This window comes from Nocardioides anomalus (assembly GCF_011046535.1).
GTDB lineage: Bacteria > Actinomycetota > Actinomycetes > Propionibacteriales > Nocardioidaceae > Nocardioides > Nocardioides anomalus.
The window spans coordinates 3,842,211-3,898,789 of record NZ_CP049257.1 but is presented as its reverse complement, the minus strand read 5'-3'; the positions used below and the strand labels follow the sequence as shown (position 1 = coordinate 3,898,789).

Sequence of the window (56,579 nt, the reverse complement as noted above, 5' to 3'; positions counted from 1 at the left end):
ACCCGCAAGGAGACCGCCAGCGTCGTCGACCCGGGCCCGGTGAAGAAGAGCACCGGTGTGACCACCACGGCCAAGAAGGCGCCGGCCAGGAAGGCCACCGCCAAGAAGGCGCCGGCCAAGAAGGCCACCGCCAAGAAGGCGCCGGCCAAGAAGGCCACCGCCAGCAAGTGACCTGAGCAGGTCGTCGACGGCCCCCGCGGATGAGTCCGCGGGGGCCGTCGTGCGTCCTCTAGGCTGGCGGCATGAACGTCTTCCAGGTCGAGGGCACGGTCATGCTCGTCGTGTTCTTCGTCCTGCTGGCGGTGAAGATCTTCGCCCTCGGCAGCTCGCTGCTGTTCTCCGGCGAGGCCTACAAGGCCGCCGACAAGCTGACCAAGCCGGCCTGGTGCATCATCCTCGGGCTCGGGGTCGTGCTGCAGCTGATCGGGTCGCCGATCGGCATCCTGTCGATCGCCTTCACGATCGCGGCGTTCGTCTACCTGGCCGACGTGCGGCCGGCGCTGGCCGGGCTCACCCGCCGGCGCTAGTCCCGACGTACCTCTCCAGGGCGGTCCGCGCGTCCTCGGGCGCGAAGCCGGTGGCCTCGAGCTTGGCGAGGTCGAGCGTGCTGCGCAGCGGCCGGGGGAGAGCCCGTCCTTGCCGGCGTAGTACGCCTCGGTCGTCACCTCGGCGACGTCCTCGGCGTCCCGGCCGCTGAGCGTGAACACCTCGCGCGCCCAACCGTTGAAGGAGCGCGGCTGGCCGCCGTTGCTGACGTTGTAGGTGCCGTACGCCGCGCCGACGTCGAGCAGGTGCCGGGTCGCACGCGAGAGCTCGCTGGTGAAAGTGAGCCGGCCGACCTGGTCGGCGACCACGCTCGGGCTGACGCCGTCGCCGGCCAACCGCTGCATGGTGCGCACGAAGTTGTGGCCGTCCCCGATGACCCACGACGTGCGCAGGACGTAGTGGCGCGGCGCGGTCGCCACGGCCGTGTCGCCGGCGGCCTTGGTCTGGCCGTAGACGCCGAGCGGGGAGAACGGCTCGTCCTCGGTGTGCGGGTCGGCGGTGCCGTCGAAGACGTAGTCGGTCGAGTAGTGCACCAGCGTGAAGCGGTGCTCGGTGGCGAGGCGGGCGAGGGTGGCGGGGGCGCCGGCGTTCGCGGCCCACGCCGTACGCCGGCCGTCGGGGGTCTCGGCGGCGTCGACGGCGGTGTACGCCGCGGCGTTGAGGACGAGGCCGTAACCGTTCCACGGCCACGCGGCGACGGCCTCGGCGTCGGTGACGTCGAGCTCGTCGAGGTCGACCAGGTCGGCGTCGGGGAAGTCGGCCTGGAGGGCGCGGCCGAGCTGGCCCTTGGCCCCGATGATGAGCGTCTTGCGCGGCTTCATCGGCTCGACGTCGCCGAGCATCGGCGTGGTCCGGTCCTTGTCGCTGATCTCCGCCTCGTCGAGCGCAATCGGCCAGGCGATGGCGACGGTGGGGTCGGCCAGGTTGAGCGCGGGGTAGGCCAGGCCGGCGCGCCAGTGGTCGTTGACCAGGTAGGAGTACGTCGTGTCGTCCTCGAGCACCTGGTAGCTGTTGCCGACGCCGCGCGGCACGAACACGGCGACCGACGGGTCGACCTCGAGGGTGAAGACGGTCCCGAAGGACTCGCCCTCGCGCATGTCGACCCACGCGCCGAAGATCCGGCCGTGGGCGATCGAGATGAACTTGTCCCACGGCTCGGTGTGCACGCCGCGGGTCACGCCACGCCGGGCGTTGTGCGCCACGCTGTGCTGGACCGGCCCGAAGTCGGGGAGGCCGAGCGCGGTCATCTTGGCGCGCTGCCAGTTCTCCTTGAACCAGCCGCGGCTGTCCTCGTGCAGCGGGAGGCGGACGACGAGCAGCCCGGGAATCGGGGTCGGCTCGACGCTGAGTTCGGTCACCGGCTCGCTCACTGGCCCTTGGACGCGTAGAAGGCCTCGGTGGCCTGCTTGTGGGGGCGCCACCAGTCCTCGTTCGCGCGGTACCACTCGACGGTGTCGGCCAGCCCGGACTCGAAGTCCTGGAACCGCGGCGACCAGCCCAGCTCGGCGCGCAGCTTGCCCGACTCGATGGCGTAGCGGCGGTCGTGACCGGCCCGGTCGGTGACGAACTCGATGTCGCTCTCGTCGCGCCCGAACAGCCCGAGCAGCGCGGTCACGACCTGGAGGTTGCTCCGCTCGCCGTCCGCACCGATGAGGTAGGTCTCGCCGACCCGGCCCTGCTCGAGGATCCGCAGCACGGCCGAGGAGTGGTCGTCGGCGTGGATCCAGTCGCGGACGTTCAGGCCGTCGCCGTACACCTTGGGCGGCACGCCGTCGATGAGGTTGGTGATCATTCGCGGGATGAACTTCTCGACGTGCTGCCACGGCCCGTAGTTGTTGGAGCAGTTCGAGATCGTGGCGCGCACGCCGAAGCTGCGGACCCACGCCCGGACCAGGTGGTCGGAGCCGGCCTTGGAGGCGGAGTACGGCGAGGAGGGGTTGTACGGCGTGTCCTCGGTGAACCGCTTCGGGTCGTCGAGGTCGAGGTCGCCGTACACCTCGTCGGTGGAGACGTGGTGCAGGCGCACGTCGTGCTTGCGGGACGCCTCGAGCAGCGTGAACGTGCCGACGATGTTGGTCTGGATGAACGGGCTCGGGTCGTGCAGGGAGTTGTCGTTGTGCGACTCCGCGGCGAAGTGCACGACCTCGCGGTGGTCGCTGAACAGCTTGTCGACCAGCGTCGCGTCGGTGATGTCGCCCTCGACCAGCTCGACGCGGTCCTGGGGCAGGGCGTCGATGGACTCGCGGCTCGCGGCGTACGTCAGCTTGTCGAGGACCGTGACCTGGCGGTCGGTCTCCCGGACGAGGTGGTGCACGAAGTTGGAGCCGATGAACCCGGCGCCACCGGTCACGAGAATGCGGTCCACGGGCGTCGAGCCTAGTTTCTGCTCTGCTGGTCCGCTAACTAGGCTGCCTGGCCATGCGTGGAATCATCCTGGCTGGTGGGACGGGGTCCCGGCTGCACCCGATCACCCTCGCGGTGAGCAAGCAGCTCATGCCCGTCTACGACAAGCCGATGATCTACTACCCGCTCACCACGCTGATGCTGGCCGGGATCCAGGACGTCCTGGTCATCACCACGCCCCACGAGGCGGAGCAGTTCCGGCGCCTGCTGGGGGACGGGTCGCAGTTCGGGGTCCGGCTCTCCTACGCCGTGCAGCCGAGCCCGGACGGTCTGGCGCAGGCCTTCATCATCGGCGCCGACCACGTCGGTGACGACCGGGTCGGGCTGGTGCTCGGCGACAACATCTTCTACGGCGACGGGCTCGGCTCCCGCCTGAACCGGTTCGACGACCTCGACGGGGGCGCGGTGTTCGGCTACCGCGTGGCCGACCCGACGGCGTACGGGGTGGTGGAGTTCGACTCCGACTTCAAGGCCCTGTCCCTGGAGGAGAAGCCCGCCGAGCCCAGGAGCGACTACGCCGTCCCGGGGCTCTACTTCTACTCCTCCGACGTGGTCGAGAAGGCCTCCGCGCTGAAGCCGTCGGCGCGCGGCGAGCTGGAGATCACCGACCTGAACCGGACGTACCTCGAGGAGGGGCGGCTGCAGGTCGCGGTGCTGCCCCGCGGTGCGGCGTGGCTGGACACCGGGACGGTGGACGACCTCAACGAGGCCAGCAACTACGTGCGGGCGATCGAGCACCGGCAGGGGCTCAAGATCGGGTGCCCGGAGGAGGTCGCCTGGCGGATGGGGTTCATCGACGACGCGCGGCTGTCCGAGCTCGCGCAGCCCCTGGTGAAGAGCGGGTACGGGACCTACCTCCTCGGACTCCTCGACCACCACTGAGGTGCGCCTTCTCTAGGCTGGCGTCATGAAGGTCCTCGTCACCGGCGGCGCCGGGTACATCGGCTCGATCACGGCCAAGGCGCTGGAGGAGGCCGGGCACGTGCCGGTCGTCCTGGACTCGCTGCTGACCGGGCCGCAGGTGTTCGTGAGGGACCGGATCTTCTACGAGGGCGACATCGCGGACCGGGACCTGCTGGCACGGGTGGTGGACGAGCACCCGGACCTGGACGCGACCATCCACATGGCGGCGCGGATCATCGTGCCGGAGTCGGTGGAGCAGCCCTACGAGTACTACCGGGACAACGTGGCGAAGTCCCTGGAGCTGTTCGACCAGCTCGAGAGGCTCGGCAAGCCGCGGGTGCTGTTCTCCAGCTCGGCCAGCCTGTACGCCGCCAAGGAGGGCTTCGAGGTCCTCGAGGGTGACCCGCTGGCGCCCAACTCGCCGTACGCCCGGACCAAGCACATGATGGAGCAGGTCCTGCAGGACATGGCGGCGGCGACGGAGCTGCGGGCGATCATCCTGCGCTACTTCAACCCGATCGGGTCCGACCCCGACCTGGAGTCGGGGATCTACGCCAAGGAGCCGTCGCACGTGCTGGGGCAGCTGGTGATGGCGGCGCGGGGCCAGAAGGACAGCTTCACGATCACCGGGACCGACCTGCCGACGCGGGACGGGACGGGGATCCGCGACTACATCCACGTCTGGGACATCGCGCGGGCCCACGTGAAGGCGGTCGAGGAGTTCGACCGGGTGCTCGCGGCGACCGGCGAGCCTAGCGTGGTCATCAACCTCGGGACGGGCTCCGGTACGACGGTCCGCGAGCTCGTCGCGGCGTTCGAGGAGGTCTTCGGGCACGAGGTGCCGCTGAGCGAGGCCCCGCCGCGGCCGGGGGACGCCGTGGGCGCGTACGCCAACGTCGACCGGGCGCACGAGCTGCTCGGGTGGCACCACGAGCTGTCGTTGCAGGACGCGATCGCCTCCGCGCTGGCCTGGGGCGAGAAGCGCCAGGAGATCCTGGGCTACGAGTGAGCTGGTTCCTCGCGCCGCTGCTGGCCGCGCTGGCGGCCGGGCCGACGGCCGCGCCCGCCGTACCCGCCGACCAGCCGCTGGCGGGCAAGGTCGTCGTGCTGGACGCCGGGCACCAGCTGGGCAACCACAACTTCCCGGCCGAGATCAACCGGCCGGTGCCGGCCGGCGGGTTCACCAAGCCGTGCAACACGACGGGGACGTCGACCGACGGCGGGTACTCCGAGGCGACGTTCGCCTGGAAGGTGACCAAGCGGCTGCAGGTGAAGCTGGTCAAGGCGGGCGCCACGGTGGTGCTGACCCGGAAGTCCAACTCGGAGGACCGGTGGGGGCCGTGCGTCGACGTCCGGGGCCGGGCCGGCAACGCGCGCGGCGCGGACCTCAAGATCAGCATCCACGGCGACGGGTCGTACGCCGCGGGCGCGCACGGCTTCCACGTGATCTACCCGCCGGACCGGGCACCGTGGACCGACGACATCTTCGCGGCGTCCAGGCGGCTGGCGTCGGTGACCAAGGCGGCGCTGGTCAAGGGCGGGTTCGACGTGGCGACCTACATCGCGGGCGGGGACGGCCTGGACGAGCGCGGCGACCTCGGGACGCTCAACCTGTCCGACGTGCCGACGGTGATGCTGGAGGCCGGCAACATGCGCGACCGCGGCGACGCCGCGGTGATGACGTCTCCGCAGGGTCAGGAGCGGTACGCGCGGGCGCTGGCCCGGGCGATCCGCGAGATGCTGCGCTGAGCCTCGGCGGTGCGACCACCGGAGAGTGGCGATTCCCGGGAATTCGACGCGCCTGCCGGGCACCATGAAGGCATGGTGCTGCTGCTGGTGGCTGTCGTCGCGTGGCTGACGCTGTCGGTCCCGGTCGGTGTCGGAGTCGGTCTCCTCCTCCGGCGTTCCGCCAACGAATCGACCGCGCTTGCTCCCGCTGCGCTCGAAGCCGTGGTCGCGGGACGTCAGTAGTCACCTCGCCAGCCGAGCACGGCTCCGGGTGGTGTCTGGGTCCTGCGCCGTCGACCGAGGATCAGCGTGCCGGCGGCGACGACCACCTCGGGGCCGTCACGGCGATCTTCGTGCCGGCGGGCAGCAGCAGCGCGGCGTGAGGCGGTCGGGTGGCCGGAACCTTCCCGAGAACTAGTCCGTGCCGCAGGCGAGGTAGCACGAACGGGCCATTGGTTGGGTCGGTGCCGTCGTCGTGGACGACAATCAACCCGGCTGCAGGAACGTCGGAACGCAGGACCAAGGGGAGAATCGTGACGCAGGCTCCAGATCGCGAGCGCGTGGTCGCACCTGGGGTGACGCGACGGCCGCGGACGCCGCAGAGCGGTGGCCGGTTCGACCGGACGTCGTGGAACAAGGCCGTGATGGTCCTCAACGTCGCGATCATCGGTGGGCTGACCATCGTCGGGCTGACCTACGTCAGCAACACGCGGGAGTCCGGCACGGACGCCGTGGCGAGCCCGCCGCCGAGCGTGGCCTCGACCCTGGCGCAGCCGGACGAGGACAGTGCCAGTCCCGAGCCGACGGACGTCGCCGCGCCGGCGAGCGAGGCGCCCACGGCGCCCGCCCAGGCGAGCGCGCCGGCGCCCAAGGTGCCCCTGACGATGCGCTCGGACTTCTCCTCCGGCGACGCGTGGCCGGTGGGCGCCGGGTTCCGGGAGGCCGGGACGCTGGCGTGGCCGCTGGGGGTCGTGGACGGGCTGATGACCCACGGGGCAGCGCGGAGCCCGGACGCTGTGAGCTGGCTGGAGAAGTGGACCAAGGCCGACGTACGACGGATCGGGGCGAGGGTGGTCTTCGCGCCGAACCACTCGGGGTCGGCGGCGCTGACCGCGTGGCACACCTCGATCCTGGACCTGGACGGGCAGGCCACGCCGCGGACCGGGATGCGCCTGGTGGTGACGCCGAGCGGGTGGCGGCTGGTGGCCGTCGACGGGCGGGCCGCGGAGACCATCGGGTCCGGGACGTACACCCTGGCGGGCCGGTCGGCGCGCTTCGACCTGGTGCGCAAGGCCGACACCGTGTGGGTCACCGACCCGAGCGGCACCGTGACGTCGGTGAGCGACCCGCGGGTGGCGTCGCTGTCCGGGCCGTGGGCCTCGTGGGAGCTGCGCGACGCCAGGGTCGGCACGCGGCCGGCGGGCTTCGCCGAGGTCTGGGCCGGCTGAGCCTGGCCTCACCGATAAGGGTGACCGTCGCCGACCGGGCCTCGTCCGGTCGTCCCCACGTCGCTTAGTGTTCACGAAGAGCGTGCAGGTTGCTCCGAGCGCAGCTCGCCGGGAACGAACCGACGGCTGCTCCGCAGCGTCACACGAGGCATGGGGGAGTGGATGGTCGAGGTCCGGCGTCTGTGGCGCCTGCTGGGCTCGGTCGCGGTGCTCGCGGTCCTGGCCACGGCGGTGCTCGCCGGTCTGACCCGTCCCTCGTTCGACTCGGCCCGGACCGCGGAGCGCTACCCGGCGGCGTACGCCGCTCCGGCCGCGGAGCCCGCGACGTACGCCGAGCCGGAGGCGGGCGCGCTGCTGGCGCCGTACGACGCGCGCCGGGCGGTGGCCTCGCGCGGCGACCTCGCCTTCACCTGGTCGGTGCAGGGCGCCGCGCTGACCGCGACCGACGTCCCGTCCGTGGCGCTGGCGGCCTACCAGCGCGCGGCCGACGTGATCAACCGCGCGGACCCGTCGTGCCGGCTGGACTGGGAGACGCTGGCCGCGATCGGCAAGGTCGCCTCCGACCACGGCCGGGTGGGCGGCTCGGTGCTCAACGACCGCGCCGTGGTGCACCCGAAGGTGCTCGGGCCCAGGCTGACCGGCAAGAACGGCACCGCCCGTGTCGCCGACACCGACGGCGGCCTCGTCGACGGCGAGCAGCGGGTCGACCGCGCCGTCGGTCCGATGCTGCTCCTGCCGTCGACGTGGTCGGTGGTGCGCGTGGACGGCGACAGCGACGGCCGCCGCAACCCGCAGGACCTCGACGACGCGTCGCTCGGCGTGGCCGTGTTCCTGTGCGCCGGCCCCGGTGACCTGAGCAAGGACGAGCGGCTGCGCGCGGCGGTCAAGCGCTACCACTCCGGACACGAGTGGCTGCGGGCCGTGCTGCGGGTGCGCCACGACTACTGGGTCGACGCCCGCAAGCCCGTCGACACCACCGTGATGGCGCGCGAGCAGCTCCCCGTCACCGGCCCGGGCAGCGACCCGACCGCCGGCGTGACCCTGGTGCCGGACGAGTCCTACGAGGGCGGCACGACGTTCGACGCGGCGCCGCCGGTGCCGTCGCCGTCGGTGAAGCCCACCCCGACCGCGACGCCCCAGCCGACGCCCAGCCCCACGCCCAGTGCGACCCCGACGCCCACGGCGTCCGCGAGCCCCACGGCCGAGCCCAGCGGTGAGCCCAGCACGAAGCCGACCGCCGACCCGACCTGCGAGCCGACCGCGACCGCCACGCCGACGGCCAGCGACGAGCCCACGCCGACCGACGAGCCGACCGCCACGGCCAGTCCCACGGCCGAGCCCACGCCGGGCGACTGCCCCGGGGGGCCGCCGAAGGCCGAGCGGAGCGGGAAGGGCGACCCGGTGGCGACCACCGCGGCGTCCGGTGCGGCCGTGGTCGTGCTGCCGGCGGCCGGCTGGGTGTGGTGGCGCCGGCGCAGGCGCGACGAGGCAGCCGGATAACCTCGCCGGGTGACGCTGCGCCTGGGTCGGCACGAGTTCGCCGACGACGAGACGCTGATGATGGCAATCGTCAACCGGACGCCGGACTCCTTCTACGACCAGGGCGCGACGTACGCCGAGGACGTGGCCTTCGAGCGGGTCGCGCAGGTGGTCGACGAGGGCGCGGAGATCGTCGACATCGGGGGCGTGAAGGCCGGCTACGGGCCGGCGGTGAGCGCCGAGGAGGAGATCGGGCGGGTCGCGTCGTTCGTGGCGCGGGTGCGCGCGGCGTACCCGGACCTGGTCATCAGCGTCGACACCTGGCGCTCGGAGGTGGCGCGGGCGGTCTGCGCCGAGGGCGCGGACGTGCTCAACGACGCGTGGGGCGGCCACGACCCGGCGCTGCTGGAGGTGGCCGCGGAGTTCCGGGCCGGGGTGGTGTGCACGCACACCGGCGGGCTCAAGCCGCGCACGGACCCGCACCGCATCGAGTACGACGACGTGATGGCCTCGGTGCTCGAGGCGACGTTGGGGCTGGCCGAGCGGGCGCTGGCCGCGGGGGTCGCGCGGGAGTCGATCGTCATCGACCCGGCGCACGACTTCGCCAAGAACACCTTCCACTCCCTCGAGGTGACGCGCCGGCTGGGGGAGATGGTGGCGACGGGCTGGCCGGTGCTGGTCTCGCTGTCCAACAAGGACTTCGTGGGCGAGACGCTCGACCTGCCCGCCAAGCAGCGGCTGACCGGGACGCTGGCGGCGACCTCGGTGTGCGCGCTGGCCGGCGCGCGGATCTACCGCGTGCACGAGGTCCGCGAGACCCGGCAGACGGTGGACATGGTCAGCACCATCGCCGGCCGCCGGCTGCCGCAGCGGGCCATCCGGGGGCTGGCGTGACCCGCGTCGTGGTGGCGCCTCCGGTGCTCGCCTTCCTGCCGCAGTACGCCGGCCGCGAGGATCCGGTGCCCGAGGTCCGGGCCGCGGCGCTGGCCGCCGTGGCGTGGCTGGGCGCGGACGTCACCGTGGTGGCCGACGAGCAGGGCCGGCGGGTGGCCGAGCACCTCCTGGCCTCGACCGCGCGGACCGGGGACGAGCCGTCGTACCTTCTCATGGCCAACGGCAGCGCGCGGCGCACCGACGAGTCGCCCGGACCGTACGACGAGCGCGCGGTGCCCTTCGACGACGCCGTGCGGGCGTGGCTGCTCGAGGGGAGCGCGAGGCCGGACCTGGGGCTGGGCGAGGAGCTGTGGGCGACCACGGCGCCGCTCGAGCGGCTGGACGGGCTGGGGCGCCGCGGGGCGGCGCAGGTGGACTACGACGAGGCGCCCCTCGGGGTGCAGTACTGGGTGGTGCGGTGGACCTGCGACAGCTGAGCACGCTGAGCGACGACGACCTGGACGAGCTGTACGCCGCCCCGGAGTCGCCCTGGCTGCGGGTGAACATGATCAGCAGCCTCGACGGCGCTGCGACCGGCGCCGGGGGCACGAGCGGCGGCATCAACAACGACGCCGACCACCGGGTCTTCGAGACGCTGCGCCGGCTGTGCGACGTGGTGGTCGTGGGCGCAGGGACCGCGCGCGACGAGGGCTACGAGGACATCGGCAAGCCGCTCGTCCTGGTCACGCGGAAGGCCGAGGTGCCCGCGCAGCTCCGCGACGCCGAGCGCGGCTCGGTGCTGGTGGCCACCTGCGAGACGGCCCAGCACCTCGACGAGGCGCGTGAGCTGCTCGGCGACGAGCAGGTCCTGGTCCTGGGACGCGACGGTGTCGACCTCGCGGCCCTCAAGGCCACGCTCGCCGAGCGCGGCTGGGGCCACCAGCTCGGCGAGGGTGGCCCGCACCTGCTGCGCGACCTGGTCGCCGACGGCGTGGCCGACGAGCTCGACCTGACCTGGGTGCCGCAGCTGCTCGGGGGCGACCACCCGCGCATCACGGTCGGGGCGGACGTCGACGTGGCCCTACGGCTGGGGCTGCTCCTCGAGGACGCCGGCACGCTCCTCGGCCGCTGGCTGGTGCGTCGGGACTGAGCCGGACCCGTCGCGGGACCGGCGCGCCGGCGGCGGGAGGGTGAAGACGAAGGCGTTGCGGGCCCGGTCGTAGTGGATGTCGCCGCCGTGGGCCAGGACCAGGTCGCGGACGACCGACAGGCCGAGGCCGGAGCCGCCGGTGGCGGTGTCCGCGACCTGGGTGTAGCGGTCGAAGAGCCGCGGCACGAACCCTGCCGGCACACCGGGCCCGGCGTCGGCGACCGAGATGGTCACGCCCCCGGGCAGCGCGGGGTCGGGGCGGGCGCTGATGAGGACGGGCTCGGCGCCGTGCTTCTGGGCGTTGCGGACCAGGTTGGCCAGGACCTGCTGGAGCCGCAGCGGGTCGGCGTACGCCGCGAGGCCGGTCGGGCAGTGGAGCTGGAGGTCGAGGTCGGGGAAGCAGGCGGCGCACTCGCGAAGCTGTTGGTCGAGGTCGACGGGCTCGGGGGTGACGACCAGGTCGCCGTGCTCGAGGGTGGCCGCGGCGAGCAGGTCCTCGGTCAGCAGGGTGAGCCGGCGGGTGAGCATCCAGGAGCGCTCGACCATCCGGTGCGCGAGCGGGCTGTCCAGGTCGTCGTCGCGGAGCAGCTCGAGGTAGCCCTGCAGCCCGGACAGCGGCGTGCGGAGGTCGTGGCTCACGATGGCGGTGAGGTGGTCGCGCAGCCGGTTGGCCTCGAGCAGCTCGGCGTTGCGCTCCTCCAGCCGGTGGGCGGTCTCGGAGGTGTGGACCTGGATCTGCGAGGTCTCGCGCAGGATGGCGAGCAGCACGAAGGCCGACGAGGCCAGGCCCAGCGCGCGGGCCAGGTAGTAGGCGACGGTGTAGCGGTCCTCGAAGAGCGCGGTCAGCCACACGTCGCCGAGGAAGGCCACCGACGCGACCACGGCCCAGCGCTCGAGCCCCTCGGTGCTGCGCCGCCGGGCCACGCCCCAGACCGCGAGCACGACCGCGAGGCCGTTGAGGACGGCGACCGAGACGGTGCCGAAGGGGTCGAGCCGGTTCGCGCCGCCGTCGACGGTGATGGTGGGGAGCCGGTCGGGCGCCACCGCGATCAGCCCGACGAGGGCGCCGGTGAGGACCAGCACGACCACGGCCGAGACCACCACCCGCCGGCCCCGCCCGCGGGCGGTGTCGGAGCGCCGCTCCAGCGCGGCGGGCCAGGGGGCCAGGGCCAGCGCGATGAGCGCCGGCGGCACCACGTGCCGCGAGACCCACAGCCACTGCAGGCTGTTGCTGTCGGTGGCGAACGTCGGCCGGCGGGCGAGCACGCCGGGCACCGCCGCGGCGATGGCGACGGCGACGACGGCCGACCACAGGAAGGCCCACGACAGCGCGAGCAGTCGGGGGAGGCGCCGGCGCGGTACTGGCTCCACAGCAGCAGCACGGTGAGCAGGTCGCAGCCCACCAGGAGGGCCAGCCAGAGCGCGGGGAAGCCCGGCACCTCCGCGAGGGGCTGGGCGCGCCAGGGCAGGACGAGGACGATCACCAGCGGGATCGTCCCCGCGATGACCAGAGGCGCACGCCCCCTCCAGGACGAGTGCCCGACGTCCTCCAACGTCGTCACCACCCCAGTCTTCTGCCCGGGAGCACCCCGGTGTCGCAGAACTGGGGTTCGGCGCCACAAATGGCCCGAAGTGACTAGTCACCCCTCCGGGCGAGGCTCGCGTGGGCCTCGACCAGCGACGGGCCGTACCAGGTCAGCAGCCGGCCGCTGACCAGCCGGGTCGGGGTGCCCGGGAAGGCCTCCGGACCGTCGTCGGCGGTGAAGACGTAGGGCTCGTCGGGCAGCAGCACCAGGTCCACGCCGGCCAGCTCGGTCGGGTCGACCGTGGGGTAGCGGTCCGTGCTGTCGGCGTACGCGTTGGCCCAGCCGAGCCGGCGGGCCAGGTCGCCGGTGAAGGTGCGACCGCCCACGACCATCCACGGGTCGCGCCAGATCGCGACGGCCACGGTGGCGGTGACCTCGGGCAGCGGGCCGAGCCACAGCCTGCGCGCGTGCTCGAGCCAGTCCGGGCGCGGCCAGCCCAGGACGTCGTCGAACAGCTCGTCGTACGCCGCGAAGGCGTCCGGCACGGTCTCGATCCGCGTCACGTGCACGTGGACTCCGGACGCGCGCAGGCGCCGGACGTCGAGCTCGCGGTTCTCCTCCCGGTTCGCGATCACCACGTCCGGGCGCAGGGCGCGGATCGCGGCCAGGTCCGGGTTCTTGGTGCCGCGGACCCGGGCCTCGAGGGTGTCGTCGAGGTCGGCCGGGTGGGTGCACCAGTCGGTGGCGCCGACCAGGGCGTCGCGGTCCACCGAGGCCAGGGCCTCGGTGATGGAGGGGACCAGGCTGACGACCCGCTGGGCGGGCCTCACACGTTGCGCCGGTACGCGCCACCGACCTCGAAGAACGCCTCGGTGACCTGACCGAGCGAGCAGACGCGGGCGGCGTCCATGAGGACGGCGAAGACGTTCTCGTCGTTGGTCGCCGCCTCCTTGAGCCGGGCGAGGGCCGCGGCAGCCTCCTGCTCGTGCGCGGCCTGGAACGCGTGCACCCGCCGCAGCTGGGAGGACTTCTCGTCCTCGGTCGCGCGGGCCAGCTCGACGTGGTCGGGGGTGCCCTCGTCGGCGCCCTCGGATCGGCGGAAGGTGTTGACGCCGATGATCGGCAGCGAGCCGTCGTGCTTGCGGTGCTCGTAGAGCATCGACTCGTCCTGGATCCGGCCGCGCTGGTAGCCGGTCTCCATCGCGCCGAGCACGCCGCCGCGCTCGTTGATGGCGTCGAACTCCTTGAGCACCGCCTCCTCGACCAGGTCGGTCAGCTCGTCGATGATGAACGAGCCCTGGAGCGGGTTCTCGTTCAGCGCCAGGCCCCACTCCTTGTTGATGATGAGCTGGATCGCGAGCGCGCGGCGTACGGACTCGGTGGTGGGGGTGGTGACCGCCTCGTCGTAGGCGTTGGTGTGCAGCGACTGGGCGTTGTCGTAGATCGCGATCAGTGCCTGGAGCGTGGTGCGGATGTCGTTGAAGTCCATCTCCTGCGCGTGCAGGGAACGGCCCGAGGTCTGCACGTGGTACTTCAGCTTCTGGCTGCGCTCTCCGGCGCCGTACTTCTCCTTCATCGCCACCGCCCAGATCCGGCGGGCGACGCGGCCGATGACGGAGTACTCCGGGTCCATGCCGTTGGAGAAGAAGAACGACAGGTTGGGCGCGAAGGCGTCGATGTCCATGCCGCGCGCGAGGTAGGACTCGACGTAGGTGAAGCCGTTGGCCAGGGTGAAGGCGAGCTGGCTGATGGGGTTCGCCCCGGCCTCGGCGATGTGGTAGCCGGAGATGGAGACCGAGTAGAAGTTGCGGATCCCCTGCTCGATGAACCACTCCTGGATGTCGGCCATGCAGCGCAGGCTGAACTCGGTGGAGAACAGGCAGGTGTTCTGGCCCTGGTCCTCCTTGAGGATGTCGGCCTGCACGGTGCCGCGGACGGTCTTGAGCGCCTCGTGGGGGTCGAGCCCGCGCTCGCGGGCCTGGTCCATCGCGGTGTTGAGGAAGAAGGCCAGCACGGTCGGGGCCGGGCCGTTGATGGTCATGCTGACGCTGGTGGTCGGGTCGAGCAGGTCGAAGCCGTCGTAGAGCTGCTTCATGTCGTCCAGCGTGGCCACGCTGACGCCGGAGGTGCCGACCTTGCCGTAGATGTCGGGTCGCTCGTCGGGGTCGCGACCGTAGAGCGTGACCGAGTCGAACGCCGTGGACAGCCGCGTCGCGGGCTGGCCCTCGGAGAGCACCTTGAAGCGCCGGTTGGTGCGCGCCGGGTCGCCCTCGCCGGCGAACATCCGGGCCGGGTCCTCGTTGTCCCGCTTGAACGGGAAGACGCCGGCGGTGAAGGGGAACCGGCCGGGGAGGTTCTCGCGGCGCAGCCAGCGGACCAGCTCGCCGTGGTCCTCGTAGCGGGGCACGGCGACCCGCGGGATGCGGTTGCCGGACAGCGACTCGCGGCCCGGGTGCGCGTCGTACTCGGCGACCACGGAGGGCCACTGCTCGAGCTCGGTGCTGACCTCCCGGTCGAGCGCGGCCTCGGCCGCCTCGAGGCTGGGGGCGAGCGCGGCGCGCGCGTCGGCCACCGTGTCGGCCACCCAGCGCAGCCGCTGCACGGCGCGGGCCTGGTCGACGAGCTCCTCGGTGCGGGCGTGGTGGCCGCGGACGGTCTCGGTGATCTCGGCGAGGTAGCGCGTCCGCTCCGGGGGCACGACGGCGCGCAGCCTGGACGAGTGCCGCACGTCGACCGGGGGCAGGACGCCGGCCTCGAGGTCGAGCACGCCGCGCAGGTGCTGGTAGAGCGCGGTGACGCCGTCGTCGTTGAAGGTCGCCGCGCTGGTGCCGAAGACCGGCATGTCCTCGGGGCGCCGGCCGAACGCCTCACGGTTGCGGACCAGCTGGCGCCCGACGTCGCGCAGGGCGTCCTCGGCGCCACGACGCTCGAACTTGTTGATGGCCACGACGTCGGCGAAGTCGAGCATGTCGATCTTCTCCAGCTGGCTGGCCGCGCCGAACTCCGGCGTCATGACGTACATGCTCGCGTCCACGAACGGCACCACCGCCGCGTCGCCCTGGCCGATGCCCGGGGTCTCCACGACGACCAGGTCGAAGCCGGCCGCCTTGAGCACGGTGATGATGCCGCTGAGGTAGTCGGGCAGCTCGTGCGCCCCGCGGGTCGCCAGGCTCCGGAAGTAGACCCGGTCGCCGTCGACGGCGTTCATCCGGATCCGGTCGCCGAGCAGCGCGCCGCCGCCCTTGCGCCGGGTCGGGTCGACCGCGACCACCGCGACGCGCAGCTTGTCCTGCTGGTCGACGCGGAGCCGGCGCACGAGCTCGTCGGTGAGGCTGGACTTGCCCGAGCCGCCGGTGCCGGTGATGCCCAGGACCGGGACGTGGCGCTGGCCGGCCGCCTGCTCGAGCGCGTGGGTCATGGCGGCGTCGAGGCGGCCCTCCTCCACGCCGGTGATCGCGCGGGCGATGGCCATCCGGTCGCCGCTGATGACCGCGTCGGCCGTGACGGGCTTGCGGTCCCAGAGGTCGAAGTCGAGGTCGCGGACGACGGTGTTGATCATCCCCGGCAGCCCGAGCCGCTGGCCGTCCTCGGGGGAGAAGATCGTCACCCCGCTGGCGCGCAGCCGCTCGATCTCGTCGTGCACGATCACCCCGCCGCCCCCGCCCACGACGTGGACGTGGTCGGCGCCGCGCTCCTTGAGCGACTGGACGAGGTACTCGAAGTACTCGATGTGGCCGCCCTGGTAGCTGCTGACGGCGACGCCCTGGACGTCCTCCTCGACCGCGGCGTCGACGACCTCCTGGACGCTGCGGTTGTGGCCGAGGTGGACCACCTCGCAGCCCTGGGCCATGAAGATCCGGCGCATGATGTTGATCGACGCGTCGTGGCCGTCGAAGAGGCTGCTGGCCGTGACCAGGCGCACCGGGTGCTGCGGGACGTGGAGCTCGCTCATGCGCGTGGACCTTCGTTAGTTGGACGTCCTAGTAATCCTAGCCCGCCGGCGGCGCCGAAGCGAGGCGAGACCGCAGGTAGCGCTGGTCGCCGTAGTCCGTCCGGGCCACCCCGGACGGGCTATGGCGCACCACGGCTCGCTGACGTTGACTGCGCTGGCGCGCTGGGACCTGCCCCGGCGGCGGCAACGGGGAGCGGGGGAACAGGTGCGCGCAGTCGGTGCGTCGAGCAAGGTCGTGGTGGTGGCCATGCTCCTTGCAGCTGTGGGTGCTCTGGACACCTCCGCGGTAGGGGTGGGGACGTCGGACGGGCTGCACGAAGCCCAGCCGACGACGCACGCGAGAGGTCACCGGCACGCCTTGACCATCAGCAACAAGCTGCTGGGGCCGGGTGAGCCGGAGCTCGTGGAGTCGAGTGTCCCCAAGCGGTCCCGGTGCTCGTTGACGGCGACCCACTCCGGCTCCCGGCGCACGGCCCCGAAGCAGGTCCGGAGCAGGGTCGTCCTGGTCGAGACCGGGCGTGTGCAGTTCTCCTGGACGACCGCGCGTCACGCGCTGGCCGGGACCTGGCGGCTGAGTGTCGCCTGTCGCGCCAAGAAGGCGAACGCCGCACGGGTCGTCGCGCACGGCGTGGTCAAGGTCGGCGCCGCCGGCAAGGGCCACTCGACGTCGAAGCGCGACGGGACCGCCCTCACGCGCCGGGTCGAGGTCGACGTGATGCACGCGTCGACCGACGGCATCGGAGCCTCTGGGTGCGAGCCGACAGGGACGGTCCTGGTCCGGGCGGGTGACTGGATGCAGAGCCGTGGCGGCGGTGTGGACGTCTTCTCGAACGGCCCGAAGTGCACGAGTCTGAGCAATCCGTACCAGTGCGTCGAGCTCGTCAACCGGCTCATCACCGCGAAGGGCTGGAGCACCCGCATCCGTGGCGACGCCTGGGAGTTCTGGGACCACGCGAGCAAGACGGACTTCGAACAGCACCCCAACGGCAGCGGCTACATCCCCGTCCCGGGCGACGTCATCGTCTGGTACGGCTCGGGCGACATCGGTCAGTACGGTCACGTGCAGGTCGTCGACTCGGTGTCCGGTTCGACCGTGCACGTCGTGCAGCAGAACTCGGCGGGTGCGCGCGCGGACCTCCAGATCAGCGCCAGCGGCGCCATCGGTGGCCGCAGCTGGCCAGGCAACTCGGAGTACGTCAAGGGCTTCCTGCACGCCAAGAAGAACGTGCTCTCCGCCGCCCAGGCCTTCAACGGTCACATCGTGCAGTGGGACGGAGACCGCAAGACCCAGAAGACCGCCTGGTGGGTGAGTGGCGGGAAGCGGTACTGGATCCCGACCTCGGCCGTCTACTACTGCCTGAAGAACTCCGGAGCGCCTGGCCCCGACGTGCTCACGGCGACCGTCCTCGACAGCCTTCCCGACCAGAACGGCGCGTGGGTCAGGTGCGACTCGTCGGGGACGGGCGTCGGGAGCGGACCTCCACCCACGGAGACCGACCCAGGGGGGCCTGTCGACCCGAACCCGCCACAGCCACCGCCCGCGCCCACGACCTGGGCGGAGACCACCGGCAGCGTGGCCCACACGTGGACCAACTACACCAACGCCGGGGGCTCGGAGGGTCCCACCATCGCCTCGAACCAGACCGTCCAGATCGCCTGCAAGCTGACGGGGTTCCGGGTCGCGGACGGCAACACGTGGTGGTACCGGATCGCCCAGTCGCCGTGGAACGGCGCCTACTACGTCTCGGCCGACGCGTTCTACAACAACGGCGCCACCTCGGGCTCGCTGCGTGGTACGCCGTTCGTCGACAACAACGTGGCGAACTGCTGAGGTCCGCGGCAGCGCTCAGCGCCGGTAGGGCTCCCGGCCGGGCGGCTGGGTGGGCACCGGGGTGAGCGGCTCGACGTGCCGGTTCGCCAGGGTGACCGGCTCGCCGGGGGCGATCGTCACCTGCTGACCGGCGTGACCGAGCGTCACGGGCTCGTCGCCGTCCGCCACGGCGTACGTCGTCCGGGCGGGCTCGGCGCTGACCGTGAGCCGGCTGCCGCGCCAGAGCAGCGAGAAGCTCAGCCGGGTGATGCCGTGCGGGAGCGCGGGGGCGAAGGTGAGCCGGCCGTCGTGGTCGCGCAGGCCGCCGAAGCCGGCGACCAGGCCGAGCCAGGTGCCGGCCAGCGAGGCGATGTGCAGGCCGTCCTTGGTGTTGTGGGCCAGGTTGCGCAGGTCCATGAGCGCGGCCTCGGCGAGGTACTCGTGGGCCAGCTCGAGGTGGCCGACCTCGGCCGCGACCACGGCCTGGGTGCAGGCCGAGAGCGAGCTGTCGCGCACGGTGATCGGCTCGTAGTAGGCGAAGGCGCGGGCCTTCTCCACCGGTGTGAACGCGTCGCCGCGCCAGTGCAGGGCGAGGACCAGGTCGGCCTGCTTGACGACCTGGCGGCGGTAGAGCTCGCCGTACGGCTCGCTCAGCAGCAGCGGGTAGTCGTGGTGGCGCTCGAAGTCCCAGGGTGCGAGGTCGCTGAAGCCGGTGGCCTGCTCGTGCACGCCGAGCTCGTCGTTGAAGGCGACGAGGACCAGGTCGGCGGCGGTCTCCCACGCCGCGATCTCGTCGTCGGTGACCGCGAGCCGGGTGGCGACCTCGCGGTGGCGCTGGGCCACGACGGCGGCCGCCCGCAGGCTCCGCTGGGCCATCAGGTTGGTGTAGACGTTGTCGTCGGCCAGCGCGGAGTACTCGTCGGGGCCGGTGACGCCCTGGATGCGGAACGCGCCGTGGCGGTCGTGGTGGCCCAGCGACATCCACAGCCGGGCGACCTCGACGAGCACCTCGGTGGCCACGTCGCGCTCGAAGGCCTCGTCACCCGTGGCGTGCACGTAGCGGACCAGCGCGTCGACCACGTCGGCGTTGACGTGGAACGCCGCCGTCCCGGCCGGCCAGTACGCCGAGCACTCCTGTCCGCGGATGGTCCGCCAGGCGAACGCCGCGCCGGCCAGGCCGAGCTGCTGGGCGCGCTCGCGGGCCAGGTCGAGGGTGGAGTAGCGCCACAGCAGCGCGTCGGACGCCGCGTCCGGGTGGACGTAGGACAGCACCGGCAGGACGAACATCTCGGTGTCCCAGAACGCGTGGCCGTCGTACCCCGGCCCGGTGAGGCCCTTGGCGGCGATGGCCCGGCGCTCGGCGCGGGCGCCGGCCTGGAGCACGTGGAACAGCGCGAACCGCACGGCCTGCTGGACCTCGTCGTCGCCCTCGACGACCACGTCGGCGGTCTCCCAGAACGCGTCCAGGTAGGCCCGCTGCGCCTCGAGCATCGAGTCCCAGCCCTCCTGCGCGGCGCTGGTCAGCGCGGCCGCGACCTGGTCGCGCAGGGCGGGCACGGTGCGCTGGGAGGACCAGCCGTAGGAGACGTACTTGGTGATGACCAGCGACTCGCCCGGCTCGAGCCGGCACCCGACCGTGGTGCGCGCCCAGTCGGCGTGCGCCTCGGTCGAGACCTCGGTGCCGTCCGGGCCGTGCACGTGGTGGTCCATGGCCGAGGCCATCCGCTGCCGCGAGCCCTTGGTGATGTGCACCAGGTGGGCGCGGGTGGTGTCGCCGAAGTGCTCCTCGGACTCCAGCGGTGACTCCATGGCCGCGGCCACGCGGGGGTCGTCGTCGGCGACGGGCACGGTCTCGTTGGCCACCAGCTCGGACTGCACGATGACGCGCAGCGGCTGGTCCACGGCCTCGACCTCGTGCCGGATGGCCACGATCGAGCGGTGGGTGAAGGAGACGAGCCGGGTGCTGCGGATCCGGACCCGCTGGCCGGCCGGGGTGACCCACTCGACCTCACGGTGCAGGGTGCCCGCGCGCAGGTCGAGGACGCGCTCGTGGCGCTCGAGCTCGCCGTACCGGACGTCGAAGGGCTCGTCGTCGACCAGGACCCGGAACAGCTTGCCGTCGGTCACGTTGACGACGGTCTGGCCGTCCTCGGGGTTGCCGTACGCCGACTCGGCGTAGGGCAGCGGGCGCGACTCGTAGTACGACGACAGGTAGCTCCCGGGCAGCCCGTGCGGGTCGCCCTCGTCGAGGTTGCCGCGCAGCCCGATGTGGCCGTTGCTGAGCGCGAAGACCGACTCGGTGATGGCCAGCCGGTCCAGGTCGAGCTCGGGCTCGCGGACGACCCACGCCTCGACGGGGTACGGCGCCTTCGCCGGCGTCGTCGGGGTGCTCACAGCAGGTCGCCGATGTCGTTGACGACCACGGACGCGCCGTGCTCCTTGAGCGCGTCGGCCTGGTGGGCCCGGTCCACCCCCACCACGAAGCCGAAGTGGCCGGCCCGGCCGGCCTCGACGCCGGCCAGGGCGTCCTCGAAGACGGCGGCCTGGGCGGCCGGCACGCCGAGCTCCTGCGCCGCGGCCAGGAACGTGTCGGGCGCCGGCTTGCCGTGCAGGCCCTGCTCGCGCACGCTGACGCCGTCCACGCGCACCTCGAGCAGGTCCTCGATGCCGGCGGCCTCGACGAAGGCCTGGCAGTTCTCGCTCGAGGACACCACCGCCCGGCGCAGCCCGGCGTCACGCGCGGCCTCGAGGAAGCGGACGGCGCCCGGGTAGGGCTGCACCCCGTCGCGCTTGACCACCTCGAGCAGCAGGCCCTGCTTGCGGTTGCCGATGCCGGAGACGGTGTGCGCGTCCGGCGCGTCGTCGTCCGCGCCCTCGGGCAGCTCGATCCCGCGGGAGGCGAGGAAGTCGCGGACGCCGTCGCGGCGCGGCTTGCCGTCGACGTACGCCGGGTAGTCGCGGTCGATGTCGAACGGTGCCGCGCTCGCGTCGTGCTCGTGGAGGAACTCGTCGAAGGCCTCCTTCCACGCCGCCGCGTGCACCGACGCCGTCGAGGTCAGCACCCCGTCGAGGTCGAAGAGGCAGGCGCGGATGTCGGCGGGCAGGCCGAGGTGCGATTCGCTCACCCCCCAGGTGTACCCGGTCAGTCCACCGTGTCGCCCGCGCGGCGGCGGAGCGCGCCGAGCAGGCCCGTCAGCTCCTCGAGCTGGCGCGCGTCGAGCCCGGGCTGCTCGAAGACCTCGCCGTTGAGCCCGTCGGTGGCCCTCTCGACGACCGCGCGACCGGCGTCGGTGATGGCCGCGAGCACGACCCGGCGGTCCTCGTCCTGGCGCTGGCGCTCGACGTACCCCTGGCGCTCGAGGCGGTCCACCGCGCTCGTCACCGACGTCGGGTGCACCTGGAGCAGGGAGCCGAGCCGGGTCATCGGCATCGCGCCGGCGCTCGAGAAGGACAGCAGGCGCAGGACCTCGTAGCGCGCGAAGGTCAGCTCCAGCGGCCGCAGCACGGCGTCGATGCGCTCCATGAGCAGCTGCTGCGCCCGGACCAGCGAGGTGACCATGACCATGCCGTCGGCGGCGTCAGCCCACCCGTGCCGCACCCACTGCCGGTGCGCCTCGCGGATCGGGTCGCGCTGCTGGTCGGTCATCGCGAGCATCGTAGGGACTCCGGAGCGCGGCCAGCGCGGTCAGCGCCACGGCGGACGCCGCCAGCAGCAGGACCACCCGACCGCCGACCAGGCCGACGAGGGCGGGTGCGACCAGGCTGCCGATCAGGCAGGCGCCGACCATGACCGTGTCCATGAGGCCGAGGGCGCCGGCGCGGTGGTGGTCGGGTACGGCGTCCTGGAGGGCGCCGGTGGCCCGGCTCTCGACGAGCACGCCGGTGGCCCCGGCCAGCGCCAGGACGGGCAGGACGACCCAGTGGACGGGCGTGACGGCGACCAGGACCAGGGCCGCTCCCATCGCGAGCGGGCCGCGGACCGCGGCGTGGCCGCCGGAGAGCAGCGGGGCGGCGAGGGCGCCGAGGCCCAGGCAGGCGGTCGCGGTGCCGAAGCCGGTCTGGCCGGTGCCCCATGCGCCGAGGCAGAGCGGCAGCAGCGCCAGGCCGGTCGCCGTGACCACCAGGTTGAGCAGCCCGGCCAGGGCCAGGGCGCCGCGGGCGGCAGGGGTGCCGAAGACGTGGCGGAGCATCCCCGCCACGGCGTGCGGCGCCCGGTCGGCGGGTCCGGGGACCGTGACGCCGGTGCTGAGCACGAGGCCGAGCGCGGCCAGGGCCACGCCGGCGGCGAGCGTCCACGGTCGCGTCGGCGCGGCCAGCAGCAGCCCACCGAGGGCCGGGCCGACGACCCAGGCCGCGACCTCGATGGTGACGAGCAGCTCGGTGGCGCGGACTCGCTGCGGTCCGCCGATGGCCGGCAGCGCCGCCGCGATGGCGGGGTAGGTCGGTGTGCCGACCGCGACCGCGAGCGCCGCCCCCACGACCGCGAGCGTCGTGTGGCCGGCGGCCAGCGCGAGCGCGGCGGCGCCGAGGAAGAGGACCCGGCCGGCCAGGGTGACCCGGACCAGCCGGTCGCGGCGCACGTGGTCGCCGATGGAGCCGACGGCCCAGGAGAGCAGGACGTACGGCGCCATCCGCGCCGCGCCGGTCAGGCCCGCCACCAGCGGCCCCTGGTCCCAGACCGCCACGACGAGCAGCGGCCAGGGCAGCCCGATCGCGACCGAGGCGCACGCGTAGCCGGCCAGCAGCCGGCGCACCCCCCTCACGAGCGGACGGCGGTGGCCAGCGGGGCGAAGCCGTTGAAGCCGACGCTGGAGTACGTCGCGGTGTAGACGCCCGCGCAGTGGAACCGCACCCGGTCGCCCTCGGCCAGCGCGAGCGGCAGCTCGACCGGCACCCGCTCGTAGAGCACGTCGGCGCTGTCGCACGTCGGACCGGCCAGCACGCAGGGCCCGGTCGGGCCCGCGACGTCGGTGGCCAGCGGGTAGCGGATCGCCTCGTCCAGAGTCTCGATCAGGCCGGTGAAGACGCCGGCGTCGAGGAAGACCCAGCGGGTGCCGGCGCGGTGCACCACGCCGATGACGCTGGCGTGCAGGACGCCGGCCTCGGCCGCGATGCCCCGGCCGGGCTCGGCGATGGTCGTGGGCCGGTCCTCGCCGAAGGCGTCGGCGAGGTGGCGCTCGATCGCAGCGCCGTACGCCTCGGGCGGTGGGCACTGCGCGTCCAGGGCGGTGGGGAACCCGCCGCCCAGGTCGAGCAGCCAGGGGTGGATCCCCTCGGTCCGCAGCGCGGCGAACACCGCCGCCGCGCTGCGGACCGGACCCCCCAGGCCTCGGGATCACGCTGCTGGGAGCCGACGTGGAAGCTGACGCCGGCCACGGTCAGGCCGAGGCGGGCGGCCTCGCGCAGGACGGTCACCGCCTCGCCGGTGGAGCAGCCGAACTTGCGCGAGAGCGGCCAGTCCGAGCCCTCGCCGGAGGTCACCAGCCGGCACAGCACGCGGCTGCCGGGGGCCTCGTCGGCGACCTTGGCCACCTCGGCGAGCGCGTCGACGGCGTACGTCGTCACGCCGAGCCGGGCGGCGAAGCGGACGTCCTCGCGCCGCTTCACCGGGTTGGAGTAGACGAGCCCGCCCGGGTCCGCGCCGGCCAGCGTCGCCGCGGTCATCTCCGCGGGGCTGGCCACGTCGAAGCGGCAGCCCGCGCGGGCCAGCGCCGCGAGCAGGACCGGGTCGGGGTTGGCCTTGACCGCGTAGTGCAGCGCGGTGCCGGGCAGGGCCCGGGCCAGCCGGTGGTACGTCGCGACGGCGTGGGGCACGTCGAGCTCGAGGTACGGCGTCGGGCGGGTGGGGTCGTCCGGTCGGTGCGTGAGGGTCCCGAGACCGTCCACGCGCTCCGGTGTCGGCAGCAGCACGTCGGTCATGGCACCCAGGAGAGCGCCACCGGCGGTCCTGATACATCGGTGCGGCCACCCCACCCGCAGGGAGGGGCTCCCGCGCGGTCGGGAGGTCAGTCCCGGTCACGGTGGCTGAGGTGCGAGGCCGTCCACGGCCGAGCCTCGAAGCACCCGCAGGGGAGGCACCCGCGCGCGTCCGGTGCCCCGCGTCACCTGGCTTCGAGGCTCGTCGCCAGGGCTCCTCGCACCTCAGCCACCGTCGGCGATGCCCGCGTGTTCGTCCCGGAGGTCGCGCTTGACGATCTTGCCGCTCGGGTTCTTGGGCAGCGCGTCGACGAGGACGACGTACTTGGGCGTCTTGTAGCCCGCCAGCACCGAGCGCGCGTGCTCGAGGACGGCCTCGGGCGTGAGGGTCGCGCCGGCCTTGGGCACCACCGCCGCGACCACGGCCTCGACCCACCGCGGGTGGCTGACCCCGAAGACCGCGACCTCGGCCACCCCGTCGAGGCGGTAGATCGCCTCCTCGACCTCGCGCGACGCGACGTTCTCGCCGCCGGTCTTGATCATGTCCTTCTTGCGGTCGACCACGTAGAGGTGACCGGTCTCGTCGACGTACCCGAGGTCGCCGGAGTGGAACCAGCCGCCCCGGAAGGACTCGCGGGTCTTCTCCTCGTCGCGGTGGTAGCCGAGCGTCGCGTGCGGCGAGCGGTGCACGATCTCGCCGACCTCGCCCTGCGCCACCTCGCGGTCCTCGTCGTCGACGATGCGCGTCTCCACGTTGAGCGAGGCGCGCCCGGCCGAACCCGCGTGCGAGAGCTGCTCGTCCGGGCCGAGCGAGGTGGCCAGCGGGGACATCTCGGTCTGACCGTAGAAGTTCCACAGGCGTACGTCGGGCAGCCGCTGCTGCATCTCCTTGAGCACCTCGACCGGCATCGGCGAGGCGCCGTAGTAGCCCTTGGTCAGCGTGGCGAGGTCGGCGTCGTCGAAGCCCGGGTGCCGCAGCAGCCCGATCCACACCGTGGGCGGCGCGAAGAAGCGGTTGGCCCCGTGCTCCTCGATCGCCGCCAGGACCGTCGCCGGGTCCGGCCCGCGCAGGATCACCGACGTCGCGCCGATCCACACGTCCGGGCCGAGGAACACGTCGAGCTGCGCGCAGTGGTAGAGCGGCAGCGAGTGCACGTCGACGTCGTCGGGGGAGTACTCGCCGTCGATCGCGCACGTGGCGTACTGCCACAGCAGCGACCGGCTCGTCAGCAGCGCACCCTTGGGCCGCGACTCGGTGCCCGAGGTGAACATCATCCGGACCGGGTCGTCGTCGCCGACCAGCACCTGCGGCGGCGTGCCTTCGTGGTCCAGCCACTCCTGGAGGTCGGGCCAGTCCTGCGGCGCCTCGGTCTCGCCCAGCCGCACCACGCGCCTGGTCGTCACCGTCCCCTCGCCGGTGGAGGCGAGCGCCGCGTCCGCCGTGGCCACCAGCGCGTCCTCGACCACGAATGCCCTGGCCCCGCTGTGGTCGAGGATGAAGGCGACCTCGTCCGCACCGAGCATGAAGTTCACCGGCACCAGCACCACGCCGATGCGCGCGGTCGCGAAGACCAGCACCGCGAACTGCCACGAGTTGTGGCACAGCAGCGCCAGCCGGTCGCCCTTGACCAGCCCCGCCTCGGCCATCGCCGCCGCCGCCCGGTCCACCACCGCGTCGAGCTCGGCGAAGGTCAGCCGGACGTCGCCGTCGACGACGGCCAGCTTGTCCGGGTAGCGCCGCGCCGAGCGGCGCGGCAGGTCGCCGAGCGACTGGCTGCGGGCGGTGGCGACGAGCTGCGAGGTGTCCACCTCGCCGAACCTAGGCGCGATCTCCCGATTCGGCCACGGGTCTGCGTGGAGCCGCCCACAATGCTGAGGTGCCGCGACCCCACCGGGCGCTCCTGGCAGCGGCTGTGCTCGGCGCGCTGCTCGTCCAGCCCGCGACGCCGACCCCCGTGGCCGCCGCGCCGTCGGGCGCGTGGACGCGCGCGTCGACACGGCTGGACCCGGCCCGGGCGCGGACCGTGACGCCGAGCAGCGCCGCGGCGTACGCCGTGGACCGGGCGGCGCTGGTGGGGTCGCTGGAGCGGGGGCGGGTGGAGCTGCCGGACCCGGACGGGCGGCTGGTGGCCTTCGACGTGTCGCCGACGACGGTGCTGGAGCCGGCGCTGGCCGCGGCGCACCCGGAGCTCCGGACGTGGGCGGGGACGGCGGTGGCGGGTCCGGGCACGGTCCGCATCGACGTGACGCCGGCCGGGGTGCACGCGTCGGTGCTCGGCGACGGGCCGGCGTGGTACGTCGACCCGGCGTACCGCGACGGCGACCGGCTGAGCCTGTCGTACGCCGGCGCGAGCCTGCCGGCGCCGGAGCGCGGGCTGGTCGAGCCGGACCTGCCGCAGGACGCCACCGGGGAAGCGGTGCCGCAGGTGGCCGAGACGCCGGGCGGGCTGGTGACGCTGCGGACCTACCGGCTGGCGCTGCTGTCGGACCCGACCTACGCGGCCTACGTCGCTCCGGGTCTGACGGGCGCCGCGAGCGACGCCGCGGTGCTGGCGGCCAAGGTGACGCTGGTCAACCGGCTGGACCAGGTCTACGGCGACGACCTCGGGATCCGGTTCGTGCTGGTCGACGGGACCGACACCGCGCTCAACCTCGCGACGACCGGGCAGGCGCAGGGCGCGAACGGACCGTGCGGCAAGAGCGCCTGCTTCCCGGCCGGGATGCTGGCCGCGGGCTGCCAGCCGGCGCTGCTGGACCGCAACCGCTGGGTGACAGGGCAGCTGGTCGGCGCGCGCCGCTACGACGTCGGGCACGTGCTGCTCGGGGTGGCCGGCGGCGGTGCGGCGTACCTGGGCGTGGCCGGACACCCGACCAAGGCGGGCGGCTGCACCGGGCTGGCCGCGCCGTCGGGCGACGCGTTCGCCGTGGACTACGTCGCCCACGAGCTCGGCCACCAGCTCGGCGCGACGCACACCTTCGACGGGACCGGCGGCGCGTGCGCGGGCAACCGGTACGGCGTCACGGCGGTCGAGCCCGGCTCGGGCAGCTCGGTGATGGGGTACGCCGGCGTGTGCGGTGCCGACGACCTGCAGCCGCACGCCGACCCGGTCTTCGCCTCGGCCAGCCGCGCCCAGATCGCCGACTACGTGACCGAGGCGCCGGACGCGGTCTTCGAGTGGCAGTCCGTGGCGCTGTCCGGCTTCGACGTCAACGAGTCGTTCCGCCTCTCCTTCGCCGGCACCAGGACCGCGGTCATCACCCGGGGCACGAACTACACCGCCGACGGCATCAAGGCGGCGATCGCGGCGGTGGCGCCGAGCGGCACGTCGGTGCAGGTCCGCCCGTTCTTCGACAGCGACGCCTTCGACGACCGCGGCTTCGCGCTCTACTTCCGCAGCTGGGGGACCACGCTGTTCGCGGACGTCCCCGAGCCGGTGGTGGAGCCGGCCGCCGGCACGTTCACCGCCGCGGTCGACGACATCGACGCCGGCGACCCGGCGGCCGGGAGCGGCGGCGTCGCGACCGCCACGACCAACCACGCACCGGTCGCGACCGCGCCGGCGGACCGGACCATCCCGGTGCGCACGCCGTTCGCGCTCACCGGCAGCGCGACCGACGCCGACCGCGACCCGCTCACCTACACCTGGGAGCAGACCGACGTCAGCGGCCTGGGCACGGGTACGCCGCTGACCACCCAGCCGCGCACGGGCGGCCCGCTGTTCCGGGTCGTCGACGGCGGCCCGACGCGCAGCTTCCCCGACCTCGCGCAGGTGGTCGCCGGGGCGACCAACGCCGCCACCGGCACCTGCCCGACCGGAGCCGGACAGACCGGTTGCCTCGCCGCGCTGCTGCCCACGGCGGCGTACGCCCCGGCCGCGCTGCACCTGCGCCTCACCGCCCGCGACGCGTCGCCGCAGGGCGGCGGCACCGCGTCGGACGACGTGGTGCTGACCCTCGACAAGAGCGTCGGCCCGTTCCGCGTCACCAGCCAGGCCACGCCGGCCACGCTGCCGGGCGGCAGCAGCCAGGTGGTCACGTGGACGACCGGCACGGCGGCGCTGGCCGCCTCGGTGCGCATCACGCTGTCGACCGACGGCGGCGCGACGTACCCGACCGTGCTGGCCGCCGCCACCCCCAACGACGGCAGCGAGACCGTCACCCTGCCCGACCTCACCGCGGGTGCGGCGCGGCTGCGCGTCGAGGCCGTCGGCAACTACTTCTACGACGTCAACCACGCGTCGTTCGCCCTCCAGGGCAGCGGGGCGCCGCCGCCGCTCGTGGTCGAGCACGACGCGGTGCCGACGACCTGGCCCGTGGTCTACAGCGACCCGGCGTCCGTGGCCTTCTCGGCCACCACCGGCCAGGGGCTCGGCGCCCTCACCGCCACCGCGAGCGGTCTCCCGCCGGGGCTCGCGCTCAGCGGGGGCGCCGGGTCGTGGGCCCTCGGCGGTACGCCGACCGCGGAGCCCGGCTCCTACCCCGTGCACGTCAGCGTGTCCGACGGGGTTGCGAGCGAGGGCTTCGACGTGACCGTCACCGTGACGCCCGAGGACGCGGCCGTCGCGCTCACCTCGCCGACCACCATCGCGGGACCGTCGGTGACGCTCACCGCGCAGGTCACCCAGGCGGCCGACGGCAGCCCCGGTGCGCTGGACCGGGCGACGGTGCGCTTCCGCGACGGCAGCACGACGCCGTGCCCGGCCGCGCCGGTGAGCACCGCCGGCGTCGCGACGTGCACCTACGCCGCCGAGCCCGGGCCACACCCGCTGACCCTCACCGTGGGCGGGTCCTACGCCGGGAGCGCGACCGCCACGTTCACCGTCACCAGGGCGCCCCAGGACGCGGCGCCGGACACCACGATCACGTCCGGGCCGGCCGGCTGGCTGCTCTCCGGCACCGGCACCTGGGGCGTGTCCGCGACCCGGGCCGTGGCCATCGACTGCCGGCTCGACGGCGCGCCGGTCCCGTGCGCAGCGCCGTCCCTGACGCTGCGCGACCTCGCCGCCGGCACCCACCGGCTCACGGCCGCCGCCCGCGGCGACGAGACGCCCGCCGCCCGCGAGTTCGCCGTGCCGCTGGACGACGCCGCCCTGACCCCGAGCGGGAGCTGGAAGCGCAAGGCGACCGGCGCGGCGTACCTCGGGACCTGCTCGCAGACCCGGCACCGCGGCGCCGCCCTGTCGACGTACGTGACCGGTGCGCGCGAGCTCGCGCTGCTGGTGCGCACCGGGTCGGGGTACGGCGCGCTCAAGGTCTACCTCGACGGCGCGCTGCTGGCCACCGTGCGCACGGCCGGTCCGGTCGGCTCGCGGGCCGTGCGGATCGGGCACTTCGCGGCGCCCCGCAGCGGGACCGTGCGGATCGTCGCGGCCAAGGACAAGCGGGTGCGCGTCGACGGGCTCGGGGTCTCGACCGCGCCGTTCTGACAGGCTGCCCCCGTGCGCCTGGGGATGACGCTGCCGGTGATGGAGCCCGACCTGTGGGCCGCGCCGGACACGCTCGAGCGCTGGTCCCGGGCGGTCGACGAGGGTCCCTACGCGTCGCTCTGCTTCGGCGAGCGCGTCGCCTTCGACAACCCCGAGACGCTCACCCTGCTCGGCGCGGTCTCCGCCTGGACCTCGCGGGTCCGGCTGGTGACGACGGTGATCGTGCCGCAGCTGCACCAGCCCGTGCCGCTGGCCAAGGCCCTGGCCACCGCCGACCGGCTCTCGCGCGGCCGGCTCACCGTGGGCCTCGGCGTCGGCGGCCGCGAGGAGGACTACCGCGCCGCCGGCTCGACGTACCGCCAGTCCTACCGGACCCTCACCGACCTCGCCGAGCAGGTGCGGGCCGTGTGGCGCGACGGCACCGCCGGTCCGCCGCCGCTGCAGGACGGCGGGCCGCCGCTGCTCGTCGGCACCATGGGGCCCAGGACGCTGCGCTCGGCCGCGTCCTGGGCGTCCGGGCTGGCGGGCGTGACGCTGGACCTGGACGTGCCCGCCGTCTCCGCCCTGTACGACGTGGCCCGGTCGGCCTGGGCCGAGGCCGGCCGGCCCGCACCGCTGCTGACCACGTCGTTCTGGGTCGCGCTCTCCGCCGACCGCGACGCCGCCCGCGCCCAGGTCCACCGCCACCTGAGGCACTACATGGACTGGATCCCGGCCTCCCTGGTCGACGCGATGGCGCCGACCACCGGCTTCGCCGGCACTCCGGCTGAGCTGCGCGACCTGCTGCGCCGGCTCGAGGACGCCGGCACCGACGAGGTCCACCTCATCCCGACCTCCTCCGACGTGGTGCTGGTCGACCAGGTGGCGGAGCTGGCGTGAGGCCCGCTCTGCCCACCTCGTCGCGCCTGACCTACGACGAGATGACCGAGGCCGACCTCGACGACCTGGCCCGGCTGCTCGGCGACGCCGGGGTGATGGCGCACTACCCGCACCCGTTCTCGCGCGACGAGGCGCTGGGGTGGATCCGGTGGCAGCAGCGCAACTACGACCGCGACGGCTTCGGGCTGTGGCTGCTGCGCGACCGCGACGGCGCCTTCGTGGGCGACGGCGGGCTCACCTGGCAGGTCGTGGACGGCGAGGAGCACCTCGAGCTCGGCTACCACCTGCTGCCCGCCCACCAGGGCCTCGGCCTGGCCACCGAGGCGGCCACCGCCTGCCGTGAGCTGGCCCGGGCCCGCGGGGTCGACCACCTCATCGCGATCATCGCGCCCGGCAACGCCGCGTCGGTCGCCGTGGCCGAGCGGGTCGGGCTCACCCTCGACCGGCACACGGTCTCCCGACATGGCCTGCCGGTGGTGGTCTACCGCGCGGAGCTCTGAGCGAGCGCCGCGGCCAGCGCGGCGACGTCGGCCAGCGGCGCGTCGTACCCGGGGAAGTAGCAGCACACCCGCTCGCCCAGGTCGCCGAAGCGCCGGTGCAGCTCGGCCGCGCACTCCTCCGGCGTCCCGCGCACGGCCAGGCGGTCGACCATCTCGTCGGTGACCAGGTCCAGCATGGCCGCGACGTCGCCCCGCTTGGACAGGGCGTTGAGCTCGGGCTGGACCTCGCCCCAGCCCTCGACGTCGAGCACCGGGCGGTACGCCGGCGTGGAGCCGTAGAACGCCAGCAGCCCGCGCACGCCGAGCGTCGCCCGGGCCTGCTGCTCCGGCGTGGTGCCCATGGCCAGGATTGCCTGCGGACACAGCACGAACGGTGTGGCCACCTCCCGCCGGGCGAGTCCCTCCTCGACCGCGGGCAGGGTCCGCTCGCGCACGTGCCGGTGGCTGTGGAACGGCATCACCAGCAGGCCGTCGGCCACCTCGGCCGCGGTGCGCGTCATCACCGGGCCGAGCGCGCCGAGAAGCAGCGGCGGCGGTCCCCACTCCAGCGGACCCGGCACGAACGTCGGCGGCATCAGCGTGTGGCGGGTGTGCTCGCCGCGGAAGTCCAGGGGCGTGCCGTCCTGCCAGGACGTGAGGATCGCGCGGACCGCCCGGACGATCTCGCGCATCCGGGCCGCCGGGGGCGACCAGGTCGCGCCGTACCGGTGCTCGACGTGCGGTCGGATCTGCGAGCCCAGCCCGAGGCGGAACCGCCCCCGGCTCATCCGCTGCAGGTCGTGCGCGGTGTGCGCGAGGTGCATCGGCGAGCGCGGCATCGCGATGGCCACGTTGGTCATCAGGTCGGTCGTGACCCCGGCCGCCGCGGCCGCGGCCAGGGGCAGGAACACGTCGTGCGGCCCCTCGAAGGTGAACAGCCCCGCCACCCCGGCCCCGACCAGCTCGGCCGCACGCGCCGCGGCCCGCTCCGGCGGTCCGTCGAGCTGCACGTCGAGGAGCACGACCGCACGCTACCGACTCGAGTTGTGCACAACCTGGTTGTGTGCCATGTTGGTCGGCGTGCCCGTGACCGACCAGATGGTGTGCTTCGCGGTGTACGCCGCGGCGCGGTCGACCACGCAGGCCTACCGCACTCTGCTCGAGCCGTGGGGGCTCACCTACCCGCAGTACCTCGTCCTCGTCGTGCTCTGGACCGAGGGCGACGTGAGCGTGTCCACGCTCTGCGAGCGGATGCACCTCGACACCGGCACCGTCTCGCCGCTGCTGCGGCGCATGGAGCGCGACGGCCTGCTGCGCCGCGAGCGCCGCGACGCCGACGAGCGCGTCGTGACCGTCGCGCTCACCGCGCGCGGCGAGGAGCTGCGCGAGGAGCTCGCCGGCCTGCCCGAGCGGATCGCCCGCGGCACCGGGCTGCCCGACGAGGCGGCGGCGCACGACCTGATCGGCACCCTGCACCACCTGGACGCGTCCATGCGCGCCGCGGCGGCCGAGCCGCTGCGGGGCTGAACCGAAGGAGACCACCGTGGAGACCCTGTACACCGCCGACGCCCTCGCCACCGGAGCCGGCCGCAACGGCCACGTCCGCAGTGGCGACGGCATCCTCGACCTCGACCTCGCGGTCCCGCAGGAGATGGGCGGCGCCGGTGGCGCGGCCAACCCGGAGATGCTGTTCGCGGCCGGCTACTCCGCCTGCTTCCACTCCGCGCTCCAGGGCGTGGCCCGCCGCCAGAAGGTCGACATCAGCGACAGCACCGTCGGCGCCGAGGTCTCCATCGGCCCGAACGACGCCGGCGGCTTCGAGCTCGCCGTCCGCCTCGAGGTCGTCACCCCCGGCCTCCCGCACGACCAGGCCCAGGCGCTGGCCGACGCCGCGCACCAGGTCTGCCCCTACTCCAACGCCACCCGCGGCAACATCGACGTGCGCGTCGACGTCAGCGATGACTGACCGGTCGACCGGCCTCGCGCGCACCGCCGGCCGGGTCCTGCTCGGCCTCGCCCTCACCGGCGCGGGCGTCACCCACCTGACCGTCGCGCGCCAGGAGTTCCGGGCCCAGGTCCCGGATTTCGTGCCTCTCGACCCCGACACCACCGTGCTGGCCTCCGGTGTCGTCGAGGTCGCCCTCGGCTCCGCGCTGGTGCTCGCCCGCTCCCGACGCACGACGGTCGGCTGGATCGCCGCGGCGTTCTTCGTCGCGGTCTTCCCCGGCAACCTCGCGCAGTGGGTCCACCACCGCGACGGCTTCGGCCTCGACACCGACGCCAAGCGCTTCGCCCGACTGTTCTTCCAGCCGGTGCTGGTCGCCGTCGCGCTCTGGTCGACCGGCGCGTAGCGGGCCTGGCGCCGGCGCTGAGTCAGGCCACCGTCCAGGTGTCCGCGCCGTCGATGAGCGCCTGCAGGTCGCCCGCCGGACCGGCCGCCTCGACCTGCTGACGCACCTGGTCGTCGTACGCCGGGCGCTGCACCGCGCGGAACACCCCGATCGGCACCTGGGCGTCCATCCGCGACAGTGCGAACTGGCGGCTGGGGTTCGTCTCGGCCGGGTCGTGGGCCCAGGTCGCGCCGTCGACGGTGACCTCGAGCCCGGCCTCGAGCCGCAGCAGGCGCGCGGCGCCCTCGGGACCCTTGAGCGCGTCGAACGCGCCGTCGTTGAAGATCGGGCAGTTCTGGTAGATCTCCACCAGCGAGGTGCCACGGTGCGCAGCGGCCGCGGACAGCACCGCCGTGAGGTGCAAGCGGTCGGAGTCGAGGGTGCGGGCCACGAAGCTCGCCTCCGCGCCCAGGGCCAGCGAGACCGGGTTGAACGGGTGGTCGACCGAGCCGGACGGTGTGGACTTGGTGACGAGCCCGGGCGGCGACGTGGGGGAGTACTGACCCTTGGTCAGCCCGTAGATGCGGTTGTTGAACAACAGGATCGTGATGTTCACGTTGCGGCGCATCGCGTGGATGAGGTGGTTGCCACCGATGGAGAGCGCGTCCCCGTCACCGGTCACCACCCACACCGACAGGTCCGGCCGCGTGGTGGCCAAGCCGGTGGCGATGGCCGGCGCCCGGCCGTGGATCGAGTGCAGGCCGTAGGTGTCGAGGTAGTAGGGGAAGCGCGAGGAGCAGCCGATCCCGGAGACGAAGGCGATGTTCTCCCGGCGCAGCCCCAGGTCGGGCAGGAAGCCCTGCACCGCCTTGAGGACCGCGTAGTCGCCGCAGCCGGGACACCAGCGCACCTCCTGGTCGGAGGCGAACTCCTTGCCGGTCTGCGGGGCCTCGACCGGCGGGACGAGCGCGGTGCCGCCCTGGTTCGAGCCCAGCGTGGGCAGGGGCAGGTCGGTCGTGGTCACGCGGGCTCTCCCAGGGTGGCGAGGTGGTCGAGGAGCTCGGCCTCCAGCTGCTCGGCGCGGAACGGCATGCCCCGCACGGTGGTCAGGCGCCGCACGTCGACCAGGTAGCGGTCGCGCAGCAGCGAGGCCAGCTGGCCCAGGTTCATCTCCGGGCACACGACCCGGTCGTAGGAGCGCAGCACCGTCTCCAGGTCCGCCGGGAGCGGGTTCAGGTGCCGCAGGTGCAGCTGGGCGACCGCGTGCCCGTGCCGGCGCAGCCGCCGCACGCCCGCGCCGATGGGGCCGTACGTCGAGCCCCAGCCCACGACGAGCAGCCGCGCGCCCGGTCCGTCGGCGGCCGACGGGTCGTCGACCTCGGCGAGGGGCACGCGCACGGCGTCGACCTTGGCCTGACGCAGCCGCACCATGCGGTCGTGGTTGTCGGCGTCGTAGGAGATGTCGCCGGTCAGGTCGGCCTTCTCGATGCCGCCGATGCGGTGCTCGAGGCCCGCCACCCCGGGCGGCGCCCAGGGCCGGGCCAGCGTCTCCGGGTCCCGGGCGTAGGGGTGGAAGGGCTCGCCGTCGGCCGGGGGTGTCGCGAACGCGGGCTCGATGCGCGGCAGGTCGGCGACCGCGGGCAGCCGCCACGGCTCCGAGCCGTTGGCCAGGTAGCCGTCGGAGAGCAGCACCACCGGCGTGCGGTGCGTGACGGCGATGCGGGCCGCCTCGATGGCGGCGTCGAAGCAGTCCGAGGGCGAGCGAGGCGCGACCACCGGCAACGGGGCCTCGCCGTTGCGGCCGTACATGGCCATCAGCAGGTCGGACTGCTCGGTCTTGGTCGGCAGCCCGGTGGAGGGTCCGCCGCGCTGCACGTCGACGACCACCAGGGGCAGCTCGAGCATCACCGCCAGGCCGATGGTCTCGGCCTTCAGCGCCATGCCCGGTCCCGACGTCGTGGTCACCCCCAGCGCGCCGCCGTACGCCGCGCCGAGGGCCGCGCCGATCCCGGCGATCTCGTCCTCGGCCTGGAACGTGGTGACGCCGAAGGCCTTGTGCTTGCTGAGCTCGTGGAGGATGTCGGAGGCCGGCGTGATCGGGTAGGCGCCGAGGAAGACCGGCAGCCCGCTGAGCCGCCCGGCCGCGACCAGGCCGTAGGCCAGCGCGGTGTTGCCGGTGACGTTGCGGTAGCGACCGGGCGCGGCCGCGGCCGGCTTGACCGTGTAGGACACCGCGAAGACCTCGGTGGTCTCGCCGAAGTTCCAGCCCGCCCGCAGTGCCGCGACGTTGGCGTCGCGGATCTCCGGCTTGCGCGCGAACCGGGCCTGGAGGTGGGCGACGGTGCCCTCGACGTCGCGGCCGTAGAGCCAGGACAGCAGACCCAGGGAGTACATGTTCTTGGCCCGGGCCGCGTCCTTGCGCGAGAGCCCGAACTCCTTGACCGACTCCACCGTCATGCCGGTGAGGTCGAGCGTGTGCACGGCGAGGTCCGCGAGCGACCCGTCCTCGAGCGGGTTCGAGGCGTAGCCCACCTTGGCCAGGTTGCGCGGGGTGAAGTCGTGGGTGTCGACGATGAGCGTCGCCCCGGGCCGCAGGTCGCCGACGTTGGCCTTGAGTGCCGCCGGGTTCATCGCCACCAGGACGTCGGGCCGATCGCCGGGAGTGAGGATGTCGTGGTCGGCGAAGTGGAGCTGGAAGCTCGAGACGCCGGCCATCGTGCCCTGCGGAGCGCGGATCTCGGCCGGGAAGTTCGGCAGCGTGGACAGGTCGTTGCCGAAGCTCGCTGCCTCCTGGGTGAAGCGGTCGCCGGTCAGTTGCATCCCGTCGCCCGAGTCCCCGGCGAAACGGATGACGACCCGGGCGAGCTCCACGACCTGCGGTGCCACGGTTCCTCCCTCGGTCCGCGGCCCTGGCCACAAACCATGATGATGATTATCCTCTAGCGTGAGGGACGTCACCCAGGGTTGTCCAGTCCCGGGCGACCGGAGGCGATGCGTCCCACGACCACCGAGGAGCACGCATGACCAGCACGACCGACACGTCCCTCGAGCGGCGCCTGCAGCGGGTCGAGGACCGCCAGGGCATCCAGGAGCTCGGCGTCCTCTACGGCGTCATCATGGACGAGCGCGACGAGCACGGGATCCGCACGATCTTCACCGAGGACGCCACCCTCGACTCCCAGGACGGCGTCTTCCAGGCCGCGGGGATGGAGTCGATCGTGGAGACCTACCTCGGCCGGTTCGCGGCCCTCGGCCCGACCAACCACTACTCCCACGGGCACGTGGTCAGGTTCCGCGAGGAGGACCCCGACTCGGCGTACGGCCTGCTGACCGGGCACGCCGAGGTGTTCCGCAACGGTGTCGGGATGCAGGTCGCGCTGCGCTACAAGGACGAGTACCGCCGCGACGCCGGCCGCTGGAAGTTCTCCGCGCGGCTGATGTCCTACATGTACTACCTGCCCTCCTCGGAGTACGCCGAGGGCTTCGGCGCCGCCGACAGCATGCGGGCCTACGGCGACCGCCGGCCCAGCGACTGGCCCGAGGTGCTCTACACCGGCAGCTCGCAGTGGCTGCACCGCTACCTGTGAGCTGACACCCTCGCCGGCACCGGCTCGGCGACGTCCTCGATGGTGCGCCCGGGGCGGTAGACGACCGTGAGCGCCAGCATCGCCACCGACAGCCCGAGCATCACCGCGTAGCCGGCCGTGAAGCCGCCGGTGAGGTCGCGCAGCAGTCCGAGGACGACCGGGCCGGCCGCTCCGGCGATGAACGCGACGAGGAAGACCATCGCGCCGAGCCGGGCGGCGTCGGGCTGGGACCGGGTGCTGTCGACGATGAGCAGGAGCCCGAGCGTGGAGCCGCCGCCGACCCCGGCGCCGAAGAACAGCATGGCGGGGACGGACAGCCCGACGGGGTCCAGGAGCAGCATGGTGATGCCGACGCTGGTGCTGACCAGGACGAAGGCCAGGAGCGGTCGGCGGTCGCGCGTGTAGTCGGTCAGCGGGGGCAGCGTCAGCATCGTGGCGAGCTGCACGACCTGGAAGATGACGAACCGGTTGGCCGCCTCCTGGTTGGTCATCCCCAGCGAGACGTAGAGCGGCGTGACCCACGCCAGGCCGCTGAAGCCGACCACCATCTGGTTCGTGGTGAACAGGGTGACCCACCACGCCGTCCGCGAGCGCCACGGCATCCGGTGGTCCACGACCAGCGCCTCGACGGGACGGCCCGCGGTGCTGCGCCGGAGCCGGGGGACGGCGAGCAGCCAGACCGCGGCGGCGGCGGCCGCGATGGCGCCCCAGCTCGCGAGCGCGGGCCGCCACCCGCCGAGCAGGTGCTCCAGGGGCACGACGGTCCCCGCGGCGATCGCGACCCCCATCGCCAGCCCCGCGGAGTAGATGCCCATGGCGAGCCCGCGGATGTGCGGCAGGTGGTGCCCGACGAGCGACGGCATCAGCGCCGATGCGCCGCCCATCGCCAGACCCGCCACGGCGACCGAGACGAAGAGGAGCCCGGCGCCCAGGGGCAGCAGCCGCGCGAGCCCGGCGGCGGCCAGCAGCAGCATGGCGAGGCCGGTGGCGAGCTCGGCGCCGAGACGTGCCCCGAGGCGCTGGCCGATGGGTGCGCTGATGCCCATGAAGACGACGGCGAGCGAGGTGAGGAACCCGGCGGCGGTGTTGCTGAGGTGCAGGTCCTCGTTCATGTCCGTGAGCAGCGGGGGGATGGACCCCAGGCTGGCGCGCAGGTTCAGCCCGATGGCCGCGATGAGCACGACGACCAGCCAGGCGGGGAAGGTGCCGAGGCGCCGGTCGCCCTCGGCGGGGACGGGGATCGGGGCCTGGGTCACCGAGCGGGCTCGAGGCTGGCCGCGCGCGCCTCGGCCACGGCGGTGCGGAACTCCAGCATCCGCTTGCCCATCCCGAGCAGCACGACACCGACGAGGCGACCGTCGCGGTGGTAGCCGACCGCGGCCTCGCCGGCCAGGTCACCGTCGAGCACGCGCACGTCCTCGAGGCCGAGGTGCGGCAGCCCGAAGGACTGCATGCGGACGCCGTACTGCTCGCTCCAGAAGGTGGGCAGCGGTGCGAAGCCGGTGCTGTCGACCTGGGTGCCGGCCAGCCCGGCCAGCAGGCTCGACGCGGCGTGCGTGGCCATGTCGGTCGGCATCGTCCAGTGCTCGACCCGGATGGGCGCGTCGCCGTACGCCCGGACCGGGAAGCGCGCCACGTCGCCGACGGCGACGACGTCGAGCACCGGCTCGCCGTCCCGCAGCGGGTGCAGGCCGTCGTCGCACAGGACGCCGTGGGCGAGGTCGAGGCCCTGCCCGTCCAGGGGTTCGGTGTTGGCCACCGAGCCGACCGCCTCGACGATGACGTCGGCGGCCAGGCCGGCGCCGTTGTCGAGCTCGACCTCGAGGTGCTCGCCGGCGTCGGCCACCGCGCGGACGGTCCGGCCGAGCGCGAAGCGGACGTTGTGCTGCTCGTGGCGGCGCTGCACCTCGCGGCCGACCTGCGCGCCGACGACCCGCTCGAGCGGCGTGCCGAGCGGCTCGACGACCGTGACCTCGCAGCCCCGCTCGACCGCCGTGGCCGCGACCTCGCAGCCGATGAAGCCCGCCCCGATGACGACGACGCGGGTGCCGGGCGCGAGGGAGGGGGCCAGCCGCAGGGCGTCGTCGAGGGTGCGGATGGTGTGCCGCCAGGCGGCGCCGTCGAGCTCGAGCCGGCGGGCGCGGACGCCCGTCGCGTAGACCAGTCCGTCCCAGCCCAGCCCGGTGCCGTCGTCGAGCGCGACCGTGTGGCCGGCGAGGTCGACGGCCCCGACGCGCGTGCCGAGGCGCCACTCGACGTCCTCGGTCGCCGCGCGCTGGCGGAACGGGAGCTTGTCGCGGTCCAGCGTGCCGCGCAGCAGCTCCTTGGACAGCGGCGGTCGGTTGTACGGCGGGTGTGCCTCCTCGCCCAGGACGACGATCCGGCCGGTGTGCCCGGCCGCGCGCAGCCGTTCGCAGGCGCGCAGACCGGCCAGCCCGGCGCCGACGACGGCGATGGTGCTCTCGTGGGGGGTCACGATCGGGCCTTCCTCTCGTGCTCTGTCGCCGCGCTCACGCCGCCGCCGCCCGGCCGGCGCGGGAAGCCGAAGACCATCGCCGGGCCGAGGGTGCCGCCGGCGCCGCCGTAGACCATCCCGGTGGGACCGGCCATGACGTTGCCCGCCGCGAACAGTCCGGGGATGACCGCGCCGTCCACGTCCAGGACGCGGCCGTCCACGTCGGTGCGCGGACCGCCCTTGGTGCCGAGCGTCGAGCTGACCAGCTCGACGGCGTAGTACGGCGCGGTGTCCAGCGGACCGAGTGTGGCCATCGGCCCGGGGTAGGCGCTGCGGTCGCCGCACCACCCGTCGTAGGCGCTGTCGCCGCGGCCGAAGTCGTCGTCGTGACCGGAGTCCACCAGCTTGTTCCAGCGGGTCACGGTCTCCTCCAGCTCGGGCCCCGGCACGTCGATGAGACCGGCCAGCTCGGTCAGCGAGCCGGCGCGGTGGAGGTGGTCGGGGACGGGGCTGCCCGGACCGTTGCCGAAGCAGCCGTAGCGCTGCACGAAGCCCTCGTCGAAGATCAGCCAGGCGGGCTGGTTGACGTAGCGGAACGAGGTGGGGTCGAAGGCGTGGAAGGCACCGCCGAGCGCGTTGTAGTTGGCGGCCTCGTTGGTGAAGCGCCGGCCGCTCCCGTTGACCACGATCGAGCGCGGCAGGGTCCGCTCGCGCAGGACCAGGAAGACGTCGCGGCCGCCGTCGGGCCGCTCGCCGGGCAGCTCCATGACCGGGACCCACCAGGCCTCGCGCATGTTGCCCAGCTGCGCCCCGACCCGCATGGCCATGCGCAGGCCGTCGCCGGTGTTGGTCACCACGCCGGCCGGCGAGCGCATCGGGCCGCGCAGGAAGTCGCGGACCAGGTCGGCGTCGTGCTCGAAGCCGCCGGTGGCCAGCACCACCGCCCCCGCCTCGACCGTGCGCGGGCCGTCCGGACCGTCGAGCTGCACCCCGGTGACGGCGCCGCCCTCGACGACCAGGCGGGTGGCGCGCGTGCCCGTGACCGGCTCGACGCCGCGCTCGAGGCAGCCGGCGAGCAGGCTGCCGACCAGCGCCCGGCCGAGCCCCTCGAGCTGCTCGGCCTCGCGCTCGGCCAGCAGGTCGGGCGGGACCACGCCGGTGCCGCCACCGGTCGGGGTCTCGGCCACGTTCATCCGTCGCGGGGTCCCCACGACCCGGTCGGCCCAGCCCGGGACGCGGGCGTAGGAGAAGAGCACCGGCTCGACCGAGCGGCCCCCCTGCGGCTTCCCGCCGGGGTGCTCAGGGTGGTAGTCGGGGAAGCCGGGCACGAGCTGGAAGTGGCAGGGCGTCTCGTCCTCGAGCCAGTCGAGGAGCTCGGGCACGGTGTCGACGAAGGCCTCGGCGAGCTCGGGCAGGATCATCCCGTGGGAGAGGGACTCCAGGTAGTCCAAGCCCTCCTCCCGTGAGTCCGGTACGCCGGCCGCCTGCGCGTACCGGTTGGCCGGCAGCCACACCACGGCGCTCGCCAGCGCCGTGGTGCCGCCGATCCGCTCGCCCTTCTCGAACAGCGCGACGCGCGCGCCGCCGTGCGCGGCGGCCAGGGCCGCGGTGAGACCGGCTGCCCCGGTGCCGAGCACGACGACGTCGTACCGCTCCTGGGCGGCGGTCGGCGCGCCGGTCGTCACGGGGGTGGCCACGTCTCAGTGCAGCTCGGTGGCCAGGTCGGCCGGCGAGGTGGCGTCGGCGGGCAGCAGCCGCGGCCCGGGCGTGAACGTGGCCGGGATGCTGGTCCAGCCGTTGTTGGTGCCCTGGTGGGGGTAGCGCACGAGCTGGCTGCGGTCCACCTCGTAGTCGCTCATCCGGTGGATGATCTGGGTGAGCAGCTCCTTGGCCATGGCGCGGCCCAGGTGCGCGCCGGCGCAGCGGTGCACGCCGATGCCGAAGGCGGTGTGACGGTTCGGCCAGCGCTCGATGTCCAGGTCGTCGGGGGCCTCGAACAGCTCGGGGTCGCGGTTGGCCGAGGCCCACGAGAGCAGGACGCGGTCGCCCTGCTTCATCGGGCAGCCCATGAACTCGGTGTCCTGGGTGACGGTGCGTGCGAGCCCTTGGGTGGGGGAGAAGAAGCGGAGGAACTCCTCGATGGCGCGGTCCATCTTCTCGGGGTGGTCGAGGAGGTCCTGGCGCACGTCCTGGTGCTCGTGCAGCCAGACCACCGTGTTGCTGACCAGCGAGGCCGTGGTGCCGACGCCGCCGGACAGCAGCAGGTCGACCATCGCGAAGACCTCGTCGTCGGTGACCGCCCGCTCGTCGACCTCGCAGCCGACGAGGTAGCTGATGATGTCGTCGCGCGGGTCGGCGCGGCGCTCGGCGATGATGCCGCGCGTGACCTCCTCGAGGTACGGGAGGTCCACCTTCACGGCCTGGTCGAACTCCTCGGTGCCGGGCACCGCGATGAGCAGCGCGTGGAACGCCGAGGCGTAGCGCTCCCAGTGCTCGATGGGCAGGCCGAGCCAGTCGACCGTGACGATCGCGGGGACACCGATGACCGAGGTCATGTCCGCGTGTCCGGTCTCGATGATGTCGTCGATGAACTTGGTGACGTAGAACTTCACGATCTGCTCCATCCGCGCGATCGCGGCGGGGGCGGTGATCGGGTTGATGAGCTTGCGCCACTTGCGGAACTCGGGCGGGTCGATCTCGATCGGGATGTGGAACGGCGCCGGGGTCTTGGGGATGACCACCGACAGCCCCTCGCCGCCGTGGCTGTTGCGCTCGGAGGAGAAGGTGTCGTCGTCGCGCGAGGCCTCGAAGACCGGCTTGTAGCCCGAGAGGATCCAGTAGCCTCCGTGGGCGTCGGACCAGGCGACGGGTGCCTCGGCGCGCAGCTTGCGGTACGACGCCACCGGGTCCTCGGCGTGCTCGGCCGAGTTGTGGTCGAAGTGCACCACGGGGCAGCGGCCGGTGGGTGTCGTCGAGGCGGTCTCGGTCATCTCGGGATCATCCGTCCTTCGGTGGCTCTTCCCATGAATGTGATGATGGTTATACTCGATTTGCTCGCTGTCAATCTCGTCACAGGCGACGACACCACGCGGGCGGCCGCACGCCGAGTCCCTCGAGGAGGAGCCATGCACGTCAAGGTCGACGACGAGCGCTGCCAGGGCCACGGCCTGTGCCGCATCAGCGCGCCGGACCTGTTCTTCGCGCGTGAGGAGGACGGCAACGCCTACGTGAAGAGCGAGACGGTCCCCCCGGGCCAGGAGGACGAGGCGCAGCTCGCCGCCGACAGCTGCCCCGAACTGGCCATCGAGGTCGACTGACCGTGCCCGGTGGGGCGCCCGGGCCGCTGGTCCTGGCCTCGGGCTCGGCGTACGCCGAGGACCGCCTCGACGCCGTCGAGGCGATGGCGGCGAGCGGCCGCGCGGCGTACCTCGGCTTCGACTGCCTCGCCGAGCGCACGCTGGCGCTCGCCCAGGTGCGACGTCTGGCCGACCCCTCCGCGGGCCAGGACCGCCGCATCGCCGCCCTCGTCCCGCTGCTGCGCTCGCACCTCGCGGCCGGGCGACGGGTGGTCGGCAACTTCGGGGCCGCCAACCCCGACGCCGCCCGCGACGACTTCGTCCGCGCGCTCAAGGAGGTGGGCCTGCCCGGCGTCCGCATCGGCGTCGTGCACGGCGACGAGGTCCGGCTGCTGGTCACCGCGCTCGACGCCGAGCTGCCCGAGCTCGGCACGACCGTCGGCGCGCTCGGTGACCGGGTCGTCTCCGCGCACGTCTACCTGGGTGCCGACGGCATCGTCGACTGCCTGCGCCAGGACGCGCAGATCGTGCTGGGCGGGAGGCTGGCCGACCCCTCGTTGTTCGTCGGGCCGATCTGCCACGAGCTCGGCTGGGAGCTCGACGACTGGGACCGCCTCGGCCACGCCACGATGGTCGGTCACCTGCTCGAGTGCGGCGTGCACTCCACGGGCGGAAACTACGAGGACCCGCCGTACCGCGTCGTGCCCGAGCCGTGGAACCTCGGGTTCCCGATCGCCGAGGTCGAGGACGGTGCCGTCACGATCACCAAGCTCCCGGGGACCGGTGGCGCGGTCGACGCGATGACCATGAAGACCCAGCTCTACTACGAGATCCACGACCCCGCGGCGTACCTCACCCCGGACGTGACCGCGGACTTCACGCAGGTCGAGGTCGAGGACCTCGGCGCCGACCGCGTCCGCATCTCCGGCGCCCGCGGTCACGCACGACCGGACACGCTCAAGGTCCTGGTCGGCATCGACCAGGGCTGGCGCGCCACCGGGGAGATGTCATGGGGTGGCCCGGGCTGCGTCGAGCGGGCGCGGCGCGCCGAGGAGGTCCTGCGCAAGCGACTCGAGCCGTACGCCGCGGAGCTGGACGAGGTGCGCGTGGACCTCCAGGGCGTCGACTCGCTCTTCGGTGTCCGGATGGCCGGCGGCTACCCTTCGGAGGTGCGCCTGCGGCTCGCGGTGCGCACCACCTCGCTGGACGTCGCCCGCACCGCGGCCCACGAGACCGAGCTCCTCTACTTCGGTCCCGCCGGCGGCGGGGGCAACGTCACGTCGGTGGTGCCGGCCATCGGGGTGACCCCGGCCTACGTTCCGCGGGAGCTGGTCCCGGTGCGGACCGAGGTGAGCGGGTCGTGAGGCTGCGCGAGCTCGCGGCCAGCCGGTCCGGCGACAAGGGCGACGTCTCCAACATCTGCGTGTTCGCCTACGACCCGGCCGACTACCCGCTGCTCGTCGAGCGGCTCACCGCCGAGCGGGTCCAGGCGCACTTCGGCGCCCTCGTGGAGGGAGGGGTGGTCCGCTACGAGCTGCCCCGGGTGCACGGGCTGAACTTCGTCCTCGACCGGGCCCTGGGTGGTGGGGTGTCGATGACGCTGCGGGCCGACCCGCACGGCAAGGCCTACCAGTCGCTGATCCTGGATCTCGATCTGTGATGGTGGTGCTCCCCGACACCGCCCGCACCACGTTCGTCGCCGGCGCGTGGACCGCCGGCACCGGCGAGCGGTTCACCTCCGTCGACCCGTCGACCGGCGCACCGCTCGGCGAGTGGACCGGGTCCGGCCCCGACCAGGTGGACGCCGCGGTCGCGGCCGCACGGTCGGCCTTCCTCGACTGGCGCGACGCCGTGCCCGCCGACCGCGCGGCGGTCCTGCGCCGCCTCGCCGACCGGCTCGAGCGCGAGCACGAGCCGCTGGCCCGACTGGTGGCCACCGAGGTCGGCTCGCCGATCACCCTGGCCCGGACCCTGCAGACTGCGACGCCCGTGGCGAACCTCCGCTGGGCGGCGGAGCGTGCGCTGGCCGGACCGCGCGGCGGCTACCGCGAGGAGCTCCCCCCGCTCGCCGGGCCCGCGCCGGCCGGCAGCGTGCTGCTGCGCCGCGGCATCGGTGTGGTCGCCGCGGTCACGCCGTACAACTACCCGCTCAACATGGCGGCGTGGAAGGTCGGCCCGGCCCTCGCCGCCGGCTGCCCCGTCGTCCTGCTGCCCTCGCCCCGGGGCACGCTGTGCACGCTCGCGCTGGTGCGGCTGGCCGAGGAGGCCGGCGTCCCGCCCGGGGTGCTCAACCTGGTCACCGGCGGGGCCGAGGTCGGCCAGCGCCTGACCGGCCACCGGGATGTCGACCTGGTGACGTTCACCGGCTCCAACGCGGTGGGCAGGGAGGTCGCGCGCGCCGCCGCCGAGCACCACACCAAGGTCGTCCTCGAGCTCGGCGGCAAGTCGCCGACGGTGGTGCTGCCCGGCGCCGACCTCGATCGTGTGGTCGGTGCGTCTGTACTGCGGTTCTGCCGCAACGCCGGCCAGGGCTGCGGCGCGACCACCCGGATCCTCGTGCACCGCGACGACGCCGACGCGTTCGTCTCGCGCGCCGTCCGGTTCCTGGAGGAGCAGGTGCCGACCGGCGACCCGCAGGACGAGACGACCGAGGTCGGCCCGCTCATCAGCGCCGAGCACCGCGAGCGGGTCGAGGCCTACCTGGCCCGAGCGGTCGAGCGCGGTGCGCAGGTGCTCACCGGTGGGCGGCGGGGTGACGGCCCCGGCTTCCACCTGCTGCCGACCCTGGTCACCGGCGTCGGCCCCGACGACGAGCTGTGCCAGGAGGAGCTCTTCGCACCGGTCGCCGTGGTGCTCACCTACGACACCGTCGACGAGGCCGTCGCGATCGCGAACCACTCGCGCTACGGGCTCAACGCGCTCGTCTGGGGTCCGCACGACGACGCGGTCGCCGTCGCGCGGCGCCTCGAGACGGGCACGGTCGCGATCAACGGCGGCGGCGGTGCCCGTCCCGACGTGCCCTGGGTCGGGGCCAAGCGCTCCGGCACCGGTGCGGAGATGGGCGAGGACGGATTCGCGGAGTTCTTCACCGTCCAGCACCTGCAGTGGTCGACGGCGTGAGCGCACCGGCCCTGGGCCGGAGCACGGCGTGGCTGGTCGACACCTGGGCGCGCCGGACGCCGGACCGCCCCTTCCTCGTCTGGGCGCCCTTCGAGGAGCCGGGCCGGACCTGGACGCGCCTGGAGTTCGCGCGCGACGTCGACGCGGTCGCGGCCGGACTGCACGCCGCGGGCACCGCGCCGGGGGACCGGGTGGCGCTGGTCCTGCCCAACCACCCGTCCTTCCTGCTGACGTGGACGGCGGCGACCACGCTGGGCGCGGTCGCGGTCTGCCTCGACCCCCGGCTCAGCCGGGACGAGCTCGCCTACGCCCTCGGTCACAGTTCCGCCCGGCTCGTCGTCACCACGCCGGAGCGCGCGGACGACGTGGCGCTGGCCGCTCCCGGCGTCCGGGTGGTCACCGACCTCGACGAGCTGCGCCGGGCCCGGCCCGCGGCGTACCCGCGCGCCGCGACGTGGTCGGATCCCGCGAGCATCCAGTACACCTCCGGCACCACCGCCCGCCCCAAGGCCGTGGTCTGGACCCAGGCCAACTGCCTGTGGGCCGGCCAGGTCGGCGCCGTCCACCAGGGGCTCGGCGCCGAGGACGTCTACCTGGTGCACCTGCCGCTGTTCCACACCAACGCCCTCGCCTACTCCTTCCTCCCCAGCCTGTGCGCGGGCGGCACCGTCGTCCTGCAGCCGCGGTTCTCCGCCCGCCGCTTCTGGTCGGCCGCGGTCGATCACCGCGCGACGTGGACCTCAGTGGTCTCCTTCTGCCTGCGCGCGCTCGAGGGGCGCGAGGTCCCCCGGACCACCGCTTCCGCGGCTGGGGCAGCAGCTCGGTCGTCGCCGGTCCCGTCCCCGTCGTCGGCTGGTTCGGGATGACCGAGACCGTCAGCCACCCGGTCGTGAGCGAGCTGTCCCACCCCGGCGTGCCGGGGTCGATGGGGCGGGCCGCGCCGGAGTACGCCGTCCGCGTGGTCGGCGACGACGGGCGATCGGTGCCGCCGGGGGAGGCCGGCGAGCTGCGGGTGCGGGGGATCCGCGGGGTCTCGCTGTTCTCGGAGTACCTCGACGACGCCGAGCGCACCGCGGCGGCGTACGACGAGCACGGCTGGTTCCGGACCGGCGACCGGGTGCGTTGCGACGCGGACGGCTCGTTCTTCTTCGTCGAGCGGGACAAGGACGTGCTCAAGGTCGGCGGCGAGAACGTCGGCGCGCTCGAGGTCGAGCGGGTGCTGCTCGCGCTGCCCGGCGTGCGCGAGGTCGCGGTCGTCGCGCGGCCGGACCGGATGCTGGGGGAGGTGCCGGTGGCCTTCGTGCTCGCTCAGCCCGGCCGCTCGGTGTCGGTGGCCGACGCCGACGCGCGCTGCGCCGACCTGCTCACCCCGCCCAAGCGACCGCGCGAGATCCGCGTGGTCGACGCGCTGCCGCGCTCGACGCTGGAGAAGGTGGCCAAGGCGGAGCTGCGGGCGCTGCTCGCTGCGGAGTCGGCCCAGGAGTCGGCCACCGAGCTGGCCACCGGGCCGGCCGAGGGGTCGTCGTGAGCGGGCCGCTCGCCGGGGTGCGCGTGGTCGAGCTGGCCGGCATCGGGCCCGGCCCGTTCGCGGTCATGCTGCTCGCCGACATGGGCGCCGAGGTGGTGCGCGTCGACCGCACCACCGGGCCGTCGGCGGACTACACGCCCAACCCCGTCCTCGAGCGCGGTCGCCGCTCCCTCGCGCTCGACCTCAAGCACCCCCACGGCGCCGCGGTGCTGCTCGACCTGGTCGCCACGGCGGACGTGCTCGTGGAGAGCTACCGACCGGGCGTGGCCGAGCGGCTCGGCGTTGGCCCCGATGCGTGCCTGGCCCGGAACCCCCGGCTGGTGTACGGCCGGCTCACGGGCTGGGGCCAGGACGGACCGTGGGCCGGCGTGGTCGGCCACGACCTCAACTACATCGGGCTCACCGGCGCCCTGCACAGCATCGGACGCGCCGGCGAGCGACCGGTGCCCCCGCTCAACCTCGTCGGCGACTTCGGCGGCGCCGCCGCCTCGCTCGCGTTCGGCGTCGCCTGCGCGCTGCTCGAGGTCGCCCGCTCCGGTCGCGGCCAGGTCGTCGACGCCAACGTGCTGGAGTCCACGGCGACGCTGATGGGGCTCGTGCACGGCCTGCGCGCCCAGGGCCGCTGGTCCGACGAGCGCGGTCACAACCTGCTCGACTCGGGCTGTCCCTACTACGACGTCTACACCTGCGCGGACGGTCGCTGGGTCGCCTTCGGCGCGGTCGAGCAGCGCTTCTTCCGCACCGCCCTCGGCGTCCTCGGCCTCGACGAGCACGCCGACGCCCACCAGGACCGCAGCCGCTGGCCGGCGCTGCGCGAGGCGCTCACCGACGCGTTCTCCGCCCGCACCCGCGACGAGTGGGCTGCGGCCTTCGACGGCGTCGAGGCCTGCGTGAGCCCGGTGCTGGACCTGGACGAGGCCCGTGCGCACCCGCAGGCGACCGCCCGTGCGGCGTACGCCCCGCTGGCGGACGGCGTGCACCACCAGCCGGCGGTGACGCCGCGCTTCTCCCGGAGCAGCACGCCGGTCCCGGGCGACGCCGTGCCTCCCGGTGCGGACACCGACGAGGTCCTCGCCGAGCTGGGGTACGACGGTCCGCAGGTGCGGCGCCTGCGCGAGTCCGGCGTCGTCGCCTAGTCCTGGGCCTGGTCACGAACCACGCGTGCGACCGACTCCAGCTCGGCCACGGCGGGCACCACGTCCCGGCCGAGGTCGTCGAGGTAGGCGACCACCTCGTCGCTGGTCATGCTCGGCCACTGCGCGCGCACCAGCACCGGGTCGACGGGGAACCGCGCCGCGAAGTCCCGCAGCTGGGCGACGACCTCGTCCGGCGTGCCGATGAACGTCTCCTGCCGGGCCACCTCGCGGAACTGCTGGCTGATCTCGTCCGCGTCGCGCGTGGCCAGCTGTCGCTGGGCGTAGGCCAGCAGCCGGTCCTTGGCCATCGCCTCGAACCGCGCGTAGGCCGCCTCGGTCGTCGGCGCCGGGATGACCTCGCGGCGCAGCGGGTGTCGGACGTGCGGTTTGCCGAGCCGGTCGCGCTCGTCCTCGTAGACCGAGAGCAGCCGGACCAGCTCCGGCCCGCGGGTCTCGGGCGTGATCGGCCAGCCGTCACCGAGCCGCGCCGAGCGACGCACGCCCCGGTCCTTCATCGCGCCGATCCAGATCGGCGGGTGCGGCTGCTGCCACGGCCGGATGTGGGTGTGGCCGTCCTCGACCGACCAGAACCGGCCGGCGTAGGTGACGGTGTCCTGCGTCCACATCTGCTGCATGATCTGCAGCGACTCCTCGAACATCGCGAACCGCTGGGAGAAGTCGACGCCCAGAGCGGTGAACTCGTCCTCCCGGTAGCCCGCACCCGCCCCGACGACCAGCCGGCCGCGGGTGAGGATGTCGAGGGTCGCCAGGTCCTCGGCCAGCATCACCGGGTGGTAGAGCGGCACCTGCACGACGGTGGTCGCCAGCGTCACGTGGTCGTCGAGCTCGGCCGCGATGCGCGCCAGGGTGGGCACCGGCTGGAGCCACCGGAGGTCGCCGTACAGGAAGTGCTGGCCCATCGTGATGTGGGAGAGCCCGTTGCGCTGGGCGGCCTCGACCTGCCTCAGCAGCCCGTCGAGGTGCTCGCGTGGCGAGACGCTGCTGCTGACGTCGCCGAGGATGACACCCATCCGCACAAGTACGCATCATATGCATGGATAGAGGTCCGCGACAGGCGCCCCGGACGCGGGTCGCCGAGGTCGACTCCCGGTTCCTGAGAGTTCCGCTCCACCCTTTACACGAGCATCGCCCACGTCCTATGGTGTCGGTCACATGCGAATCATGCGCATGATTGTCAAAGTATCGAGGAGAAGAGATGGGCGGCTTCAACGGATCGCGGCGCACGCGCCGCGGCGCCACGCTGGCGGTCGCGATGGCGGCAGTGCTCTCGGTCGCCGCATGCGGTGACGACGGCGGCAGCGGGGGCTCCGACGGTGGCGGCGGCATCCCGTCCACGGTCAAGGTCGTCGGCATCGAGCCGCTCACCGGGCCGGCCGCGTTCGCCGGCCTGTCCGCCCAGAAGGGCTACGAGCTGGCGATCAAGCAGATCAACGAGCAGGGCTTCCTCGGGGACGGCAAGAAGATCGACCTCAGCTGGAAGGACACCAAGGGCGATGCCGCGACCGCGGCCAGCGAGATGACCGCGGCGATCGCGGACCGCAACGTCGCCGCGACCTTCGGGTCGGTCTCGAGCCAGGAGGCGGTCGCCCAGTCGCCGCTGGCCCAGAAGGCCGGGCTGCCGGTCATCTACACCCAGGCGGGCAGCGACGGTGTGGTCGTGGGTGACTACACCTACCGCGCCACGCCACTGATGAGCTCGTACTACCCGATCATGAAGAAGTACATCGAGGACAACGGCTGGAAGTCCGTCGGGATCATCTACACCAACATCTCCCCGACCCTCGACGAGATCGGGACCAAGACGCTGCCCGACCTCGCCGAGGAGACGGGCATGGAGGTCACCAAGTCGGTCGAGACCACCTCGGCGACGCAGGACTACTCGGCTGCGATCCAGCAGGTGCTCGACACCGACCCCGACGTCGTGTCGATCCTGCAGATCGGTGCCTCGAACCCGACGGCGATGACCCAGCTGCGCCAGGCCGGCTACACCGGCAAGGTGCTGGGGAACTCCGGCGCGAGCGCCGGCAACCTCAAGCCGGCCGGTGCCGACGGCGCCGGGATGGCGTGGCCCGTCGACTTCGACGCGACCCAGACGGCTCCGTCCAGCCAGCAGTTCGTCAAGGACTACACGGCCGAGTACGGCGAGGACCCGCTGAACTACGCTGCCGAGGCCTACGACGCCGCGTGGTTCCTGGCCCGCTCCATCAAAGAGGCCGGCGACGCGAGCCGCGACGGGATCAAGGACGGGATGAAGACCGAGGCCGGCAAGACCGAGGACGGCGCGCTCGGCAGCGATCTGGCCTGGAAGGACGGCACCATCGAGGTTCCCGGCGTCGTCGTCGAGTGGGACGGCACCGGGACCAAGTTGCTGTACGCCGCGGGCGACAGCTAGCAGCCACGACCCGCGCCGGGGTGGTGGCCGCTGGCCACCGCCCCGGCACCGGGGTCGTCACGACAGGAGAGGGACATGCAGGAAATTCTGACCGCGGTCAGCCTGGGCTCTGTCTACCTGCTCTTCGCGTTGGGCATGAGCCTGACCTGGGGCACGATCGACATCCTCAACTTCTCGCACGGGTCGATCTTCATGTTCTCGACCTTCACCGCCTACCTCCTGCTGGAGTCGGTGTCGCTGCCGCTGGTGGCCGTCCTGCTGATCGGCGTGGTGGTCGGCGCGGTGATGTCCCTGGTGATCCAGAAGCTGGCCTTCGAGCAGATCCTCAAGAGGGCGCGCGACAAGCGCAGCGCGGAGATGCAGATCCTCATCGGCGGCATCGGGGTGGCGACCATCCCCCTGGCCATCGCCCAGCACCACACCAAGAGCAACCCCTTCGGTCTGCAGGAGTCGACCTTCGACGTGACGGTGTGGCGCCACGGCGACCTATTCATCACCAACGTCGCGGTCTACACGATCATCCTCGCGCTGGTCCTGTGGGCCGCGACGACGCTGTGGCTGCGGCTGACCCGCCAGGGCCTGGCGATGCGGGCGATCGGCGTGGACGCCGAGACCGCCAGCCTGATGGGCATCGACCGGCAGCGGCTCGCCCTGCTGACCATGGCGGCCTCGGGCGCCTTCGCCGGGCTCGCCGGCGTGATGTTCACCTACTACCTCGGCGCCATCACCCCGGAGAGCGGTGACACGCTGCTGGTCAAGGCCTTCGCGATCATCATCCTCGGCGGGGTCGGCAGCATGTGGGGCGTGGCCTTCGGTGCCTTCGCCCTGGCGCTCGCCGAGGTCTACGTCCAGGGCCACACCAGCGGCTCGTGGACCGACGCGGTGTCCTTCGGCCTGATCTTCCTCGTCCTGCTGGTACGACCCGCCGGCCTCTTCGGCCGCAAGGAGGTGCGCCGGACATGAGCCTCTTCTACGACTCGCACCTGGTCCTCATCCAGTCGACGCTGACCGGGCTGCTCATGGCCCTGTCCATCCAGGTGCCGCTGCGCATGGGGGTCTTCTCCTTCGCGGGCGCCGGCTGCTACGGCTTCGGCGCGTACGCCGCCGCGCTGCTGGTGATCCACCAGGAGATGGGGGCGCTGGAGGCGATCGCGCTGGCCGCGCTGATGACCGCCGGCATCGGGCTCGTGCTGGGCCTGGTGCTGGCCAGGCTCAACGGCCTCTACCTGGCCATGGCCACCGTCGCCTTCGACCTCATCATCGGCGTCATCGCCGTCAACGGCGGGGAGTTCACCGGCTCCTCGACCGGCCTGTACGGCGTCATCACCGACTTCTCGATGAGCCAGATGTACGTCATCACCGTCGCCGTCGTGGCCCTCATCGCCTTCAGTGAGCTGGGCCGCACCGGTCGCCGGGTGGAGGCGGTCCGCGACGACCCGCAGCTGGCCGCCTCGGTCGGCGTGGACGTGCGGCGCTACCGCATCGTCGCCTTCGTGGTCAGCGGCGCGCTGGGCGGCATCGCCGGCGGCATGAACGTGATGGTCCGCAGCATCATCCAGCCGCTCGACATCGGCTTCACCCTCATCGTGCTCGCGCTCACCATGATCATCGTGGGCGGCGCCCGCTCCTGGGTCGGTGCGGTCATCGGCGCGGTCATCTTCACCTGGCTGCCGGACCTGCTCAGCGCGGTCGGCCAGTGGCAGGAGCTGATCTACGGCATCCTCGTCGCGATCGCCGCCGTGCTGCTGCCCCGCGGCATCCACGGGGTGCTCGTCGACGGCTACCGCTGGGGCAAGCGGCGCCGCCGCGACGGCCGGGCGGAGGAGCTCGCCAGCGACGACGGCGACGAACCCGAGCTCGTCCTCGCGGACCCGGCGCCGACACCGCCGGACCAGCACGGGCTGTCGCGACCCACGACCGACGCGAGGGGACGAGCATGACCACCACCCACCCCGAGCGCCCCGCGCAGGACGACCCCATGGCCGCGGCGCCGGTCCTGGAGGTCCAGGACGTCGCGGTGCACTACGGCGGCGTCAAGGCCGTCGACGGCGTCACCCTCACCATGCGTCCCGGTCTGATCTACGGGATCATCGGTCCCAACGGCTCGGGCAAGAGCACGCTGATCGGCGCCATCACCCGGATGACCAAGCTGACCCGCGGCGACGTGCTGATCGACGGCTCGTCGTACCGCCGCACCCGGCCGCACAAGCTGGCCGCACTGGGGGTGGCCCGCACCTTCCAGACCGTCCGGCTGCTGCCGGACCTCGACGTGCGGCGCAACATCCAGCTCGGCGCGGACACGGCGGGCCGCGGCGGCGGCGACGTCTCGGTGGCCGAGGTCATCGAGCGCACCGGGCTCACCGGCATGGAGGAGTACTTCCCCTCCGAGTTGTCCTACGGCACCCAGCGCCGGGTGGAGATCGCCCGCGCCCTGGTCATGGGGCCCCGGCTGCTGCTCCTCGACGAGCCGACCGCCGGGATGAACCAGACCGAGCGCGCCGAGATCTCCGAGCTGATGCAGGGCATGCGCGGTGGCGGGTTGTGCCAGCTGCTCGTCGAGCACGACGTGCAGATGATGGTGGACACGTGCGACTACGTCTACGCGATGACGTCCGGTCGGCTGATCGCCGAGGGGACGCCGACGGAGGTCGTGCAGAACCCGTTGGTCCAGGAGGCCTACCTCGGAAGGAAGTGGCGCAACGATGCTTGAGGTCAGCGACCTGCACGCGGGCTACGGGAACGTCGAGGCCGTCCGTGGGGTGAGCCTGAGCGCCACCCCCGGCAAGATCACCCTGGTCCTGGGCGCCAACGGCGCAGGCAAGACCACCACGCTCAAGGCGATCGCCGGGCTGCACGCGCCGACCGACGGGCGGGTCACGCTCGACGGCAAGGACATCACCGGGCTGCCCGCCCACAAGATCGTCAAGCGCGGCGTCGCACTCGTGCCCGAGGGGCGCCGGGTGTTCGCCCCGCTCACCGTGGCCGAGAACCTCCGGCTCGGCGGGCACACCGCCTCGCGCAGCGCCTTCGAGAAGACGCTGGCCCAGTGCTACGAGATGTTCCCGATCCTCTCCGAGCGCCGCTCGAGCGCGGCCGGGCTGCTCAGCGGCGGTGAGCAGCAGATGCTCGCCTTCGGCCGGGCCCTGATGTCGCAGCCGACGACGGTGCTGCTCGACGAGCCGTCGATGGGGCTCGCGCCGGTGGTCACCGACTCGATCCTGGCCACGGTGCGGCAGATGGCGGACTCCGGCATCGGCGTACTCATGGTCGAGCAGAACGCCGAGGCCGGTCTGGACGTCGCCGACGAAGTGGTGGCCGTGGCGCGCGGCGAGGTTGTCTGGAGCGGCCCGGCCGCCGAGGCGCGCAACAACGCCTCGGTGCTGCTGGCCTTCCTGGGCGAGGCCGCCCTGGCCGGCGCCGGTGACTGACCGCTCAGCCGAGGATGCGCTGGTCCCAGGGGATCGTCTGCTCCATCAGCTGGGGGTACTTGCGCTCGACGTAGCGCTGCGCGGCCTCGATGTGCTCGCGCATCCGGGCCTCGGACTCGGCCGGGTCGCGCGCGGCGAGCGCGGCGTAGATCTCCTCGTGCGCCTTGAGGATCGCCTGCCGGCGGAAGGCGGGGTAGTCGACGCCGATCTGGGTGCCGTCCATGATCCCGAGCAGCGACTCGATGATGTAGGCGAAGAGCACGTTGCCCGAGGACCACGCGATGATGTCGTGGAAGCGCTTGTTGGCGTCGAGGAACGAGTACTGGTCGTCGATCTCGGCCTTCATCTGGTCGACCGTGCCGCGCAGGTCGACCAGGGAGTCCTCGGTCATCTGCTCGGCCGCCAGCCGCGAGATCATCGGCTCCAGCGCCGTGCGCACCTGGGCGACGTTGCGGAACGGCGCCGCCTGCAGCTGCATGAGCAGCACCAGGGTGCTGCCGAGGTGCGAGGCGTCGGGGTTCTGCAGCACCGGTCCGCCGCGCGGCCCGGGCTTGAGCGAGATGACGCCCTGGAACTCCAGCAGGCGCAGCGCCTCGCGCAAGGTGCCGCGTCCGGTCTGGTACTTCTCGAGCATCGTGCGCTCGGGCTCCAGCAGGTCGCCGGGCCGGAGGCTGCCGCGGATCGCGTCCTGCACGATGCGCTGGGCCACGAGCATCGCCGCCTTCGGAGGCCGTTGGGCCGCCCCGTTGACGCCCGACATGGTCATGGGGACTCCTCCGCGCTGCGAGAAACGTTGACAAACATTAGCACCGATATGCCTGCAGGCGGGTAGGCCGCGGGTGCCAACCTAACCGTTGCAAGGCGCCAGGACGAGAGGGAACACGATGACCGTCGACCACAGGAACCAGCCGGGAACCGCCGGCGAACGGGCCGCGGAGCGGGCCGAGACCGCCCGGGAGATCGGGCTGCTGGTCCGCGACTGGGGTCGTCGCGAGGTCCGCCCGAGCGTCGTCGAGCGCGAGCAGCGCGCCGAGTTCCCGCACGACCTCTACCGGCAGATGGGGGAGCTGGGCTTCTTCGGCTGCTGCTTCCCCGAGTCCCTCGGCGGCACCGGCGCCGGCTTCCGCGCGCTGGCCGCGGTCTCGGAGAACCTGGCCTGGGTCTACCCGCCGCTCTCGGCCTCGATGAACCTCCAGGCCGCCACCGTCCCGCTCACCATCGCCAACTGGGGCTCGACCGCCCAGCGCGAGCGCTGGGTGCCCGGCCTCATCGCCGGCGAGCTGCTCGGCTGCAACGCGATGACCGAGCCCGACGGCGGCTCGGACTTCCTGGGTGCGATGCGCACGCGCGCGGTGCGTGACGGCGACGAGTACGTCATCAACGGCGCGAAGATGTGGATCACCAACGCCAACGTCGCCGACGTGGCCATCGTCTACGCCAAGACCGACCCGGCCGCCGGGCACAAGGGCGTGAGCGCGTTCGTCGTACCGACCGACACCCCGGGCTTCGAGGCCACCCGCGTCCCGTGCCGCGGCCTCGGCAAGCTGATGCCGACCACCTCGATCAGCCTCACCGACGTCCGCGTGCCCGCCGACGCGCTGCTCGGCGACGAGGGCCAGGGCTTCGTCGTCGCCATGAACGCCATGGACTACGGCCGCCTCACCGTCGCCGCCCGCTCGGTCGGCCTGGCCCAGGCCTGCCTCGACGCGGCCCTGGCGTACGCCAACGAGCGCACGGCGTTCGGCGAGAAGATCGGCAGCTTCCAGATGGTCAAGAAGCAGCTCGCCGACATGACCGCCGAGGTCGCCGCCGCCCGCCTGATGGTCGACGTGGCTGCGGCCCGCTACGACGAGGGCGACCTCGCCACCCGCGAGAGCTCGATCGCCAAGTACTACGCCGGCGAGGTCTGCAACCGCGCCGCCCAGGCCACCGCCGAGATCTTCGGCGGCGCCGCCTTCATGGACGAGCTGCCCATCGGCCTCTACCTCAACTTCGCCAAGCTCTGGCAGACCGGCGAGGGCTCGGCCAACATCCAGGCCGTCCTCATCGCCGACGACGCCCTCGGGTGGAAGAGCATGGACCGGCACCGCACGGTGCTCAAGGAGCTGCGAGAGACGGAGGCGCACGCATGAGCGAGGGCACCAGCGAGACCAAGAGCGAGGTGACCCAGCACGCCGGGGGAGACGTCGAGGTCTTCGACAAGGGGACCACCAAGTGGATCCGCCTGAACCGCCCCGAGCGCCGCAACGCCTACGACGGTCCCATGGCCCACGCCATCGCCGACGTCCTCGAGGACGTCTCGACGTACCACTCGGTCGTCATCACCGGCAGCGGCGGCTCCTTCTGCGCCGGCGGCGCCCTCACCGGCCTCGCCGAGCCCGACATGAAGAACATGCGCGGCCTCTACAAGGCCTCGCTCCGCCTCTTCGACGCCATCCGCACCTGCCCGAGGCCCGTCATCGCCGCCGTCAACGGCGCCGCCGCCGGCGGCGGCAACGAGCTCGTCGTCGCCTGCGACCTCGCCATCGCCGCCCGCTCCGCGACGTTCGGCCAGACCGGCCCCAAGGTCGGCAGCTCACCCGTCACCGGCGCCACCAACGTCATGGGCGTCCAGATCGGCGAGAAGCGCGCCAAGGAGCTGAGCATGCTCTGCCGAAGGTACGACGCCCAACGCGCCTACGAGATGGGCCTGGTCAACGAGGTCGTCGGCGACGACCAGCTCGAGCAAGCCGTCGACGCCATGTGCGCCGAGCTCGCTACCAAGAGCC

General features: G+C 73.2%; 52 protein-coding genes and 2 pseudogenes (2 of these 54 cut by a window edge). 33 read left to right on the top strand and 21 right to left on the bottom strand.

Going from position 1 to position 56,579, the window contains the following annotated elements:
• A protein-coding gene (locus tag G5V58_RS19470; protein ID WP_165227620.1) for a hypothetical protein crosses the window boundary here: on the top strand, window positions 1-171 show its end. The gene continues 402 nt to the left of window position 1, outside the view; 171 of the gene's 573 nt are visible here — the last part of the coding sequence; its start codon lies off the left edge, out of view; the stop codon is at window positions 169-171.
• A 71-nt stretch (window positions 172-242) separates the two neighbouring features.
• The gene (locus G5V58_RS19465) at window positions 243-527 is read left to right on the top strand and encodes a DUF2516 family protein (RefSeq protein WP_165236437.1); all 285 of its coding nucleotides are present in this window, start codon (window positions 243-245) and stop codon (window positions 525-527) included.
• Window positions 528-707: 180 nt separating this feature from the next.
• Here G5V58_RS19465 and G5V58_RS19460 read toward each other — a convergent pair.
• Together G5V58_RS19460 and rfbB are read right to left on the bottom strand one after the other, a co-directional pair.
• A pseudogene (locus G5V58_RS19460) lies at window positions 708-1,904 on the bottom strand (sugar nucleotide-binding protein); the annotation flags it as partial.
• An 8-nt stretch (window positions 1,905-1,912) separates the two neighbouring features.
• Entirely contained in the window at window positions 1,913-2,911 is a 999-nt protein-coding gene (gene rfbB, locus G5V58_RS19455) for a dTDP-glucose 4,6-dehydratase (protein ID WP_165236435.1), read from the bottom strand.
• 53 nt (window positions 2,912-2,964) lie between these two features.
• On the opposite strand from rfbB, the gene rfbA reads away from it, so the two are divergent.
• From rfbA to G5V58_RS19410, 9 genes are all read left to right on the top strand, one after another.
• A complete protein-coding gene (gene rfbA, locus G5V58_RS19450) occupies window positions 2,965-3,831 on the top strand; it encodes a glucose-1-phosphate thymidylyltransferase RfbA (RefSeq protein WP_165236433.1) in 867 nt (288 codons plus the stop codon).
• Between the two features lie 25 nt (window positions 3,832-3,856).
• Window positions 3,857-4,861: a UDP-glucose 4-epimerase GalE gene (gene galE / locus G5V58_RS19445; protein ID WP_165236431.1), complete on the top strand. Its 1,005-nt coding sequence runs from the start codon at window positions 3,857-3,859 to the stop codon at window positions 4,859-4,861.
• Window positions 4,858-5,601 (top strand): N-acetylmuramoyl-L-alanine amidase family protein, encoded by a 744-nt coding sequence (locus G5V58_RS19440; RefSeq protein WP_230486766.1) that lies wholly within the window; start codon window positions 4,858-4,860, stop codon window positions 5,599-5,601. The genes galE and G5V58_RS19440 overlap by 4 nt, the downstream gene beginning before the upstream one ends.
• 72 nt (window positions 5,602-5,673) lie before the next feature.
• Complete coding sequence (locus G5V58_RS19435) at window positions 5,674-5,823, top strand: hypothetical protein (protein ID WP_165236429.1); 150 nt, start codon at window positions 5,674-5,676, stop codon at window positions 5,821-5,823.
• 332 nt (window positions 5,824-6,155) lie between these two features.
• Window positions 6,156-7,028: a hypothetical protein gene (locus tag G5V58_RS19430; RefSeq protein ID WP_165236427.1), complete on the top strand. Its 873-nt coding sequence runs from the start codon at window positions 6,156-6,158 to the stop codon at window positions 7,026-7,028.
• 150 nt (window positions 7,029-7,178) lie between these two features.
• The gene (locus tag G5V58_RS26445) at window positions 7,179-8,528 is read left to right on the top strand and encodes a lysozyme family protein (RefSeq protein ID WP_165236425.1); all 1,350 of its coding nucleotides are present in this window, start codon (window positions 7,179-7,181) and stop codon (window positions 8,526-8,528) included.
• A gap of 9 nt (window positions 8,529-8,537) precedes the next feature.
• Window positions 8,538-9,401, top strand: a complete 864-nt coding sequence (folP, locus tag G5V58_RS19420; protein WP_230486765.1) for a dihydropteroate synthase — start codon at window positions 8,538-8,540, stop codon at window positions 9,399-9,401.
• Window positions 9,398-9,877: a class III extradiol ring-cleavage dioxygenase family protein gene (locus G5V58_RS19415; protein ID WP_165236423.1), complete on the top strand. Its 480-nt coding sequence runs from the start codon at window positions 9,398-9,400 to the stop codon at window positions 9,875-9,877. Before folP ends, G5V58_RS19415 begins: the two co-directional genes overlap by 4 nt.
• Window positions 9,859-10,530, top strand: coding sequence for a dihydrofolate reductase family protein (locus G5V58_RS19410; protein WP_230486764.1), 672 nt, complete (start codon window positions 9,859-9,861; stop codon window positions 10,528-10,530). Before G5V58_RS19415 ends, G5V58_RS19410 begins: the two co-directional genes overlap by 19 nt.
• On the opposite strand, the gene G5V58_RS19405 is transcribed toward G5V58_RS19410, so the two are convergent.
• The 3 genes from G5V58_RS19405 to icmF form a co-directional block, all read right to left on the bottom strand.
• The gene (locus tag G5V58_RS19405) at window positions 10,462-11,901 is read right to left on the bottom strand and encodes a sensor histidine kinase (protein WP_165236421.1); all 1,440 of its coding nucleotides are present in this window, start codon (window positions 11,899-11,901) and stop codon (window positions 10,462-10,464) included. The two genes, G5V58_RS19410 and G5V58_RS19405, sit on opposite strands and share 69 nt — an antisense overlap.
• Before the next feature lie 265 nt (window positions 11,902-12,166).
• Window positions 12,167-12,886: a helical backbone metal receptor gene (locus G5V58_RS19400; protein ID WP_165236419.1), complete on the bottom strand. Its 720-nt coding sequence runs from the start codon at window positions 12,884-12,886 to the stop codon at window positions 12,167-12,169.
• Window positions 12,883-16,008, bottom strand: coding sequence for a fused isobutyryl-CoA mutase/GTPase IcmF (gene icmF / locus G5V58_RS19395; RefSeq protein ID WP_165236418.1), 3,126 nt, complete (start codon window positions 16,006-16,008; stop codon window positions 12,883-12,885). The genes G5V58_RS19400 and icmF overlap by 4 nt, the downstream gene beginning before the upstream one ends.
• Window positions 16,009-16,366: 358 nt before the next feature.
• On the opposite strand from icmF, the gene G5V58_RS19390 reads away from it, so the two are divergent.
• Window positions 16,367-17,839, top strand: coding sequence for a CHAP domain-containing protein (locus G5V58_RS19390; RefSeq protein WP_165236416.1), 1,473 nt, complete (start codon window positions 16,367-16,369; stop codon window positions 17,837-17,839).
• 15 nt (window positions 17,840-17,854) lie between these two features.
• Here the strand turns inward: G5V58_RS19390 and G5V58_RS19385 are convergent, their stop codons facing one another.
• The 7 genes and pseudogenes from G5V58_RS19385 to G5V58_RS19360 form a co-directional block, all read right to left on the bottom strand.
• Window positions 17,855-20,212: a glycoside hydrolase family 65 protein gene (locus G5V58_RS19385; RefSeq protein ID WP_165236414.1), complete on the bottom strand. Its 2,358-nt coding sequence runs from the start codon at window positions 20,210-20,212 to the stop codon at window positions 17,855-17,857.
• A complete protein-coding gene (locus tag G5V58_RS19380) occupies window positions 20,209-20,943 on the bottom strand; it encodes an HAD family hydrolase (RefSeq protein ID WP_196240527.1) in 735 nt (244 codons plus the stop codon). Before G5V58_RS19380 ends, G5V58_RS19385 begins: the two co-directional genes overlap by 4 nt.
• Before the next feature lie 17 nt (window positions 20,944-20,960).
• Window positions 20,961-21,464, bottom strand: a complete 504-nt coding sequence (locus G5V58_RS19375; RefSeq protein ID WP_165236412.1) for a MarR family winged helix-turn-helix transcriptional regulator — start codon at window positions 21,462-21,464, stop codon at window positions 20,961-20,963.
• Window positions 21,397-22,581: an MFS transporter gene (locus tag G5V58_RS19370; protein ID WP_165236410.1), complete on the bottom strand. Its 1,185-nt coding sequence runs from the start codon at window positions 22,579-22,581 to the stop codon at window positions 21,397-21,399. The genes G5V58_RS19375 and G5V58_RS19370 overlap by 68 nt, the downstream gene beginning before the upstream one ends.
• Window positions 22,578-23,114: a type III PLP-dependent enzyme domain-containing protein gene (locus G5V58_RS26440; protein ID WP_268991237.1), complete on the bottom strand. Its 537-nt coding sequence runs from the start codon at window positions 23,112-23,114 to the stop codon at window positions 22,578-22,580. Before G5V58_RS26440 ends, G5V58_RS19370 begins: the two co-directional genes overlap by 4 nt.
• Window positions 23,115-23,200: 86 nt before the next feature.
• A pseudogene (locus G5V58_RS26770) lies at window positions 23,201-23,737 on the bottom strand (hypothetical protein); the annotation flags it as partial.
• A gap of 222 nt (window positions 23,738-23,959) precedes the next feature.
• A complete protein-coding gene (locus G5V58_RS19360) occupies window positions 23,960-25,543 on the bottom strand; it encodes a fatty acyl-CoA synthetase (protein WP_230486763.1) in 1,584 nt (527 codons plus the stop codon).
• Between the two features lie 68 nt (window positions 25,544-25,611).
• Here G5V58_RS19360 and G5V58_RS19355 point away from each other — a divergent pair, with 68 nt between their 5' ends.
• The 3 genes from G5V58_RS19355 to G5V58_RS19345 are packed head-to-tail and all read left to right on the top strand — an operon-like array spanning window position 25,612 to window position 30,539.
• Window positions 25,612-29,160 (top strand): reprolysin-like metallopeptidase, encoded by a 3,549-nt coding sequence (locus G5V58_RS19355; RefSeq protein WP_230486762.1) that lies wholly within the window; start codon window positions 25,612-25,614, stop codon window positions 29,158-29,160.
• A gap of 12 nt (window positions 29,161-29,172) precedes the next feature.
• Window positions 29,173-30,039: an LLM class flavin-dependent oxidoreductase gene (locus tag G5V58_RS19350; protein ID WP_230486761.1), complete on the top strand. Its 867-nt coding sequence runs from the start codon at window positions 29,173-29,175 to the stop codon at window positions 30,037-30,039.
• Window positions 30,036-30,539: a GNAT family N-acetyltransferase gene (locus G5V58_RS19345; protein WP_230486760.1), complete on the top strand. Its 504-nt coding sequence runs from the start codon at window positions 30,036-30,038 to the stop codon at window positions 30,537-30,539. Before G5V58_RS19350 ends, G5V58_RS19345 begins: the two co-directional genes overlap by 4 nt.
• Here the strand turns inward: G5V58_RS19345 and G5V58_RS19340 are convergent.
• Window positions 30,521-31,540 carry a TIGR03617 family F420-dependent LLM class oxidoreductase gene (locus G5V58_RS19340; RefSeq protein ID WP_165236406.1) on the bottom strand — a complete coding sequence of 340 codons (1,020 nt, stop codon included), beginning with the start codon at window positions 31,538-31,540 and terminating at the stop codon, window positions 30,521-30,523. The two genes, G5V58_RS19345 and G5V58_RS19340, sit on opposite strands and share 19 nt — an antisense overlap.
• A 58-nt stretch (window positions 31,541-31,598) precedes the next feature.
• On the opposite strand from G5V58_RS19340, the gene G5V58_RS19335 reads away from it, so the two are divergent.
• The 3 genes from G5V58_RS19335 to G5V58_RS19325 are packed head-to-tail and all read left to right on the top strand — an operon-like array spanning window position 31,599 to window position 32,869.
• On the top strand, window positions 31,599-32,045 hold the full coding sequence (locus G5V58_RS19335) for a MarR family winged helix-turn-helix transcriptional regulator (RefSeq protein WP_230486759.1): 447 nt from the start codon (window positions 31,599-31,601) through the stop codon (window positions 32,043-32,045).
• Between the two features lie 16 nt (window positions 32,046-32,061).
• Window positions 32,062-32,484: an organic hydroperoxide resistance protein gene (locus G5V58_RS19330; RefSeq protein ID WP_165236404.1), complete on the top strand. Its 423-nt coding sequence runs from the start codon at window positions 32,062-32,064 to the stop codon at window positions 32,482-32,484.
• Complete coding sequence (locus G5V58_RS19325; RefSeq protein ID WP_165236402.1) at window positions 32,477-32,869, top strand: DoxX family protein; 393 nt, start codon at window positions 32,477-32,479, stop codon at window positions 32,867-32,869. The genes G5V58_RS19330 and G5V58_RS19325 overlap by 8 nt, the downstream gene beginning before the upstream one ends.
• 22 nt (window positions 32,870-32,891) lie before the next feature.
• Here the strand turns inward: G5V58_RS19325 and G5V58_RS19320 are convergent, their stop codons facing one another.
• On the bottom strand, window positions 32,892-33,872 hold the full coding sequence (locus G5V58_RS19320) for a 2-oxoacid:ferredoxin oxidoreductase subunit beta (protein WP_165236400.1): 981 nt from the start codon (window positions 33,870-33,872) through the stop codon (window positions 32,892-32,894).
• Entirely contained in the window at window positions 33,869-35,734 is a 1,866-nt protein-coding gene (locus G5V58_RS19315) for a 2-oxoacid:acceptor oxidoreductase subunit alpha (RefSeq protein ID WP_165236398.1), read from the bottom strand. The genes G5V58_RS19320 and G5V58_RS19315 overlap by 4 nt, the downstream gene beginning before the upstream one ends.
• Window positions 35,735-35,868: 134 nt before the next feature.
• On the opposite strand from G5V58_RS19315, the gene G5V58_RS19310 reads away from it, so the two are divergent.
• Window positions 35,869-36,435, top strand: a complete 567-nt coding sequence (locus tag G5V58_RS19310) for a nuclear transport factor 2 family protein (RefSeq protein ID WP_165236396.1) — start codon at window positions 35,869-35,871, stop codon at window positions 36,433-36,435.
• Here G5V58_RS19310 and G5V58_RS19305 read toward each other — a convergent pair.
• From G5V58_RS19305 to G5V58_RS19290, 4 genes are read right to left on the bottom strand one after another with little or no spacing between them, the layout of a single operon-like run.
• Window positions 36,426-37,691: an MFS transporter gene (locus G5V58_RS19305; protein ID WP_165236394.1), complete on the bottom strand. Its 1,266-nt coding sequence runs from the start codon at window positions 37,689-37,691 to the stop codon at window positions 36,426-36,428. The genes G5V58_RS19310 and G5V58_RS19305 overlap by 10 nt on opposite strands.
• Window positions 37,688-38,911: an NAD(P)/FAD-dependent oxidoreductase gene (locus G5V58_RS19300; RefSeq protein ID WP_230486758.1), complete on the bottom strand. Its 1,224-nt coding sequence runs from the start codon at window positions 38,909-38,911 to the stop codon at window positions 37,688-37,690. The genes G5V58_RS19305 and G5V58_RS19300 overlap by 4 nt, the downstream gene beginning before the upstream one ends.
• On the bottom strand, window positions 38,908-40,587 hold the full coding sequence (locus tag G5V58_RS19295) for an FAD-dependent oxidoreductase (RefSeq protein ID WP_230486757.1): 1,680 nt from the start codon (window positions 40,585-40,587) through the stop codon (window positions 38,908-38,910). The genes G5V58_RS19300 and G5V58_RS19295 overlap by 4 nt, the downstream gene beginning before the upstream one ends.
• Before the next feature lie 3 nt (window positions 40,588-40,590).
• Window positions 40,591-41,880, bottom strand: a complete 1,290-nt coding sequence (locus tag G5V58_RS19290; protein ID WP_165236392.1) for a cytochrome P450 — start codon at window positions 41,878-41,880, stop codon at window positions 40,591-40,593.
• A 135-nt stretch (window positions 41,881-42,015) separates the two neighbouring features.
• Between G5V58_RS19290 and G5V58_RS19285 the strand changes: the two genes are divergently transcribed.
• From G5V58_RS19285 to G5V58_RS19260, 7 genes are read left to right on the top strand one after another with little or no spacing between them, the layout of a single operon-like run.
• Window positions 42,016-42,207: a ferredoxin gene (locus G5V58_RS19285; RefSeq protein WP_165236390.1), complete on the top strand. Its 192-nt coding sequence runs from the start codon at window positions 42,016-42,018 to the stop codon at window positions 42,205-42,207.
• Between the two features lie 2 nt (window positions 42,208-42,209).
• Window positions 42,210-43,550 (top strand): acyclic terpene utilization AtuA family protein, encoded by a 1,341-nt coding sequence (locus tag G5V58_RS19280; protein ID WP_230486756.1) that lies wholly within the window; start codon window positions 42,210-42,212, stop codon window positions 43,548-43,550.
• Entirely contained in the window at window positions 43,547-43,846 is a 300-nt protein-coding gene (locus tag G5V58_RS19275; RefSeq protein WP_165236388.1) for an AtuA-related protein, read from the top strand. The genes G5V58_RS19280 and G5V58_RS19275 overlap by 4 nt, the downstream gene beginning before the upstream one ends.
• A complete protein-coding gene (locus G5V58_RS19270) occupies window positions 43,846-45,306 on the top strand; it encodes an aldehyde dehydrogenase family protein (RefSeq protein ID WP_165236386.1) in 1,461 nt (486 codons plus the stop codon). Before G5V58_RS19275 ends, G5V58_RS19270 begins: the two co-directional genes overlap by 1 nt.
• Window positions 45,303-46,172, top strand: a complete 870-nt coding sequence (locus G5V58_RS19265) for an AMP-binding protein (RefSeq protein WP_268991235.1) — start codon at window positions 45,303-45,305, stop codon at window positions 46,170-46,172. The genes G5V58_RS19270 and G5V58_RS19265 overlap by 4 nt, the downstream gene beginning before the upstream one ends.
• On the top strand, window positions 46,169-46,834 hold the full coding sequence (locus G5V58_RS26430; RefSeq protein WP_268991234.1) for an AMP-binding enzyme: 666 nt from the start codon (window positions 46,169-46,171) through the stop codon (window positions 46,832-46,834). The genes G5V58_RS19265 and G5V58_RS26430 overlap by 4 nt, the downstream gene beginning before the upstream one ends.
• Complete coding sequence (locus G5V58_RS19260) at window positions 46,831-47,970, top strand: CaiB/BaiF CoA transferase family protein (protein ID WP_165236384.1); 1,140 nt, start codon at window positions 46,831-46,833, stop codon at window positions 47,968-47,970. Before G5V58_RS26430 ends, G5V58_RS19260 begins: the two co-directional genes overlap by 4 nt.
• Here the strand turns inward: G5V58_RS19260 and G5V58_RS19255 are convergent.
• A complete protein-coding gene (locus tag G5V58_RS19255; RefSeq protein ID WP_230486755.1) occupies window positions 47,967-49,001 on the bottom strand; it encodes an LLM class flavin-dependent oxidoreductase in 1,035 nt (344 codons plus the stop codon). The genes G5V58_RS19260 and G5V58_RS19255 overlap by 4 nt on opposite strands.
• A gap of 185 nt (window positions 49,002-49,186) precedes the next feature.
• Here G5V58_RS19255 and G5V58_RS19250 point away from each other — a divergent pair, with 185 nt between their 5' ends.
• The 5 genes from G5V58_RS19250 to G5V58_RS19230 all read left to right on the top strand — a co-directional run bounded on the left by G5V58_RS19250 (window position 49,187) and on the right by G5V58_RS19230 (window position 53,811).
• Window positions 49,187-50,383: an ABC transporter substrate-binding protein gene (locus tag G5V58_RS19250; RefSeq protein WP_165236380.1), complete on the top strand. Its 1,197-nt coding sequence runs from the start codon at window positions 49,187-49,189 to the stop codon at window positions 50,381-50,383.
• 75 nt (window positions 50,384-50,458) lie between these two features.
• The gene (locus tag G5V58_RS19245; protein WP_165236378.1) at window positions 50,459-51,346 is read left to right on the top strand and encodes a branched-chain amino acid ABC transporter permease; all 888 of its coding nucleotides are present in this window, start codon (window positions 50,459-50,461) and stop codon (window positions 51,344-51,346) included.
• Complete coding sequence (locus G5V58_RS19240; protein WP_165236376.1) at window positions 51,343-52,323, top strand: branched-chain amino acid ABC transporter permease; 981 nt, start codon at window positions 51,343-51,345, stop codon at window positions 52,321-52,323. Before G5V58_RS19245 ends, G5V58_RS19240 begins: the two co-directional genes overlap by 4 nt.
• Window positions 52,320-53,093, top strand: a complete 774-nt coding sequence (locus tag G5V58_RS19235) for an ABC transporter ATP-binding protein (protein WP_165236374.1) — start codon at window positions 52,320-52,322, stop codon at window positions 53,091-53,093. The genes G5V58_RS19240 and G5V58_RS19235 overlap by 4 nt, the downstream gene beginning before the upstream one ends.
• Window positions 53,086-53,811, top strand: coding sequence for an ABC transporter ATP-binding protein (locus tag G5V58_RS19230; protein WP_165236372.1), 726 nt, complete (start codon window positions 53,086-53,088; stop codon window positions 53,809-53,811). The genes G5V58_RS19235 and G5V58_RS19230 overlap by 8 nt, the downstream gene beginning before the upstream one ends.
• A 4-nt stretch (window positions 53,812-53,815) precedes the next feature.
• Here G5V58_RS19230 and G5V58_RS19225 read toward each other — a convergent pair whose 3' ends face one another.
• Window positions 53,816-54,577, bottom strand: coding sequence for a FadR/GntR family transcriptional regulator (locus G5V58_RS19225; protein ID WP_230486754.1), 762 nt, complete (start codon window positions 54,575-54,577; stop codon window positions 53,816-53,818).
• Between the two features lie 118 nt (window positions 54,578-54,695).
• On the opposite strand from G5V58_RS19225, the gene G5V58_RS19220 reads away from it, so the two are divergent.
• Together G5V58_RS19220 and G5V58_RS19215 are read left to right on the top strand one after the other, a co-directional pair.
• Window positions 54,696-55,943: an acyl-CoA dehydrogenase family protein gene (locus G5V58_RS19220; RefSeq protein ID WP_165236370.1), complete on the top strand. Its 1,248-nt coding sequence runs from the start codon at window positions 54,696-54,698 to the stop codon at window positions 55,941-55,943.
• Window positions 55,940-56,579: the 5' portion of an enoyl-CoA hydratase/isomerase family protein gene (locus tag G5V58_RS19215; protein ID WP_165236368.1), read on the top strand. 173 nt of this gene lie beyond the right edge of the window; only the first 640 of its 813 coding nucleotides appear in the window; its start codon is at window positions 55,940-55,942; its stop codon lies off the right edge, out of view. The genes G5V58_RS19220 and G5V58_RS19215 overlap by 4 nt, the downstream gene beginning before the upstream one ends.

What these genes read in the sequence shown, in the direction of transcription:
- G5V58_RS19465 (WP_165236437.1), top strand. Translation starts at nt 243, where the DNA reads ATGAACGTCTTCCAGGTCGAGGGCACGGTCATGCTCGTCGTGTTCTTC.
- rfbA (WP_165236433.1), top strand. Translation starts at nt 2,965, where the DNA reads ATGCGTGGAATCATCCTGGCTGGTGGGACGGGGTCCCGGCTGCACCCG.
- galE (WP_165236431.1), top strand. Translation starts at nt 3,857, where the DNA reads ATGAAGGTCCTCGTCACCGGCGGCGCCGGGTACATCGGCTCGATCACG.
- G5V58_RS19435 (WP_165236429.1), top strand. Translation starts at nt 5,674, where the DNA reads ATGGTGCTGCTGCTGGTGGCTGTCGTCGCGTGGCTGACGCTGTCGGTC.
- G5V58_RS26445 (WP_165236425.1), top strand. Translation starts at nt 7,179, where the DNA reads ATGGGGGAGTGGATGGTCGAGGTCCGGCGTCTGTGGCGCCTGCTGGGC.
- icmF (WP_165236418.1), bottom strand. Translation starts at nt 16,008, where the DNA reads ATGAGCGAGCTCCACGTCCCGCAGCACCCGGTGCGCCTGGTCACGGCC.
- G5V58_RS19375 (WP_165236412.1), bottom strand. Translation starts at nt 21,464, where the DNA reads ATGACCGACCAGCAGCGCGACCCGATCCGCGAGGCGCACCGGCAGTGG.
- G5V58_RS19325 (WP_165236402.1), top strand. Translation starts at nt 32,477, where the DNA reads ATGACTGACCGGTCGACCGGCCTCGCGCGCACCGCCGGCCGGGTCCTG.
- G5V58_RS19310 (WP_165236396.1), top strand. Translation starts at nt 35,869, where the DNA reads ATGACCAGCACGACCGACACGTCCCTCGAGCGGCGCCTGCAGCGGGTC.
- G5V58_RS19290 (WP_165236392.1), bottom strand. Translation starts at nt 41,880, where the DNA reads ATGACCGAGACCGCCTCGACGACACCCACCGGCCGCTGCCCCGTGGTG.
- G5V58_RS19285 (WP_165236390.1), top strand. Translation starts at nt 42,016, where the DNA reads ATGCACGTCAAGGTCGACGACGAGCGCTGCCAGGGCCACGGCCTGTGC.
- G5V58_RS19270 (WP_165236386.1), top strand. Translation starts at nt 43,846, where the DNA reads ATGGTGGTGCTCCCCGACACCGCCCGCACCACGTTCGTCGCCGGCGCG.
- G5V58_RS26430 (WP_268991234.1), top strand. Translation starts at nt 46,169, where the DNA reads ATGACCGAGACCGTCAGCCACCCGGTCGTGAGCGAGCTGTCCCACCCC.
- G5V58_RS19255 (WP_230486755.1), bottom strand. Translation starts at nt 49,001, where the DNA reads ATGGGTGTCATCCTCGGCGACGTCAGCAGCAGCGTCTCGCCACGCGAG.
- G5V58_RS19250 (WP_165236380.1), top strand. Translation starts at nt 49,187, where the DNA reads ATGGGCGGCTTCAACGGATCGCGGCGCACGCGCCGCGGCGCCACGCTG.
- G5V58_RS19245 (WP_165236378.1), top strand. Translation starts at nt 50,459, where the DNA reads ATGCAGGAAATTCTGACCGCGGTCAGCCTGGGCTCTGTCTACCTGCTC.
- G5V58_RS19240 (WP_165236376.1), top strand. Translation starts at nt 51,343, where the DNA reads ATGAGCCTCTTCTACGACTCGCACCTGGTCCTCATCCAGTCGACGCTG.
- G5V58_RS19235 (WP_165236374.1), top strand. Translation starts at nt 52,320, where the DNA reads ATGACCACCACCCACCCCGAGCGCCCCGCGCAGGACGACCCCATGGCC.
- G5V58_RS19230 (WP_165236372.1), top strand. Translation starts at nt 53,086, where the DNA reads ATGCTTGAGGTCAGCGACCTGCACGCGGGCTACGGGAACGTCGAGGCC.
- G5V58_RS19225 (WP_230486754.1), bottom strand. Translation starts at nt 54,577, where the DNA reads ATGACCATGTCGGGCGTCAACGGGGCGGCCCAACGGCCTCCGAAGGCG.
- G5V58_RS19220 (WP_165236370.1), top strand. Translation starts at nt 54,696, where the DNA reads ATGACCGTCGACCACAGGAACCAGCCGGGAACCGCCGGCGAACGGGCC.